At 38.6% G+C, this 57,671-nt stretch carries 42 protein-coding genes (1 of these 42 running past the window's edge); 29 read left to right on the top strand and 13 right to left on the bottom strand.

Annotated elements, in window-relative coordinates:
* Positions 1-1,301 carry the 5' portion of a tetratricopeptide repeat protein gene (locus BM141_RS00205; RefSeq protein WP_091538190.1) on the bottom strand. 634 nt of this gene lie to the left of the window's left edge, so 1,301 of the gene's 1,935 nt are visible here — the first part of the coding sequence; its start codon is at positions 1,299-1,301; its stop codon lies off the left edge, out of view.
* A gap of 136 nt (positions 1,302-1,437) precedes the next feature.
* Positions 1,438-1,968: a tetratricopeptide repeat protein gene (locus BM141_RS00200; RefSeq protein WP_091538188.1), complete on the bottom strand. Its 531-nt coding sequence runs from the start codon at positions 1,966-1,968 to the stop codon at positions 1,438-1,440.
* Between the two features lie 181 nt (positions 1,969-2,149).
* Between BM141_RS00200 and rnr the strand changes: the two genes are divergently transcribed.
* Positions 2,150-4,351, top strand: coding sequence for a ribonuclease R (gene rnr / locus BM141_RS00195; protein WP_091538187.1), 2,202 nt, complete (start codon positions 2,150-2,152; stop codon positions 4,349-4,351).
* On the opposite strand, the gene BM141_RS22485 is transcribed toward rnr, so the two are convergent.
* Entirely contained in the window at positions 4,348-4,593 is a 246-nt protein-coding gene (locus tag BM141_RS22485; protein ID WP_143090726.1) for a hypothetical protein, read from the bottom strand. The genes rnr and BM141_RS22485 overlap by 4 nt on opposite strands.
* A 368-nt stretch (positions 4,594-4,961) precedes the next feature.
* Between BM141_RS22485 and panB the strand changes: the two genes are divergently transcribed.
* The 6 genes from panB to BM141_RS00165 all read left to right on the top strand — a co-directional run bounded on the left by panB (position 4,962) and on the right by BM141_RS00165 (position 14,422).
* On the top strand, positions 4,962-5,783 hold the full coding sequence (panB, locus tag BM141_RS00190) for a 3-methyl-2-oxobutanoate hydroxymethyltransferase (protein ID WP_091538185.1): 822 nt from the start codon (positions 4,962-4,964) through the stop codon (positions 5,781-5,783).
* 100 nt (positions 5,784-5,883) lie between these two features.
* Positions 5,884-6,567, top strand: a complete 684-nt coding sequence (cmk, locus tag BM141_RS00185) for a (d)CMP kinase (protein WP_091538184.1) — start codon at positions 5,884-5,886, stop codon at positions 6,565-6,567.
* 81 nt (positions 6,568-6,648) lie between these two features.
* Positions 6,649-7,767 (top strand): vWA domain-containing protein, encoded by a 1,119-nt coding sequence (locus tag BM141_RS00180; protein WP_091538182.1) that lies wholly within the window; start codon positions 6,649-6,651, stop codon positions 7,765-7,767.
* Positions 7,768-8,227: 460 nt separating this feature from the next.
* Complete coding sequence (locus BM141_RS00175) at positions 8,228-11,425, top strand: SusC/RagA family TonB-linked outer membrane protein (RefSeq protein WP_091538511.1); 3,198 nt, start codon at positions 8,228-8,230, stop codon at positions 11,423-11,425.
* A 12-nt stretch (positions 11,426-11,437) separates the two neighbouring features.
* Positions 11,438-13,315: a RagB/SusD family nutrient uptake outer membrane protein gene (locus tag BM141_RS00170; protein ID WP_091538180.1), complete on the top strand. Its 1,878-nt coding sequence runs from the start codon at positions 11,438-11,440 to the stop codon at positions 13,313-13,315.
* 285 nt (positions 13,316-13,600) lie between these two features.
* Positions 13,601-14,422 carry a M48 family metallopeptidase gene (locus BM141_RS00165; RefSeq protein ID WP_091538508.1) on the top strand — a complete coding sequence of 274 codons (822 nt, stop codon included), beginning with the start codon at positions 13,601-13,603 and terminating at the stop codon, positions 14,420-14,422.
* Between the two features lie 106 nt (positions 14,423-14,528).
* Here BM141_RS00165 and BM141_RS00160 read toward each other — a convergent pair whose 3' ends face one another.
* Together BM141_RS00160 and BM141_RS00155 are read right to left on the bottom strand one after the other, a co-directional pair.
* Positions 14,529-16,850, bottom strand: coding sequence for a foldase protein PrsA (locus BM141_RS00160; protein WP_091538179.1), 2,322 nt, complete (start codon positions 16,848-16,850; stop codon positions 14,529-14,531).
* Between the two features lie 64 nt (positions 16,851-16,914).
* Positions 16,915-17,883 carry a M28 family peptidase gene (locus BM141_RS00155; RefSeq protein WP_091538505.1) on the bottom strand — a complete coding sequence of 323 codons (969 nt, stop codon included), beginning with the start codon at positions 17,881-17,883 and terminating at the stop codon, positions 16,915-16,917.
* A 310-nt stretch (positions 17,884-18,193) separates the two neighbouring features.
* On the opposite strand from BM141_RS00155, the gene BM141_RS00150 reads away from it, so the two are divergent.
* The 4 genes from BM141_RS00150 to meaB all read left to right on the top strand — a co-directional run bounded on the left by BM141_RS00150 (position 18,194) and on the right by meaB (position 23,650).
* Positions 18,194-19,348: a Gfo/Idh/MocA family protein gene (locus BM141_RS00150; RefSeq protein ID WP_091538177.1), complete on the top strand. Its 1,155-nt coding sequence runs from the start codon at positions 18,194-18,196 to the stop codon at positions 19,346-19,348.
* Positions 19,349-19,470: 122 nt separating this feature from the next.
* Positions 19,471-21,171 (top strand): gamma-glutamyltransferase, encoded by a 1,701-nt coding sequence (gene ggt, locus BM141_RS00145; RefSeq protein WP_177217212.1) that lies wholly within the window; start codon positions 19,471-19,473, stop codon positions 21,169-21,171.
* Between the two features lie 48 nt (positions 21,172-21,219).
* Positions 21,220-22,671, top strand: a complete 1,452-nt coding sequence (locus tag BM141_RS00140) for a pyridoxal phosphate-dependent decarboxylase family protein (protein ID WP_091538175.1) — start codon at positions 21,220-21,222, stop codon at positions 22,669-22,671.
* Positions 22,664-23,650 (top strand): methylmalonyl Co-A mutase-associated GTPase MeaB, encoded by a 987-nt coding sequence (gene meaB, locus BM141_RS00135; RefSeq protein WP_091538173.1) that lies wholly within the window; start codon positions 22,664-22,666, stop codon positions 23,648-23,650. Before BM141_RS00140 ends, meaB begins: the two co-directional genes overlap by 8 nt.
* Positions 23,651-23,669: 19 nt before the next feature.
* Here the strand turns inward: meaB and BM141_RS00130 are convergent, their stop codons facing one another.
* Positions 23,670-25,796 (bottom strand): tetratricopeptide repeat protein, encoded by a 2,127-nt coding sequence (locus BM141_RS00130; RefSeq protein WP_091538171.1) that lies wholly within the window; start codon positions 25,794-25,796, stop codon positions 23,670-23,672.
* Between the two features lie 230 nt (positions 25,797-26,026).
* Between BM141_RS00130 and BM141_RS00125 the strand changes: the two genes are divergently transcribed.
* Complete coding sequence (locus tag BM141_RS00125) at positions 26,027-27,703, top strand: SpoIIE family protein phosphatase (protein ID WP_091538169.1); 1,677 nt, start codon at positions 26,027-26,029, stop codon at positions 27,701-27,703.
* An 11-nt stretch (positions 27,704-27,714) separates the two neighbouring features.
* Here the strand turns inward: BM141_RS00125 and BM141_RS00120 are convergent, their stop codons facing one another.
* Positions 27,715-28,461, bottom strand: a complete 747-nt coding sequence (locus BM141_RS00120; RefSeq protein ID WP_091538167.1) for an ABC transporter ATP-binding protein — start codon at positions 28,459-28,461, stop codon at positions 27,715-27,717.
* A gap of 206 nt (positions 28,462-28,667) precedes the next feature.
* Positions 28,668-28,769: a YdeI/OmpD-associated family protein gene (locus BM141_RS00115; RefSeq protein WP_091538166.1), complete on the bottom strand. Its 102-nt coding sequence runs from the start codon at positions 28,767-28,769 to the stop codon at positions 28,668-28,670.
* A gap of 279 nt (positions 28,770-29,048) precedes the next feature.
* On the opposite strand from BM141_RS00115, the gene BM141_RS00110 reads away from it, so the two are divergent.
* From BM141_RS00110 to BM141_RS00075, 8 genes are all read left to right on the top strand, one after another.
* Positions 29,049-29,591: an NUDIX domain-containing protein gene (locus tag BM141_RS00110; protein WP_091538164.1), complete on the top strand. Its 543-nt coding sequence runs from the start codon at positions 29,049-29,051 to the stop codon at positions 29,589-29,591.
* Positions 29,592-29,804: 213 nt separating this feature from the next.
* Positions 29,805-30,149 (top strand): phage holin family protein, encoded by a 345-nt coding sequence (locus BM141_RS00105; protein WP_091538163.1) that lies wholly within the window; start codon positions 29,805-29,807, stop codon positions 30,147-30,149.
* A gap of 87 nt (positions 30,150-30,236) precedes the next feature.
* Positions 30,237-31,796, top strand: coding sequence for an ABC transporter permease (locus tag BM141_RS00100; RefSeq protein WP_177217211.1), 1,560 nt, complete (start codon positions 30,237-30,239; stop codon positions 31,794-31,796).
* Positions 31,797-31,927: 131 nt separating this feature from the next.
* Entirely contained in the window at positions 31,928-33,709 is a 1,782-nt protein-coding gene (sppA, locus tag BM141_RS00095) for a signal peptide peptidase SppA (protein WP_091538159.1), read from the top strand.
* Between the two features lie 40 nt (positions 33,710-33,749).
* Positions 33,750-34,757, top strand: coding sequence for a biotin synthase BioB (gene bioB, locus BM141_RS00090; RefSeq protein WP_091538157.1), 1,008 nt, complete (start codon positions 33,750-33,752; stop codon positions 34,755-34,757).
* Between the two features lie 388 nt (positions 34,758-35,145).
* A complete protein-coding gene (locus BM141_RS00085; RefSeq protein ID WP_091538156.1) occupies positions 35,146-35,982 on the top strand; it encodes a CheR family methyltransferase in 837 nt (278 codons plus the stop codon).
* 20 nt (positions 35,983-36,002) lie between these two features.
* Complete coding sequence (locus tag BM141_RS00080; RefSeq protein WP_091538154.1) at positions 36,003-36,599, top strand: chemotaxis protein CheB; 597 nt, start codon at positions 36,003-36,005, stop codon at positions 36,597-36,599.
* Entirely contained in the window at positions 36,596-37,381 is a 786-nt protein-coding gene (locus BM141_RS00075) for a GAF domain-containing protein (protein ID WP_091538151.1), read from the top strand. The genes BM141_RS00080 and BM141_RS00075 overlap by 4 nt, the downstream gene beginning before the upstream one ends.
* A 96-nt stretch (positions 37,382-37,477) precedes the next feature.
* Here the strand turns inward: BM141_RS00075 and BM141_RS00070 are convergent, their stop codons facing one another.
* Positions 37,478-39,394, bottom strand: a complete 1,917-nt coding sequence (locus BM141_RS00070; RefSeq protein ID WP_091538149.1) for a LysM peptidoglycan-binding domain-containing protein — start codon at positions 39,392-39,394, stop codon at positions 37,478-37,480.
* A gap of 391 nt (positions 39,395-39,785) precedes the next feature.
* On the opposite strand from BM141_RS00070, the gene BM141_RS00065 reads away from it, so the two are divergent.
* The 7 genes from BM141_RS00065 (at position 39,786) to BM141_RS00035 (ending at position 47,782) form a co-directional block, all read left to right on the top strand.
* The gene (locus tag BM141_RS00065; protein ID WP_091538148.1) at positions 39,786-40,631 is read left to right on the top strand and encodes a glycoside hydrolase family 16 protein; all 846 of its coding nucleotides are present in this window, start codon (positions 39,786-39,788) and stop codon (positions 40,629-40,631) included.
* Between the two features lie 99 nt (positions 40,632-40,730).
* Positions 40,731-41,783 carry a tRNA preQ1(34) S-adenosylmethionine ribosyltransferase-isomerase QueA gene (queA, locus tag BM141_RS00060; protein WP_091538146.1) on the top strand — a complete coding sequence of 351 codons (1,053 nt, stop codon included), beginning with the start codon at positions 40,731-40,733 and terminating at the stop codon, positions 41,781-41,783.
* Between the two features lie 30 nt (positions 41,784-41,813).
* A complete protein-coding gene (locus tag BM141_RS00055) occupies positions 41,814-43,316 on the top strand; it encodes an MBOAT family O-acyltransferase (RefSeq protein ID WP_091538145.1) in 1,503 nt (500 codons plus the stop codon).
* Between the two features lie 55 nt (positions 43,317-43,371).
* Entirely contained in the window at positions 43,372-45,081 is a 1,710-nt protein-coding gene (locus BM141_RS00050) for an ArnT family glycosyltransferase (RefSeq protein ID WP_221407601.1), read from the top strand.
* Positions 45,082-45,113: 32 nt separating this feature from the next.
* Positions 45,114-46,190: a glycosyltransferase gene (locus BM141_RS00045; RefSeq protein ID WP_091538143.1), complete on the top strand. Its 1,077-nt coding sequence runs from the start codon at positions 45,114-45,116 to the stop codon at positions 46,188-46,190.
* Positions 46,191-46,292: 102 nt separating this feature from the next.
* Positions 46,293-46,490, top strand: a complete 198-nt coding sequence (locus BM141_RS00040) for a hypothetical protein (protein ID WP_091538142.1) — start codon at positions 46,293-46,295, stop codon at positions 46,488-46,490.
* On the top strand, positions 46,490-47,782 hold the full coding sequence (locus BM141_RS00035) for an MFS transporter (RefSeq protein ID WP_091538141.1): 1,293 nt from the start codon (positions 46,490-46,492) through the stop codon (positions 47,780-47,782). Before BM141_RS00040 ends, BM141_RS00035 begins: the two co-directional genes overlap by 1 nt.
* A gap of 52 nt (positions 47,783-47,834) precedes the next feature.
* Here the strand turns inward: BM141_RS00035 and infB are convergent, their stop codons facing one another.
* Positions 47,835-51,161 (bottom strand): translation initiation factor IF-2, encoded by a 3,327-nt coding sequence (gene infB / locus BM141_RS00030; protein WP_091538140.1) that lies wholly within the window; start codon positions 51,159-51,161, stop codon positions 47,835-47,837.
* 260 nt (positions 51,162-51,421) lie between these two features.
* Here infB and BM141_RS00025 point away from each other — a divergent pair, with 260 nt between their 5' ends.
* Positions 51,422-52,711 carry a hemolysin family protein gene (locus tag BM141_RS00025; RefSeq protein ID WP_091538138.1) on the top strand — a complete coding sequence of 430 codons (1,290 nt, stop codon included), beginning with the start codon at positions 51,422-51,424 and terminating at the stop codon, positions 52,709-52,711.
* A 13-nt stretch (positions 52,712-52,724) separates the two neighbouring features.
* On the opposite strand, the gene BM141_RS00020 is transcribed toward BM141_RS00025, so the two are convergent.
* The 3 genes from BM141_RS00020 to cas13b form a co-directional block, all read right to left on the bottom strand.
* Positions 52,725-53,510 (bottom strand): ABC transporter ATP-binding protein, encoded by a 786-nt coding sequence (locus BM141_RS00020; RefSeq protein WP_177217210.1) that lies wholly within the window; start codon positions 53,508-53,510, stop codon positions 52,725-52,727.
* 11 nt (positions 53,511-53,521) lie between these two features.
* Positions 53,522-54,730 carry a GWxTD domain-containing protein gene (locus BM141_RS00015; RefSeq protein WP_091538136.1) on the bottom strand — a complete coding sequence of 403 codons (1,209 nt, stop codon included), beginning with the start codon at positions 54,728-54,730 and terminating at the stop codon, positions 53,522-53,524.
* Between the two features lie 62 nt (positions 54,731-54,792).
* The gene (gene cas13b / locus BM141_RS00010; RefSeq protein ID WP_091538134.1) at positions 54,793-57,240 is read right to left on the bottom strand and encodes a type VI-B CRISPR-associated RNA-guided ribonuclease Cas13b; all 2,448 of its coding nucleotides are present in this window, start codon (positions 57,238-57,240) and stop codon (positions 54,793-54,795) included.
* 184 nt (positions 57,241-57,424) lie between these two features.
* Here cas13b and BM141_RS00005 point away from each other — a divergent pair.
* A partial coding sequence (locus BM141_RS00005; RefSeq protein WP_143090725.1) for a helix-turn-helix domain-containing protein occupies positions 57,425-57,671 on the top strand: 247 nt, incomplete at its 3' end.

Here is a 57,671-nt window from a genome sequence, read left to right as displayed (position 1 = left end):
ATATCTCTGGGTTTGAAAAAAATAAAATGCTCTGGTAAATATTTGGCTATTCGCTCCGAAGAGGGCAGGTAAGCATCTTGGATTCTTTTTGCGTAGTTAATGCTTGCTGTAATGTCCTCATTGCGTTTTTCTATGATTTTATTTTGGTTGTTGAGAATTTGATTTACATTTTTGCGATGTCGGTTAATTCTATACAAAGCAAACACAAGAAATAAAAACAACAGTAGCCCGCCTATTAGTATATTCAAAATTAGATTTTGTATTTGTTTGTCTTTGTTGAGTAAGTCTATTTCTGCTTGCTTTCGTTGGGTTTCATAGTTTTTTTGTAAGTTATTGATTCTAATAAAACTTTCCTGATTAAAGAGAGAGTCCTTCATCTCCATCAGTATGCTTTGGTAATAATAGGCTTTTTTGTAGTTTTCTTTTTTAGCATAAATTTCTGCCAATACTTGACTGGCTCTTTTGATACTTTCACGTGTATCCAATTTTTGCCCTAATTCAAGGCTTTGTTCTGCATACTCTATCGCTTTGTCATCGTCCCCTTGTTTGAAATACAATCTGCTTAAGTCTGCTTGCGTACCTGCAATGCTTTTCAGGTCATTGATTTCTGAACCTATTTCCAAAGATTGGGTCAAGTATTTGATAGCCTGTGGATAATCATTCATCAATTCATACAAGTTACCTAAGCGATTGGTAGTGGACTCTATAGCGGACTTATCTTTTAGGCTTATTCGTACCTCTAAGGATTTTTCATAGGCTTTGAGGGCTTCTTGGTACAAACCCTGCTCCTGATATACCTCGCCTAAGCGAATGTATCCATAACCGATTCCTCTCTGGTCTTTGATATTTTCAAAGGATTGAATGGCTTTGTTTATGTAAAGAACAGCCTGCTCATAATTTTTTTGGTATTTGAAAATATCCCCCAGATTGAGGTTAGAATACGAAATTTGCTGTGTGATGTTGTACTGCTCAGCTACTTGTAAAGCCTTGAAGTAAAAGTCAGTAGCCTTAGAATAATTACCGATATTGCGCTGTACTACTCCGAGCATGTTGTAAGCCTCTGCCAAGCCTCTGTGGTACTTAATTGACTGAGCAAGTGCTATAGATTGCTCTCCATAGGCAACCGCTTGAGAGAGGTCTGAGTTTCTGTAATTCCATGCTAATTGGTTCAAAACAAGTACTTTGCTGGTATCTTTTGCAGACTTGAGTAAGTCGGATAAGCTATCTATCACCGCTTTATTCTGAGGCTTTGCTGATAGATGACATAAAAGCAATAAAATGATGATAACGAACCTTTGCATTAGGTTTATGGTACTAAAATGATTATTGTTTGGCTTAAAGACTTTTCAAGGGTAAACTAAATTATAGTCCTTTTTTTACTTTGGACAAATTTGATGAAAATAATAAGATTTTAGCATAACAATAGAAAATTCTTTTTTATTCTCCAGCCCGACCTCCATGATAAGGAGGCTCTAACATTCTTTTTTTCTGATTAGCACGTTCTATAGAGTCTTGATAAGTTTTGATATTAGCATTGTCCGTAGAGCTAAAAATAGCTTTCTTGTAATACTCTACAGCTAAGTCAAACTTTTCCATAAGTTCGTACATAATTCCGTATTCATTATAAATACTTGGTTTGTAAGCTCCCGGCACGCGCAAGGCTTTATCCAATAAAGGTTCTAATTCAGAAAATCTGCTTTGATTCGAGAGCAGATAAGCATAGTTCAAATAGACAGGAGTGTATTCAGGGGCATATTGCAGTGCTTTTTTGTAGCACTCCTCTGCGTCTTCGTAACTTCTGTACTTAGTTTCGTATATCCAGCCTAAGTGGTTATATGCCCTTCCATATTCAGGATTCTCCTCAATAATCTCTTCCAAAGTCTTGACCGCTTGTGTAATTTGATTGTCTTTTATCATTTGGTCGGCTTGGAAAAACATGTCATCGTATTTACTTACATCGTGCCGCATAAGTTTTTTCAAAGTATGGTAGTAATAATCTCAGTAATTTAATTATTTTCTTTCAAAAATATAAATTTTAAACAAAGTAGCCTAAGTTTCTGTATAATTTTTAGTAGGTTATGAAAGAGTTGAAACTTTCTACTGCTTGCTTTTGTTACCAAACATAATTGTACACTATTTTTATATTTTTATGTCTAAAAACGAAAAAAACAACACAACCAAACCTAAACGCAAACGAGTAAGAAAAAGAAAAAAGAAAAGCTCAGAATTTGTTGAATTTCAAACAGATAAAGTCAAAGATGTATTGCTTTCCCTTTTGCACTCCTCTCCTCAAAAACAACTTTCTCTCAAACAGATTCACAAAAAGTTACAAGCCAAGCATATAAAAATCAAGGAATTAATAGAGTTTTTGTTAGAAGAACTGACCAAAAAAGGAAGTATCAGCAGGGTCAATAACAACTATCAGATTAGATTAGATAGCGAAGATGTATTAGAAGGGGTAGTAGATTATGTAAGCAGAGATTTTGCATACATCATGGTAGAGGGGCAGGAAAGAGATATTTGGGTGGGTAGCAAACACCTGAACACAGCTTTGGACGGAGATACGGTCAAGGTAATCGTTCATAAGTTCAAGAAAAGTAATAGACCTGAAGGCGAAGTAGTAGAAATACTTAAACGAGCAAGAACAGAGTTTGTGGGCAGGGTAGAACTTTCTGCGCGTTTTGCTTTTGTTGTGCCAGACCACAAGAAGATGTTTTATGATATTTTTATCAATCTGCAAGACACCAAAGGAGCGAAGCACGGTGACAAAGTCATTGCTCAAATCACAGAGTGGGACGAGAAGGGCAAAAATCCTATTGGAAAAATTACCAAAATCTTAGGCAAAGCAGGCGAGCATGAAACTGAAATGCACTCTATTATGGCGGAGTATGGCTTGCCTTTGGATTTCCCGCAAAGCATTGTGAAAATGGCAAATAAAATCAGCGAGGAAATCCCATCCGAGGAGATTCATAAAAGGCGTGATTTTAGGAAAATCCCTACGTTTACTATAGACCCCTTTGATGCTAAAGATTTTGATGATGCCCTGTCCATTAGACAGTTAGAAAATGGGAATTGGGAGGTAGGGGTGCATATTGCTGATGTTACACACTACGTAAAACCTGATACAATTTTAGATAGGGAAGCCTTAGAGCGCGGAACTTCGGTGTATCTGGTAGATAGAGTAGTACCCATGTTGCCTGAAAAACTTTCTAATCACATCTGTTCACTTAGACCTCATGAGGACAAACTGACTTTCTCTGCGGTTTTTGAGCTAACCCCACAAGGCAAATTGGTCGAGGAGTGGTTTGGGAAAACAATTATCAACTCCCAACGCCGTTTTACCTACGAAGAAGCCCAAGAGGTCATAGAAACAGGGAAGGGAGATTTTGCAGTAGAGATACAGACTTTGAATAAGTTAGCCCTTATTTTGCAGAAAAACCGCTATAGAAGTGGAGCCATTTCCTTTGAAACAGTAGAGGTGAAATTCAAATTAGATGAGAAGGGCAGACCTTTGGAGGTTGTTCCCAAAGTTCGCAAAGAAGCCCACAAGTTGATTGAGGAGTTTATGCTTTTGGCAAACAAACGTGTGGCAGAGTTTGTATATAAGCTACGCAAAGGGAAAATCAAAAATACTATGGTTTTCCGAACTCACGATGCCCCTGATGCAGAAAAATTAGAAAATTTGAAAGTTTTTGCCAAGCAGTTTGGGTATCACTTAGAAACAGAAGGCAAAAATATAGCTAAGTCGCTCAATCAGATGGCAATAGCTTCTGAGGGTAAAGTAGAGCAAAACGTATTGCAAAGCTTGGCTATTCGCACTATGGCAAAGGCAAAATATACAACAGAACCTCTGCCTCATTACGGGCTTGCTTTTAAACACTATACACATTTTACCTCGCCTATTCGTCGTTATCCTGACATATTGGTACATAGATTATTGGAACATTATTTAGCAGGAGGAGAACCCGTAAACCAAATAGAATTAGAACAAAAATGCAAGCATAGCTCAGATAGAGAAAAAAAAGCGGCAGATGCCGAGAGAGCCTCTATCAAATACAAGCAAGTGGAACTAATGCAAATTATTGCTTCTCAAAGCCACCCTTTGCAGGTTTTTGAAGGTATTATCTCTGGAGTTACAGAATGGGGAATTTATGTAGAAATTACAGAAACCAAATGCGAGGGTATGGTCAGGTTAGCTGATATACAGGGAGATTATTACGAATATGATGAGAAAAGCTACTCGGTGATTGGTTCGCGTTACAAAAAAGTATATCGCTTAGGGGACAAAGTAAAAGTCCGCATCAAAGCCACCGATTTAGAAAAAAGAGTCATAGACTTGCTTTTAGCCTAAATATACTCCCAGTTTCTCTGCAACAGCCTGACTTGCAAAAGGAATAGTACACCAATGCCACTTACAACAAGTGTGAACTTATAGCCAATGCTCAAAATAAATTCTTCTAAAGCAGAGAGCAAGGTGAGAGGATAGTAAGGGCTATCTTGCAAGAACATAAAGCACAACAGTATAGTAACTACCAATAACAACGCTCCTGTTAAAAGCGTACTCCCCAGAAATATAAATGTGGATATTCTCATTTAGATTATGTGAGTTTATCATTAATGAATGTGAATGTGAAAGTATAAGAAAGGGGTGTATCGTGTTAGTTTAAACGTATATTGAAAATACTTATTATACCGCTCAAATAGTTTTAGCACTGTATAGGAGAATGATTTGATGAAAAATTGAAAAGAAATAGGAAAAAATCTTATATTATTATACATCTTTGCTTAGTTAATAGCTGATACTTAAACAACACATACAAGAATATTAGCTTATTCCTTGTTTCTTAGGCTGTTACTTGATAAACCCTGCTTAGCAACAAATAACTAAAAATAAAAAATTACATAAGTAAGTAATTCACATTTTATTCGAGATTTAAACAACCAATCTATTTTGCTTAAATATGTCAGTTCACCAAGGTCCCAATATAAAGAAAGTTACCACACACCAGCTTCAAGAAATGAAATTGCGTGGAGAAAAAATAGCCATGCTTACTGCTTATGACTACTCCATGGCGCGCATAGTCGACTCGGCAGGTATAGATGTGATTTTGGTCGGTGATTCTGCCTCCAATGTCATGGCGGGAAATGAAACTACTTTGCCCATGAGTTTGGAGCAGATGATTTACCATGCCTCCTCTGTCATCAAAGCCGTCAGTCGTGCTTTTGTAGTGGTTGATTTGCCCTTTGGCACTTATCAAGGCAACTCTAAAAGAGCCTTACAGTCTGCCATACGTATCATGAAAGAAGCAGGAGCGCATTCCGTAAAAATGGAAGGAGGGGCAGAAATTAAAGACTCAGTAGAAAGAGTATTGAGTGCGGGTATTCCTGTCATGGGACATTTAGGACTTACGCCACAGTCTATTTTTAAGTTTGGTACATACTCTGTGCGTGCCAAAGAAGAAGCTGAAGCCCAAAAATTATTAGAAGATGCCCTACTTTTGCAAAAATTGGGGTGCTTTGGTATCGTCTTAGAGAAAATTCCTGCTAATTTGGCAGAAAAAGTTTCTAAGCAACTGACTATCCCTACTATCGGCATAGGGGCAGGGGCTGGTACAGACGGACAAGTATTGGTATTACATGATATGCTCGGCATTAACCAAGAGTTTAAACCCAGATTTTTACGGCGTTATGCTGATTTGCATACGGTAATGAGTGAAGCCATAAGCAATTATGTCAAAGACGTAAAAGCCCAAGATTTCCCTAATGAAAGTGAGTCCTATTGAGATTAGATATTTACCTTACCTGAAATATCTCCTAAATTTACTCATTTGTCCTTGTGCTTTAGGGCAAAGTAAAATAAATTTGCTTAGTAAAAATAAATAAATGAAAAAGATTATCATAGCAATAGACGGTTACTCCGCTTGTGGAAAAAGCTCTACAGCAAAGGCAGTAGCCTCTATTTTAGGATATAGCTACATAGATACAGGGGCAATGTACCGTGCTGTAACCCTTTACTTTTTGCAAAATTTTGTAAGTTTGACCAATCCCAATGAAATAGAAAATGCCCTCAAAGAAATAGAAATCGAGTTTCGCCACAATCCTAAAACACAAAAATCGGATACTTACCTGAACGGCATCAATGTAGAGCAAGAGATTCGCCAAATGACAGTTTCTGACAAAGTAAGCGAAGTCAGTGCTATCTCCCAAGTGCGAAGGTTTTTAGTAGCCCAACAGCAAAAAATGGGCAAAAAAAAGGGAATAGTCATGGACGGTCGGGACATTGGGACGGTGGTCTTTCCCGAAGCAGAACTCAAAATCTTCATGACCGCAGAGATGACAGTACGAGCCAAACGCCGCCAAGACGAGTTATTAGAAAAAGGAGAATTAGTTGATTTAGAAGAAATAATAGAGAATTTGAAAAAAAGAGATTTGATAGACACCTCTCGCCAAGATAGCCCACTTCGACAAGCGGAAGATGCCCAACTCATAGATACTACGGCTATTACTTTTGAGGAACAGGTAAAGCAAATTGTAGCAATGAGTAAGCAAAAATTAGCAGAAGAATGAAGAATAAGGAATTTAGTCTAAAACTTTATTGTTGTATCAATAGTTTTCTAAAAAATATGACAAAATGTAAATAAAAAAATTATGCTTGGCTACCGATTTTCTGATTACGAACCGCCCAAAAGCAATGCACAAGCTACTTTTGATAGCTTGATGAAAATTTTTATGCAGTTGCTCAATATGACCTCTGGCGATGCAGCAGAAGCAATGCGCATACTTACTGAACTTGACCGCCGCTACGGTCTGACCAACGAGCAGTACGGAATCGGTGATTTTTATGAAGACCTAAAAGAAAAAGGCTACATAGAGGAAAATTCGGAGCGTGGCGAGATTCAGATTACCCCAAAAACAGAGCAAACGATACGCAAAAGTGCTTTGGAGGAGATTTTTGGTAAGCTAAAAAGAGGCAAGCAAGGCAAGCACAATACAACCAACTCAGGCGTGGGCGATGAGCCTAATGCTGACATGAGGGCTTATAGATTTGGCGATGACCTCGACCAAATTTCTATGACTGAGTCTATCAAAAACGCACAGATTAATCATGGCGTAAGCGATTTTATGCTTACAGAAGAAGACTTGCAAATCATGGAGAAAGACTACAAAACACAAACTTCTACTGTTTTAATGATTGATATTTCTCACTCTATGATTCTCTATGGAGAAGACCGCATTACCCCCGCCAAGAAGGTAGCCATGGCATTGGCTGAACTCATCACTACTCGCTACAAAAAAGATACCTTAGACATCATAGTATTTGGGAATGATGCTTGGCAAATAGAAATCAAAGACTTGCCTTATTTGCAAGTAGGACCTTACCATACCAATACAGTAGCAGGTCTGGAGTTGGCTATGGACTTGCTCAGACGCAGGAAAAATGCCAATAAGCAAATTTTTATGATTACAGACGGTAAACCTACCTGCCTCAAAGAAGGATTGCGGTACTATAAGAATAGTTTTGGCTTAGACAGTAAGATACTCAATAAAACCCTCAACTTAGCCGCACAGTGCAAGCGGATAAAAATCCCTATCACTACTTTTATGATTGCCTCTGACCCTTATCTCCAACAATTTGTCAGAGAGTTTACCCAAGTCAATGGAGGCAATGCTTATTTCAGTTCTTTGGAGGGCTTAGGCAGCTTAGTTTTTGAGGATTATCGCCAAAGCAAAAGACGATTTAAGACTTTCAAGTATTTTAGAGGGTAGGTACACCAACTTTCCAACTTAGCCTAAATTATTTTATAAAATTTATTAAAAAAGCTAATTTTTGTTATAACTTTATCTTGCTTTAATGCAATATTATATATATCTTGCATGTCTAAATATATGACAAAACTTACTTTTATCAATATTTTTGCCTATGAGGAAAATTTTACATTGCATAAAAAATAGTCCCACGCATTTTTATTTATGCTCTGTTTTATTCTAAACACTCTACCTCACAGAATGTTTTGCTTTCTTGTATCAAAAATTTTGCATAGCGTAAGCAAGTCTTTATTTAGGAAATACTTACATCAAGCATAGCTTCAGTTATTTGTAATCAAAGAACAATCCTTTGCGATTAGGTTATCGAACTCGAGGCTAACACAACGATTTGCATATCAACTGAAAATTAGTGATTTATACCTTACAACTTCACTTTATTTCTATTTTAAATTTAATGAAAATGAAAAACAACAAATCTTCAACGGGCAGTTTTGTCCCCATTCTCCTTTTCTTTCTTCTGTGTAGCTCCTTTGCTTTTGCCCAAAAAAAAGTAAGTGGAAAAGTTACCGATGCCGAAGGCGGTGCCGCCCTACCGGGAGTAACCGTAGTGGTCAAAGGTACTCAGACGGGTACTTCGACAGATGTAGATGGGAATTATGCTATTTCTCTACCAGACGGTGGCTCTGATATATTGATATTCTCTTTTGTAGGGTATCAGACACAAGAAATCACAGTGGGAAATCAAACTACTATTAATGTTTCTTTAGCTACTGCCTCGAGTTTCTTAGATGAGGTAGTAGTAGTAGCTTATGGAGAGCAAAAGAAGGTTACAGTTACAGGTGCGGTAGCGGCAGTGCAAGGGGAAAAAATAATCCAGTCGCCAGCAGTGGACTTATCTAACTCTTTGGCAGGTCGCTTACCCGGCTTAGTTGTTATCCAAACCAGTGGAGAACCTGGACAAGATGGTGCGCGTGTTTCTATCAGAGGGACTAATACGCTTGGGAATAGTAGCCCTTTGATAGTGATTGACGGTATCCCTGACCGCGATGGGGGCTTAGGTCGTCTGAATCCCAGAGATATAGAATCCATCTCTGTACTCAAAGATGCTTCGGCGGCGATTTACGGCGCGCGCGCCGCAAATGGTGCAATTATCGTTACTACCAAAAGAGGGAAAACAGGGAAACCAACAGTGGTATATGACTTTAACCAAGGCTGGTCGCAACCTACCACCATTCCGAAAATGGCAAGTGCCTTTGAGTATGCCAATATTATGAACGAATTACCTATCTATAATACTATTCCTGTCAATGAATGGGGCGCAGCTTGGGCAAGTATTCAACAAACAGGAACATACCAATCTCCCACTCCTGGGATAAGAGCGTTAAGTGCTAACTACAGCCCAGAAGCAGTACGAAAACACGCAGACGGCTCTGACCCTTGGAGATACCCCAATACAGACTGGTTTAGAGATGCCTTTAAGACATGGGCGCCCCAATCAAGACACAATCTACAACTTTCTGGGGGAACGGAAAATGTAAGGTACATGGCTTCGTTAGGTTATGTATTCCAAGATGCGATTTATAAGAACTCAGCGACTAAATATCAACAATATAACTTTAGGTTAAACGTAGATAGCAAAGTCAATGAGTATATCAATGCCAACTTAGGTATCATGGTGCGTAGGGAAGATAGGAGATACCCTACTGAAAGTGCAGGGGCTATTTTCAGAATGCTGATGCGTGGTCGTCCTACTGAACCAGAGGTTTGGCCTAATGGCTTACCAGGTCCTGATATCGAGAATGGTCAAAATCCGTATGTAATTACTACCAATGCCACAGGATACCAACAAAACCCCAGAGATTTTGTACAAGCAAATGGTGGAGTAACGATTACCAACCCTTGGATAAAAGGACTGAAACTCAACCTCTCTGGTTCTGTAGATAAAACAGCGGACAATAATAAGATATGGCAAACTCCCTGGATGCTCTACTCTTGGGATAAGATTACATTTGAGGCAGATGGCGTAACTCCTAAATTGGTAGGCTCTATCCGCTCTACTTTTACCGACCCAAGATTACGTCAGAGCAATGGGAATATATTGAATACCAACATGACAGGTATCTTAACCTATGATACTAAATTAGGCGATAACCACAATTTAAGCGTGCTTGCTGGGGTAACAAAGGAAACTTTTAGGGGAGATTTTTTCTATGCTTATAGAAGGAATTATATTTCTCCTGCCATTGACCAATTGTTTGCAGGAGGTGCACTTTTACAAGACAATAGTGGAAGTGCCTATAACAGAGCGCGTTTGGGGTATTACGGCAGAGTCCAATACAACTACAAAGACAAATATTTGGCAGAATACGTTTGGCGATACGATGGCTCTTACATCTTCCCCCAATCTGGCAGGTTTGGTTTCTTCCCTGGAGTCTTGCTTGGCTGGAATATGACCAGTGAGGAGTGGTTCAAAGTACCCGGAATTGACTATTTGAAGCTTAGGGCTTCTTATGGGCAAATGGGTAATGACCAAGTAGTTTTTAATGGACAACTCCAAGAATATGCTTTCTTATCTACTTATACTTTTGGGCAATACCCCATCAACAATGAGTTAGCAACTACTCTACGAGAAGTAATCTTAGCAAACCCTAACTTTACTTGGGAAAGAGCAAACAACTACAATGTAGGATTAGACGGTACTTTGTTTGGAAACAGAATTGATTTTACTTTTGAATACTTCTACAACAGAAGGTCGCAAATCTTGATTCAACAAACAGGTTCTACGCCTGCTTCTTCTGGTATTAGCTCTTTACTGCCTCCTGTCAATGCAGGGATAGTAGATAACCGAGGTTTTGAGTTCAATGTAGGCTATAATGGAAAAGCACTCGAGGATTTACAATTCAGAGTAGGAGTGAATGGTGGCTTTGCAAGAAATAAAGTCGTGTTCATGGACGAAGTTCCGGGCGCACCTGATTGGCAAAGACAAGAAGGAAAACCCATTGGTGCTTTTTTAGTTTATCAATCTGACGGAGTATTTCGCGACCAAGCGGAAATAGATGCTAACAGAATCGATTATAGTGCCGTAACTTCTCGCTTACTGCCGGGTGACATGAAATTCGTAGATTACAATGGAGATGGCAAAATCAATGCTGATGATATGGTAAGACTAAACAAAAATATTACCCCTACTTTTAACTTTGGTGCAACAGTAGATATTCGCTATAAAGGCTTTGACCTGAATATGCTTTTCCAAGGAGCAACAGGAGCGGCATTAAGGATTCAAACAGAATCAGGGGACATAGGTAACTTCTTGAACTACTTTTACGTCAATCGTTGGTCTATTGACAACCCCAACGGACAGCACCCAAGATTGGCAAGTCGTGGCGATACTTATTTTACAGGTGGTAATTTTGGCAATAATACTTATTATTTGTTTAGTAAAAACTATCTGCGTTTGAAAAATATTGAGTTAGGTTACTCACTGCCCAGAGCAGTAGTGGATAAAGTCCATTTGTCTAATGTAAGATTTTTTGTAAATGGATTGAACGTGTTTACCATTGCAAAGAACAAAATATTTGACCCAGAGGCAGAGGCTTCTGGAGGGGTATCTTATCCTTTATCTCGTATCATCAATACAGGCTTAACCGTAACTTTCTAAATTCTTTTAAATATGAAAAAAATCAAAAAAACACTTGGCATTATATGCCTAACTACTTTGATTACGCTATCTTGTAAAACTGACTTCTTGGAAACACAACCTCAGGACAGGATATCAAGCAGTGCTACTTGGGGTGATGGTGCGCTTTCTGAAGCCTTTGTAAATGGAGCCTATGCTTTTTTAGGATATGGAGGCTTTGAGGAGCAGGCTTTGGCAGCATATACAGATGAAGCAATGTTTACCCATGCAGGTAGAAACATCAATACTTTTACGGAGGGAAACGAAAGCCCCTCAAATATAGCATGGACAAGCGATACATATAGCTGGAACGCTATGTATAGAGCGATTAGGCAGTGTAATATTGCGATTGAAAACTTACCTAAAGCAACTTTCACTAATCAAACACTGAAAGATAGATTATTGGGTGAGGTTCACTTTCTGAGAGCTTATTACTATCAACAATTAGTGCGTTTTTATGGTGGCGTACCTATCATTGAGAAGGCTTACGGCTTAAACGAAGATTATGCAGTCGCGCGCAATACTTATGATGAATGTGTGAAATTCATGATTAGCGACTTAGACAAAGCGGCTCAATTACTAACAGGTAAGCCAGAAACTCCCGGGAGAGCCTCTCGCGTAGCAGCATTGGCTTTAAAAGCACGTATCTTGCTTTATGCAGCAAGCGATATGCACGATGCGGCAAGTCTAAGAGCTAAGGCACCAGGTATAGCTAATTTTGCTAATATGGAACTGTTGGCTTACACAAGTGGTGATAGGAGAGCAAGGTGGCAAGCCGCAAGAGATGCCGCAAAAGCAGTTTTAGATATACATAGCGGATACAAACTCAACTTGAATGCTCCTGTTTCTCCTACCGAAGGTAGAGCCAACTATAATGCTATAGCTATGGGAGGCAAAAGTGCAGTGGCAGACCCCGCAGGTGCCGCAGAGTTAATATTCCAAAGAACACTTTCGGCTTTATTTACTCCAGAAAGTCAGTGGCCCCTCGGTGGTACGCAACATGGTATCAACAACGGTCCGAATGGTTACAACAACTGGGGAGGAAATACGCCTATACAACAGTTAGTAGATGACTATGAAATGATGGACGGGACTAAGTTCAATTGGAATAACCCTGCACACAGCCAAGCCCCATATCTAAACAGAGACCCAAGATTTTATGTTTCTATTATGTATGACGGGGCTCCTTGGAAACCAAGACCGGGTAGCGTAGCTGCTTTAGACCCTATGAATCAAATCCAATCAGGATACTATGATAACGGTCAAGGTGGTATTATTAACGGGGTGGATACCCGTGAATCTCCCATAGAAAACTGGAACGGAAGTAGAACGAGCTACTATGTAAGAAAATTTATAGACCCTAATCCTGCCCTTCCTGATAACCAATCTAATGCCCAAGTTATTCCTTGGCCTTTTATTCGTACTACTGAGATGGTTCTCAACTATGTAGAAGCTTTGATAGAATTAGGAGAAGAAGGCGAAGCAAGAAATTGGCTTAACAAAATCAGGTTCAGAGCAGGTATGCCCGCAGTAACAGATGCTGGAGAGGCTTTGAAGCAAAGATACCGCAATGAAAGGCGTATAGAACTGGCTTATGAGGAACATCGCTATCATGATGTACGTAGGTGGCTTATCCCAGCGGAAACCGTAGGCAGAGGAATAAAAGTAATGAACGTGAGGGCAAGGCTTAAACCTGGTGCTACACCACATGTACCCTATAGACACGATAGGAATGTGTATGATTATACCTATACAGTAGTGGACAACACGGAAATAGAAAGAAGAAGGTGGGTGGACAAAATGTATTTCAGACCACTCAGTCGCGATGAGATTAATCGTAATGCTAAATTGATACAGAATCCAGGATATTAAGCAATCTTAGTCATTTAGAGGTTTAAAAGCAAAAAGTACCTTACTCTTTGGGGGGTGCTTTTTGCTTTTTATTTAATAGTATCACTCGGAATTTTTAAATCCCTATCTTTGTCTTATCAGGTAAAGATTACCTCATTGGAAAACTGAACTTAGGTACAATAAAATTATTTTTAGCAAATCTAACTCACCACCAAAAATTTTATTTGTCTTTATATAAATCTTTACCTAAAAATTACTATTTTTATTTGTTTTCATTATTCATTACCAATGCTACCCAAAAAAACTATGAAACAATTTTTGAAAAAATTTATATTTCTTGCTTTAATAGCGTTCACTTTTAGCTATTGTAATACTGTCCCTGTAACAGGGCGTAGGCAGCTCAAATTTATGCCAGATTCAGAGCTTCTTGCGATGAGTTTTAGCCAGTACAACCAATTCCTTTCTCAAAACCGACTTTCCACCAATCAGGCACAAGTAAACATGGTGCGGGGCGTAGGCACACGCATTCAAAGAGCAGTGGAAGCCTACATGGCAGAAAAAGGAATGTCAGACAGAATCCAAGACTTCCGATGGGAGTTCAATGTGGTGGAAGACAGACAGGTCAATGCCTTTTGCATGCCCGGTGGAAAAGTAGTAGTCTATACGGGCATCATGTCTATTTGTAGAGATGAAAATGGTTTAGCTATCGTAATGGGGCATGAAATAGCCCATGCCATAGCTGAGCATGGAAACGAAAGAATGAGCCAAACGCTACTTGCTAATGGCTTGCTTACTGTTGGTGGAGCGATTGTACAAAGCAAGAATCCTTCTTTAGTCAATCAGATTTTGCTCCAATCCGCAGGGGTAGTTACTAACTTAGGTTTGCTTAGTTTCTCTCGTCAGCATGAGTCCGAAGCAGATAAGATTGGATTGATTTTCTCCTCTATGGCAGGATATGATCCCAGAGAAGCCCCTGCCTTTTGGCAACGTATGGCTGGTGCCAGCAATGGACAGCAACCCCCAGAGTTTCTTTCTACTCACCCTTCACACGATAGAAGGATTAGAGATTTGGAAGCAATGATGCCAGAAGCCATGTCTTACTATGAAAAATCTCCTATGAGGAACTAATTTATTTACATTTAATCCCTAAATATTGATGAAGTCTTTAGGGATTAAAGTATAGATTATGAATAAGTTATAGATATTTTTCCTTTGTCTAATACATTTGCGGGAACTATTGCCTTTTGAGAAGTTTCTTTACCTCTCCCTCATCTATACTTACTTTGTATTTAGCTCTCAACTCAGCGATAAGTTCTTTTTCTAAAAACTGCTGATAATCAGAAATTACCGCTCCTCTTGTTTCGCTAAGTTCTTTGTTACGAGGTGCTTGTATTTCTTTGATAATGATAAGGTAGTATTTGTTATCCTCAGAAGCCGTATGCTCACCTACTTCCCACTTGACCAAATCTAATGCTTTATTATCTCCTTTTTGGAAAACTCCCTCGTTGTATTGGAGCGTAAGAGGGTTGTACTGGTTAAATTTATACAAGAGCATTGTTTTAGCACTGGAATACATGATGTACTGCAAACCACCATTTTTATTTTGACTTAGTCCTAAATTCTTTTGTGCTATCTTATTCGCTGGAATACCTACACTTGTAAAATAAGATTTGATGAGGTCTATACGCTCTTGGACTATGCCGTTGGATTCGCCTTGTGTGTAATACCCTCTAATTTCTAATACAGCCGCCGTATCTTTTTTCATAAAATCTATGATTTTGGTGAGTGCACCCCACTGAGGAGAGGTCAGCGTTATCCCTTTTTTGGGAAAAATAGTTTCATCAAATTTCTGTCTGACATCTTCTATGTAGTCTTTTTTCAACTCTATTTTCAAGGAGTCTATCACTGATTTTCTTTCTGACGTATAGATTGCAGCCCTGACTCTGGTATCCCATTTGTATTTTTCGCGATTTTCTTGGAAATACTTTTCTAAGCCTTGATTGTCAGAAATGCCTTTTCCCCAAACGCGGTCTTCCATAATTTTAAAAAGTAACATTCCTTCTTTGTACTCATTGACCAAATAGCGAAACTCCGGATATTTGATTTCTAAGTTTTCCTCTTCCTCCGTCAATAAACTTGTTTCAACAAACTGATTATAGAGTAGTTCCATGTATTGCATTGGAGATAGTGAGGGCTTGTTTTGCTGTTCTTTTTCTACAAAAGCAAAAAAATCTTTGATGCGATAAGGTTTTCTATTGATGGTGAAAAGTACTTTGGAGAGATTTTCGTCAGAGCGTTGGAAGTTCCAAATTGCATTTATCAAAGAATTATCTGCTTTACTAAATGCGTAGGCTTTATTTTTCTCATTCTCCTCAAATCTATTTTCTTTTCTTAATTTTTTTACCAAAAAGGTACGATTTAGTTCTGAGCGTGAATCTTTGGAAACTCGCTGTTTTAAGATATTTTCTATTTCAGAAAAAGGGGCAAGCCCTTTCCTTTCAATAAGTTTGATGATGTGCCAACCATAAGGGCTTCTTACGGGCTTAGAAATCTGTCCTACTTCTCTGAGTCCAAAAGAGGCTTCTTCCAGAGGTTTGACTAACATGCCTGAGGAGAACCATTGGTCTAAGATACCATTGTTAGGCTTACTTCGTGTATCTTCGGAGTATTGAAGGCACAGTTTTTCCCAAGATTCCCCTTGCTGCAAGCGTTTATCTATTTCCATAATTTTATTTGCTGCTTGTACCGAATCTGTATCGGTTCGGATAAAAATATGGGCAATCTTCACCTCTCCATTAGAGGGGCGACGTTCGTGTACTTTAATTACATGATAGCCAAAACGAGTACGAAAAATAGGTGAAATCTGATTTACAGGGGTTTTATAAGCCATATCTTCAAACTGATACACCATTTGCAAGGCAGTAAAATAGCCTAAATCGCCTTTATTTTGCTTTGCAGAGGGGTCTTCTGAGAGTTCCATTGCCAATTTTTCAAAATTTTCCCCTGCAAGTAACCTTTGGCGGATAGCTTGTATTTTGTTGAAAGCCTCCAATGTATCGGAAGGGACTGCTTCAGGTTCTACTTTAATCAAGATGTGAGAGGCATGTACTTCTTCTTTTAGTCTTTCATAAGCCTCTTTGACCAAGTCATCGGTTACTTTGTTTTCCGTGAGGTATGGTTTGGCTAACTGTTTTTTGTATTCTGTAAATTCATTGATGAACTCCTTAGTAGTATCCATACCCAAGTTTTTAGCCTCTTCTACTTTGAGTTTGAAGTTAGTGAAAAGGTCTAAGTATTCTTTGATGCTTTCCGCAGAATAGATGTTGGCATCTTTGGGGTTATTTTTTTCATATACATATTTGAACTCTCCTACAGAAACTACACTTTTGCCTACTGTAATCAAAGGGGTTTCCTTGACTTCAACGGGGGCATCAGTAGTAAAATTGGTAGCTTGGGTAGTAGGCTTGGCAGTTTGGCAAGCCCATGTAAAAATAAAACTTATGAAAAATAAATATGCTAATTGCTTGGTTAGAAAGCGATTATAACTATCTATCATTTTATTTTCAATTTAGTGAATCAAATGTTCTATGCTTATACTATACTACTATGTAATCTTAAAACTATTTTCCTACCTTATCGTTTTTAACTGCTTTCAAATATTTATCAAAAAGTATAACGTAATCCAATATCAATTCGGTTGCTTTGATAAAAAATACCTGGTTGATAGTATCAAATCGGTCAGTAGGTCGGTGATAGTCGGGGTGGTCTTCTACTCCAAAATAGATAAAAGGAATACTAGCCTTATGAAAAGGTCCATGGTCAGAGGCAAAAGTCCAATCCTGCGCACCTCCACTGATAGATTCAGGCACATCATGTCCATATTTTAAAGTAACCTCGTGTTTGACCGTGTTTTTACTCATGTAGTTTTTTAAGAAAGGGTAGTGATAAGTCCCGCAAGCATAAATTTCGTTTTTTTCGTTACGGCTTATCATATCAATATTAATGTTCATCACTATCTTTTCTTTGGGAACAGGCGGGTTATCTACAAAATGATATGCCCCTTTCAGTCCCATCTCTTCTGCATCTACCGCCACAAAAATAATAGAGTGGTCGGGCTTATTTTTCTGGAAATACTCAGCAATGGCAAATAAGCCAGCTACCCCAGAGGCATTATCATCTGCTCCATTGTAAATTTCGTTATTGCGAATCCCCAAGTGGTCATAGTGAGCCGTAAGCACGATGTACATATCCTTGTTCAGTTTTCCCTCAATATAGCCAATGAGGTTGGTGCCATTGATTTTAGTATTAGGCGTAGAATTGATAGAAAAAGCAGGAGTAAAAGCAAAATTTTGCTCAAAATAACCGTCAAAAGGCATGAGTTTGTACTCCAAGAATCGCTTAATAATATATTCTTGTGCTTTTTTACTACCTGAACTGCCTACTTTTCTTCCTTGAAACTCATCAGAGGAGAGTACTTTGATGTCTGTCAAAAGTTGAAGTGCATTGAACTTTCCTTGTGCAGATAATGGATTCGCTAATAAAAGTGTAAATGCAATAAATAAGAAAAAACAATGTAAAGCCTGCTTCATAGGATTAAATTTTTTTAAATTTTTCAATTAAAACAATCAAGAAAACCAAATGCAAAGAAATTAGCCTTCTTATCAAAAAAGTGAAAATTTATGTAAGATGTATATTTAGGCTCTTAGGTAAAAAGTTCGCGAGTTAGTTTTTCTCTATGCAAATTTTACGGCAAAGTTAAGCATTTTACTTTTTTTTATTCCTCAAAAAAAATTACAATCCTTAGTATTTTTCTAAGAAAACTCTAATTTTGGATTATTAATTAATACAACCTATTACTCATCACTAACAATTTATCACAACCTTAAACAGTAAAAGATTATGAATAGGAAAATGAGAATGGGCATGGTCGGTGGTGGACAAGGGGCATTCATAGGTGCAATTCACCGCATTGCTGCCGCAATCGATGGAGAAATAGAATTGGTGTGTGGGGCATTCAGCAGCGACCCTGCTCGGTCAAAAGCCTCTGGGGAGGAACTTATGCTACCTGCTAATCGCGTATATGGCTCTTTCGAGGAGATGATTCTCAAAGAAAAAGAACTTCCTGAAGGGGAGCGAATGGATTTTATTTCTATTGTTACGCCTAATCACGTACACTTTCCGCCTGCCAAGATGGCATTAGAAAATGGATTTCATGTAGTTTGCGACAAGCCTCTGGCTTTTAATATGCAGGAAGCCCTTGAACTCAGAGATTTGGTCAATAAAACAGGGCTTTTATTTGCACTTACCCATAACTATACAGGCTACCCAATGGTCAAGCAAGCAAGAGCTATGGTCAGAAATGGAGAGTTGGGCAAAATTCGCAAAGTAATCGTAGAATACCCACAAGGCTGGCTGGCTACTCCCGTGGACAACAAACAAGCGGCTTGGCGTACTGACCCTAATCGCTCTGGAGCAGCAGGTTGCATGGGTGATATAGGTACACACGCCGAGAATTTGGCAGAGTATATCACAGGCTTAAAAATCGTAGAGTTGTGTGCAGACTTGACTATTTTTGTGGAGGGCAGGCAACTTGATGATGACGGCAACGTACTTTTGCATTTTGATAATGGGGCAAAGGGAATCTTGCATGCCAGCCAGATATGCGTAGGTGATGAAAACAACCTCAATATCCGCATCTACGGCGAAAAAGGAGGCTTAGAATGGCGACAAGAGGAGCCTAACACACTAATAGTAAAACACTTAGGTAAGCCAAAAGAAGTATATAGAGCTGGCGTAGGAAATTTGTATGATGCTACAAAGGCTCATATCAGAGTACCTCCTCCTGGACACCCAGAGGGGTACTTAGAGGCTTTTGCTAGCATATACCGCAATTTTGCCAGAACTCTGAGAAGCAGATTGAAGGGGGAAACACCTAACCCACTCTATATGGATTTCCCTACAGTAGAAGACGGTGTTAGAGGAATGGCGTTCATAGAAACAGTAGTAGAGGCAAACAAAAGCCCTCAAAAATGGTATCCTTTTAAAAAATATTAATCTGTTAGATAAAGCAAAGAGGAATTCTATCTACTCTTTGCTTATTTAACTTTGTACTCAGCTTTGCTAAAAAACTTTGGTTCTATTTTTATTTTCTTTTCACGCTCTAATCTTGCTTGACTATGATAAAAAAATACATCTATTTTCTTGCCACACTTGTACTTATTTTTTCTTGCCAACCACTTCCTAAAAAGTCGGAAAATCGAGGTACTTTGGCAAAGAACGGCATGGTGTCCTCCGCCCATCCTCTTGCCTCACAGGTAGGTGTAGAAATTTTGAAAAGGGGAGGGAATGCGGCTGATGCTACGGTAGCCACTTTTTTTGCTTTGGCAGTCGTCTATCCTGTGGCGGGAAATATTGCAGGAAGTGCTTTTGTAGTTTATCGCTTGAAAAATGGAGAAATAGGAAGCATAGACGGCAGAGAGAAAGCCCCTTCCAAAGCCCATAGAGATATGTTTTTGGACAAAGATGGCAATGTTATCAAAGACTTGAGTTTGATAGGACACTTAGCCGTAGGGGTGCCGGGTTCAGTAGATGCCATGTACCAAATGCACCAAAAATTAGGCAAAATGGCTTGGAAAGACCTTATCCAACCTGCGATTGATTTGGCAAACAATGGTTTTTTATTGACTAAGCGAGAAGCTGAATACCTCAATCGCTCCAAAGAACAGTTCCTCAAAACCAACCGCTACAAAATTCACGTAGTCAGAGATGACCGACCTTGGCAAGAAGGTGATAAGATTTATTACAAAGACTTGGCAAAAACTTTAGAACGCATCAGAGATAAGGGCAGAGATGGCTTTTACAAAGGAGAAACAGCCGAACTTTTTGCCAAAGAAATGGAAAAAGGTGGGGGAATCATCACCAAACAAGATTTAGAAAACTACAAAGCCGTTTGGCGTACTCCTGTAACTACACAGTACAAAAACTGCAAGATTATTTCTATGCCACCGCCTTCAAGTGGGGGAATTGCGCTACTCCAATTGATGCAAGGGGCTGAGAACTACCCAATTAAAAAATGGGGACTGCTCAATTCGCAAACTATTCACATCATGACCGAATTGGAACGTAGGGTATATGCTGACCGTGCTACGCACTTAGGCGACCCTGATTTTTACAAAGTTCCCCAAGAAATGCTTCTGAACCCTGAGTACAATAAAAAACGAAACGCCAGCATCAAACCTACACAAAAAACTCCTTCGGCAGAAATCAAAGAAGGCAACGTAAGCTCGATTGAGAGCGTGGAAACCACGCACTTTTCCGTAACTGACAAGGAAGGCAATGCTTTTTCTATTACGACTACGCTCAATAGTTACTTCGGCTCAAAAGTCATGGTGGAGGGTGGAGGTTTTTTCCTCAACAATGAAATGGACGATTTTAGCGTAAAAGCAGGAGTTCCTAATCAGTTTGGGGCTATAGGAGGCGAAGCCAATGCCATCGCTCCTAACAAAAGAATGTTAAGTTCTATGACCCCAAGCATAGTAGAAAAGAATGGAAAACTGCTCATGGTGGTTGGCTCCCCGGGAGGAACGACCATCATCACTACAGTTTTCCAAGTGATTTTGAATGTCTTAGAGCATGGAATGACCATGCAAGAGGCAGTCAATGCTAAGCGTTTTCATCACCAGTGGCAACCCGACGTGATTCTCATGGAAAAAGAGGCTATTCCTGACAGTACAAAAAGTCGCTTACAAAGCATGGGACACATAATCCAAGATATTGGGGGCTTAGGCAAAGTCGATGCTATCTTGCGACTGCCCAATGGAATGTACGAAGGAGCGTCAGACTTGAACCGCTCCGACGGTGCGGCAATAGGGTATTAAGAAATTTATTTTTCAAAGATTTTACAATTCATAACTATCCAAACTATCATGTCCTTAGACTTTGCGCCAGAGCAGTTCCAACAACTTCTCCAGCAAGCCTCAGATATTCTCTTAACTTGGTATGCCCATATTGGCAAAGGCAAGACCTACCCTAATGCCTCGCCAGAGGAAATCCAAGCTGTTTTTGATGAAGCTCTGCCCATGACTTCTCAAAACCCAGCCGATTTGCTCCAAACCATTGCCCATAAGGTTTTTCAATATTCAAACAAAAATATTTACCCGCATTACTACGGTTATATCACAGGAGGCGGAAATCAAGCGGCTATTTTAGCAGAAATGCTACGCAATGGACTGAATCAGAACAATTTGAAGTGGCATAGCGCACCTGCCAATACAGAAATAGAAAAAATCGTCTTGCGGTGGATAGCAGAAATGGTGGGATACTCTTCTGATGCAGGAGGAGTACTGACAAGCGGAGGGGCTTTTGCAAATTTCTTAGCCTTAGCAGTTGCTCGCAAAATCAAATCCCCCATAAATATAGCAGAAGAAGGATTGTATGCTTGCCCGCCAATGACTATTTACGTTTCAGAAGAAGGACATTCCAGCGTGGACAAGGCAGTAGATATGCTTGGGCTGGGGAAAAAATACCTTAGAAAAATTCCTGTAAATCAAGATTTTGAAATAGATACAAATGCTTTGGAAAAGCAGATTGTGGCGGACAAGCAAGCTGGGCTATTGCCTATTTGTGTAGTAGGCATCGTGGGTACGACCAATACAGGAGCTTCCGATGACTTAGAGGCTTTAGCAAATTTGTGTGAAAAATACGATTTGTGGTTTCACATAGATGCCGCTTATGGTGGCTTTGTAGCGGCTTTGGAAAGCTACAAATACCAATTTAAAGGAATGGAAAAAGCGGATTCTATGATAATTAACCCGCACAAATGGCTGTACGTTCCTTTTGAATCAGCTTGTGTGTATGTAAAAAATAGGAATCATCTCAAACAGACTTATAGCCTCATTCCCAGCTACTTACAGCTTGATATAGGCAATGATAGCCGCACCGACCTCATGGAATACAACCTCCAACTCACCAAAGACTTCAAGGCTTTGAAAATTTGGATGACATTAAAAACTTATGGAGTAAAGCAATTGACCGAAGCTATAGAGCAGGATATTTTGAAAGCCAAATACTTAGCCAGCAAGATAGAAGAAAGCGCTGATTTTGAACTGCTTGCTCCTGTGCCTATGTCTATCGTTTGTTTTAGGTATGTGGGGAATAAGGAGAAGAAAAAAGAGGATATAGTTTTTTACAATCACCTCAATCAGCAAATTTTAAGAGAAATAGAAAAAGATGGGAGAGTATTTTTGGCTGGTACACAAATCAAAGGAAAAACAGCTTTGAGGGTGTGTTGTATCAATCATCGCCGTACTTACGAAGACATTGATTACCTATTTGAGGTACTGAGAGAAATTGGGCAAAAAGTAGCAATCCATGCGTAAACGCCTTTCCATAGAAGAATACATTGAAGGTATCAAATCTCAGAACCGCTTTGTGCTAAGTAGAGCCATTACTTTGGTAGAGAGCGAATTAGCTTCTGACAATGCCCTTGCTTCTGAACTGATTGAAGCCCTTTTACCTCTGACGGGTAATTCTATTCGCATAGGCATTACAGGGGTGCCAGGCGTAGGGAAAAGCACTTTTATTGAGGCTTTTGGTAATTTGGTAACAAGTTTAGGCAAAAAATTGGCGGTTTTAGCCATAGACCCGAGCAGTCAGCGAACAGGAGGGAGCATCATGGGAGATAAAACACGCATGGAAACTTTGGGACGAAATCCTTTGGCTTTTATCAGACCCTCTCCTGCGGGAAGTTCTTTGGGGGGAGTAAGCCGAAAAACGCGAGAAAGTATGTTGCTTTGCGAAGCGGCAGGATTTGAGGTGATTTTGATAGAAACCGTAGGCGTAGGGCAGTCAGAAACCGCAGTAAGCAATATGGTAGATTTTTTCCTGCTTTTGATGTTGGCAGGGGCAGGAGATGAGCTACAAGGAATTAAAAAGGGAATCATGGAAATGGCTGATGCTGTGGTCATTACTAAGGCTGATGGCGATAATGCACCCAAAGCACACTTAGCCAAAGCTGAGTATCAGTCTGCCTTGCATCTGTTCCCTCCTTCGGAAACAGGTTGGCAAGCCCAAGTTTTGACTTGCTCTGCTTTGGAAAACAAGGGTTTGCAAGAAATTTGGGAGTTAATTATGCAATATCAATGCCTTTTACAAAGCAATCATTCTTTCCAACAAAAAAGACAAGCCCAAAATATCGCTTGGATGCACGAAGTCATCAAACAGAGCTTAGAAAATCAATTTTATAATCATTTTCTTATCAAGAAATTAATAAAAGAAAAGGAAGATAGCATAAAAGAAGGCAAACAGCACTCTGTAAAAGCGGCGATAGAGTTGTTGGAATTATATGCAAATAGATGAAAATTAAAATCGTTCAGAGTCAAATAGATACTCCTATCACCAATACATCATCTATCTGTAGCTCCCTTCCTTTCCATTCCTCGAAGGTGCTTTCAAGGATTCTGTGTTGCTCTTGGGAATCTAAATGATGAATCTGCAAAAGTAGCTCTTTGAAACGGCGTGCAGAAAACTTTTTTCCCTCCTCGCTCCCAAACTGGTCTTTGTATCCGTCTGTGGAGAGATAAAAAGTAGTAGGTACATCTAATTTGATGATGCTTTTATTGAAAACACGTTCCTTTTCTTGCTGATACCCCCCAATAGAAAATCTATCTGCTTTAATTTCTTTTAATTCTTGGTTTTGAATGAGATACATGGCATTTCTCGCCCCAGCAAACTCCATTACCTTAGCCTGCAAATCTATGGTACAAATAGAAATATCCATGCCGTCGCGATTTTCTCCTTCTTGTTGCTTGAGCATAAGCCTGATGCCTTTATGGAGTTCGTTGAGAATCCTATCTGGCGAGCTAATTCTTTGGATATTCACGATTTGATTGAGCATGGCATCACCTATCATGCTCATAAATGCGCCTGGCACTCCGTGACCTGTGCAGTCCACAGCTGCCAAGATAATTTTTTCACTTAATTGGCGTGTGCCGTCATGGTGAAGTGCCTCCGCCTCTTGGAGAGTGGCAAAGTAGTAAAAATCGCCGCTGACAATATCTCTGGGCTTATAGAGGACAAAAGAGGAAGGCAAGAACTGCTTTACCTTGTTCATCTCGGGTAGTATAGCGGTCTGGATACGCTTGGCGTAAGAGATAGAAGCGGTAATGTCGTTGCGTTGCTTTTCTATTTCTGCATTTCTTTCTTGTAATTCTTTTTGTTGGGTTTGAAGCACTACATTTTGATTTTCCAGCAAATCCCTTTGGGTAAGAATTTCCTCTTTTTGTTGTTCTAACTCTGCATTTTTAAGATTAATTTCATTGTTTTTATGAGTAAGTAACTGGTTGGCTTTTTGCTTATTGCGATTATTCCGATAGAGGGCAAAAGTCAAAGCACTGATGAATAGAAATGTGCCTAAAAAAGAATAATTCACCAGTCTTGATATTCTATTTTCTTCTTCTTTGATGAGCTTGTCTTTTTTGAGCATCTCTATTTCTGCTTGTTTCTTTTCTGATTCGTAAAGGGTTTGCATTTGCTCTATGCGTTTAGCATTGTTTTCATTGAAAACTATGTCTTTGAGAGAATCGTATTGGACTTGGTGTAGGTAGGCTTTTTCAAAATTTTTCTGAGCGGCATAAGTTTTCGCTAAGCCTAAATGTGCGTATTTGAGCCAGTTGCTATCGCCAATGTCTGTGCTAATTTGGATAGCCCTTTGAAAGTTTTTAGATGCTTCTGTATAGTTTTTCATAGCAATATATACATTGCCACTTTCTACAAGGTATTCTGCCAAGCTAATTTTGTCATTAATACTTTCAAAAATCTGCATAGTTTGCCGCATATTTTCCAAGGCTTTGGTGTATTTGCCTTGTGCGGCATAGCACTTCCCAATGATTCCCAAAGAAAACGCAATACAGTCTTCCATATTGGCTATTTTCTTGCTGATTTCCATAGATTTTTCTTGGTATTCTATAGCTTTGGCATAATCTCCTTTTTCCTGATATATCTCCCCAATATTGAGTAAATACACCGCAACGGCATAAGGTTTATTCTGCTTTTGCATGATGGCTAAGGCTTTTTCATAGTATTCTAAGGAGCGTTCAAAGTTTTTCTGCCGATAATAAATCACCCCAATATTGTTCAGACTTTTAGCGATGCCTCCTATGTCATTGATTTGCTCATGAATACGCAATGCTTGAAATTTGTACTCTAAGGCTTTGGCATAGTCCCCGAGTCTTTCGTAGTAAGTTCCCATAATGTCTATACCGCTTGCGTAACCGTGCTGATAGTTAATCTGTGTCGCTAAGGCGATAGCTTGGGTAGCATATTCTCTGGATTGTTCAGGATTAATATTGGCAATGGCGTAGCTGAGATTATTTAGCACATTGACTTTATTGGTATCCTGAACGTTAGGTAGGATTTGGATAAGGCTATCAACAATGTTTTGTGTTTGCTGGGCAAGGCTAAACGACGAGTAGGACAAAAATAAAGCAAGTAGCAATAAACGCATAGTAGTTCATTGGATAAAGTATAGATTTGACAAAATTAGGATTTATGTTTTAAAAATAAATAGAAGGCTCATAAATTTTGTATCAGCCAAAAGAGAATAGTAGATTTGTATTGTTTTTTTAAAGTTTTTCCTATATTTCATCTCGGATTTACCCTATTTGCTTACTTTTTGCTATTTTAAAAGGAATATATCTAAAAAAACACCAACTTGCTTTTTCTTTTATTTATTGCATGACTTTCAAAATCAATAAGTCTATACGCAAACTGACAATTGTATATTTGGGTAGTATAGGTTTGATTGCGGTCTTGGTTATTTTTGACCAAGTAGCACGCAATTATACTTTTTATACTCAGTCTGTTGCTATTACTATCCATTTACTTATTTTATTTCTCCTTGCCTTTCAAGTATTTATTATTTTTAATAAAGCTACTAAGAAATTAGAGGGTTTCCTGAATAAAATTACTCAGACTAACGAGGAACTCAAAAAAAGTTTAACAGGGCAACAGGATTTAGAAAAAGAATTGCGGCGCAAGGCAGAGGAACTCTCCTCTATGAATGAGGTTCTTCAGGTAGGTGAAGAAAGATTTAGGAAATTGATAGAGTACAATACGGCGGGTATTTTTATACACGATGGGCAAAGTATTGTCTATGCTAATCCTGAATGTACCAAAATTTTGGGTTATGATATGTTCAAACTTTTTACTACACCACTCATTAACATCGTACACCCAGATTTCAGACCACAAGTGGAAAAGAAATTAGCCCAAATGCGGAAAATGAAAATGAAAAAAACCATTACGTTTAGGGCTGATATCCAAGTAATAGACGGCTATGGGAATAGTCGTTGGATAGACCTTACTACTTCCAATGCCTACGAAAAGTCCTCTTTTATTGCTACGATTAATGATATTACGGAACGGAAATTGGCAAATGACCAACTTCAAGAAGCCAACAAACTGATAGAGAGAAGAAACGAACAGTTAAACCTCGTTTTAACTCAATTTAAGAAGCAGCAGGAGGAACTCATTAAGCAAAGTGAGGACTTGCGATTGGCTAATGAAGCTATTTCCAAATCCCAAGAAGAATTGGAGCGAAAGAACAAAATTATTGAACGAAAAAATGAGGATATTTTGGCAAGTATTAATTATGCCAAGCGTATTCAACAAGCCATTTTACCTACGACAGAGGAAATAGACCGAGTGCTAAGTGATTACTTCATTATGTATAAGCCTTTGGATATAGTGAGCGGGGATTTTTACTGGGTAACACGTAAGCACTACAAAGCTATTGTAGCGGTGGTGGATTGTACGGGGCATGGCATACCTGGTGCCTTTATGAGCCTCATAGGGAATGATTTGCTCAATGAAATCGTTAATACTCGTAATATTACTTCGCCTGAACTTATTTTGGAGGAGCTTCGCAAAGATGTACAGCGAGTACTCAGGCAAGGAACTACCTTAGTGCAAGATGGAATGGATATCGCCATTTGTACCATAGACCAATTCCCAGAAGAATATAAAGAGATACTGGGCAAGCCAAAGTTAGAATTTGCAGGGGCGGGAAACCCCATAGTACTAATTCAAAACAACGAAATAAAATACATCAGAGGGGACAATATCCCCATAGGGGGCTATCACCCGCGACATACTGAAAAGCGATTTGTCAAGCACACACTCTTTATAGATGAACCCACCACATTTTATCTTTTTACCGATGGCTACCAAGACCAATTTGGAGTAGGAGAAAATGGAAAATTTGGCACTCGAAAACTCAGAGAGTTGCTTCTAAGTATCCACCAAAAGCCTATGGAAGTACAAAAGGCAATTTTAGAGAAAACCATGCAAGATTGGTTAGAAGAGCCTCATAGACAGATAGATGACATATTAGTAGTAGGGGTAAAAGTATAAAGATTTCTCTTTCAGTAAGAAGCCTTCCTCAGTTCCAATTTTGCTTTTTCTTCTTTCGGATTAGTAATATTGTTGTTTCTAAGGTCAGATTCTATCAGTCCGTCCCTCAATCTCACTATGCGGTGGGCGTAGTGGGCAATGTCGTCTTCGTGAGTTACCATAATGATAGTATTGCCTTTGCGGTGCAGTTGGTCAAAGAGTTCCATGATTTCATAGGAAGTCTTTGTATCTAAGTTCCCTGTGGGTTCGTCAGCCAAAATAATACTTGGGTCGTTCACCAAGGCTCTTGCTATGGCTACCCTCTGCCTTTGTCCCCCTGAGAGTTCATTTGGCTTGTGCTTTGCTCTATCACCTAACCCTACATTGATAAGTGCTTGCATGGCTTTCTCTTCCCTCTCACTTTTGCTAATACCCGCATAAATCAAGGGGAGAGCGACATTCTCCAATGAGGTAGAACGTGGTAATAGATTAAAAGTTTGAAATACGAAGCCAATCTCTTTATTCCTTATTTCGGCTAATTCATTCTCGCTCATATTGCTTACGTCCTTGCCGTTGAGTATGTAAGTACCACCTGTAGGCGTATCCAAACAGCCGACAATGTTCATCAATGTAGATTTGCCAGAGCCAGAAGGGCCCATAAAAGCAACATATTCACCTTTGTTGATGCTGATAGTGATAGATTTGAGGGCATCTATGATTTCGCTACCCATGATGTAGCGTTTGGAAATATTTTCAGTAGAAATAATTTGTTTTGACATACAAGAAGTTTAAGTTTTAATTTTGATAGACTTTTTGCATAGATTGGCTATCGTTACAATTGTTGCTATACTTAGCTCAACACCCAAAAGTTTTGAGAATTTTCAAGGTGTTATTTTTAATATCATACAAGCACAAATGTAAATAAAAAGTATGAAATTTCAAAATAGCACTTCAAACCGTGATTGTTCGCAGACCAAGTGATGCCTTACCGCTTGCCATAATTTGCTTTGATATTTTTTTCTGCGAGTGCTACCGTTTCTTCTATTCGCTTTTGACGAGTTTCTGGCTTTTTTGCATTGTAAGTCAAAGCAGGTACTTCGTAGCATTTATGTTAGTGAAAGAATATCAATACAGGTGCAATTGGGAAGTCATTTATTTTTTAAGTAAACTTTGCTACCTTTGGCAAATACAAGTATTTTTTATAAAAGCATCTGTGCTAAATCTGTCAAAATTTGTATCATCTGTATTCCAAAACAGCGCAAAGATAATACTAATTGAACAGATATAATACAGATTTTTTCAAAAGAATTATTTGTCATAGATTTGAAAACATCAATCAAAAACGAACTTCAAACACTTTTAACTTATGGAATTGGAAAAAAATCCGTGGACTACACTTGCTACTCGCCCTATTTACGATAATGCTTGGATAAGTATTCGCGAAGACCAAGTCATCAATCCCAAAGGAGGAAAGGGCATCTATGGGGTAGTGAGTTTTAAAAATATTGCCATCGGTATTATTCCTATTGATAGCGAAGGAAATACCTATCTGATTGGGCAGTACCGCTATACGCTCAATGAATACTCTTGGGAAATCCCTATGGGAGGCGGGAAAATAGGTATAGACATTTTAGAATCTGCTCAGCGAGAACTCAAAGAGGAAACGGGCTTTACTGCTTTGAAATGGACTGAAATCATGAAACTTCACACGTCCAACTCAGTAACTGACGAGGTAGCCTATGTATTTTTAGCGGAGGAGCTTGTAGCGGGAGAAACTCAATTTGAGGAAACAGAAGACCTGCAAATCAGGAAATTGCCTTTGGAGGAAGCGATTAACATGGCGATGTGTGGACAAATCACCGATGCAATTAGCGTGGCGGGCTTGTTGAAGGTAGCTATGAGAAGATAATTGGGCAGGAGAAAATAATGATTTTGTGTATGAAATACTTTTTTTTCTAACAAAAGTAATATATTAGCGTATATATCATTACAGCTTTACTTCCTGTCTGAGTAACAAACAAAAAGATTTAACTTATTGTATTGATAGTAAGTAAGTTGTGCTAACGACTCTTTGTGTACTCATACTAATATCATTATTTATCATTTTTAAAAATTAAAAATTATGTCATTGATTTGGAGTTTTGTTATTTCCGTAGTTGCCGCTTTGATTGCGGGACGCTTGATTGCTGGCATTCAAATCAAAAGCATTACTGCGGCGGCAGTGGTAGCTTTGGTGCTTTCTGTGGCAGGTACTTTCTTGAGCAAGTTGCTCATGTTTTTCCTCGCTCCACTTAACTGGATTACCTTAGGGATTTTGGGCTTAGTGGCTGGAGTAGTTGTCAATGCAATTTTGGTCATGATGATGGACAAAAAAGTAAAAGGATTTGAAGTAGATAGCTTTAGTTCTTCTTTGTTCTATTGTGTGGTGCTTGCTTTGGTGCAGATGGTGCTGCGTTGGATTTTCTAAGATATTTCTTATTTAAGTTTTAAAAACGATGGCAGATGTAAAAAACTGCTATCGTTTTTTTATTTTTGCCTCCTCAAAATGAAAACTATGCTCAAATACTGGTGGCGTACTAAGTTAGACAATGGTTGGTTTCTTACCATTTTGCTGATTTTTTTATTGGTCAGTGTCCCCATTCTATATATTTTTATTCAGATTTTTAACCCGCCTTCAGATACTTGGTTGCATATCCAAGAAAATTTATTAACTGATTATGTGATAAATACTATCGTATTAAGTATAGGGGTAGCTTGCTTAACCTTATTGCTTGGTATTCCCTCAGCATGGTTAGTAAGTACTTATGATTTTCCTTTGAGGCGTTGGTTGGGGTGGTGGCTTATTCTCCCTTTGGCAATACCTACTTATATTAATGCGGCGGTTTACAAAGCCATGCTTGGTTCTGCTGTAATGAATATGTCTGGAGCAGTAGCGGTGGTGGCTTTTGTGCTGTACCCTTATATTTATTTGATAAGTCGTAGTGTATTTGAAAAGCAATCCCAATCCGTATTAGAAGTTGCAAAAATGTTAGGGAAAAATCGCTGGCAGTCATTTTTTAATTTAGTTCTTCCTTTGGCACGTCCCGCTGTTTTTGGGGGACTTTTTTTGGTACTAATGGAGGTATTGAACGAGTATGGGGCAGTAAAGTACTACAATATCAATACTTTTACGAAAGGTATTTTTCGGGCATGGTTTTCTTTTGGCGATGTGGGGGCGGCGGTAAAACTGTCGGCTTGCTTAATGATTTTGGTATTTTTTTTGGTAGGGTTAGAATCTTGGCAACGCAAAAAACAGAGATTTCACGATGCGGCTTTCTCTCCCAAGCCCATTCATAGGATTCATCTCAAAGGTATCGAGGGCTGGTTGGCTTGGGTAGTATGTTTCGTTCCCGTACTATTTGGTTTTATTATTCCCGTAGGACAGCTTTTTTATTGGGCAAGTACTATCTGGGAAGCTACTTCATTCCCCAATATGTATCACCTCATTGGCAACTCTGTATGGGTAGCAAGTTTGAGTGCTGTGCTGATTACTTTGGTGGCTATCTTACTGAATTATGCAGTGAGGCTCAGTCGTCATGTATGGGGAAAATTCCTCTCCCAAGTAGCTACTTTGGGCTATGCCATACCGGGAGCAGTCATCGCCATAGGTAGCATGATGATACTTATAAGTATAGATAATTGGCTAAGTAGCTGGCTTCCATCAAAAAAAGGATTTTGGTTAAATGCTACACTCTTAGGTTTGGTGTACGCTTATTTGGTCAGGTTTTTAGCAGTTGGCTCAAATCCCATTGCCTCAGGTTGGCAAAAAATTAGTCAAAATATCGACCATGCTGCCTTGCTCAGTGGAAAGAGAAGAATCCAAAGCTTATTTACCTTGCATCTACCTTTGTTGAAAAGCAACATAGTAGCCTGCTTTATCTTGGTTTTTGTAGATACTCTCAAAGAACTCCCACTAACACTCATTTTGCGACCTTTCAACTTTGATACCTTAGCTACTACTACTTTTGAAATGGCTGATGATGAACGCTTTGCAGTAGCAGGCGTTACTGCCCTTATGATTATAGGCATAGGGCTATTGGCTATTTTCATCTTAAACAAATGGAATAAGGAATGAGAAAAAATTGCTTTATACCAAAAAACACTATATTTGTGAAATAATACTAACAGAAATATCTCAGAACAGTTCTGTGCAAAAAACCAAGTAAACATCGTTTTGTCAAAATCATCATCTTTAACTTTATCAAAATGGGTCAGTTTATTAAGTTTACCGTTGCTGCTATCTTTGGCACTATCATAGGTTTGGGGCTTTTATTTTTCCTCATGATATGGATTTTGGGAGCAGTAGCCTCCTCTGCGGGTAATGAAAAAGTCAGTATAGAGGCAAATTCTGTCTTGCATCTCAATTTGAATACTGCTATTAAAGAAAGAGTTGAAGAAAATCCTTTTGAAGACCTTGACCTACCTTCCGAACTGACAGCAAGCGTGGGAGGAATCGGGCTTTTTGACCTAAAAGAAGCCATCAAGAAAGCAAAATCCGATGAGAATATCAAAGGCATCTACTTAGAAGTAGGAATGATTAGCGCTGGTTTTGCTTCCTTACAAGAAATCAGAGAGGCACTCATAGATTTCAAAGGAGCCAATAAATTTATTTATGTGTATGGGGATATTTATGGAGAAAGTTCTTACTTAGTGGCTTCCGTAGCAGACAAAATTATCCTGAATCCACAAGGCGTGTTGGAGTTTAATGGACTTTACGCTGAGCGAATGTTTTATACCAAAATGTTTGAGAAAGTAGGAATCAAACCTGAGATTTTTAGAGTAGGAGAGTTCAAAAGTGCCGTAGAGCCTTTCCTTTTGGACAAAATGAGTCCCGCAAGCCGTTTGCAAACAGAGTCTTACTTGAATAGTATTTATAACTTTTACCTCAAAGGAATTAGCGAGTCAAGAAATATTGCCATAGAAGATTTGAAAAACCTTGCCAATAAAATGGCAATTAGAAATGCAGGCGAAATGTTAGAAGCCAAACTTATTACCGACACCATGTACTACGACCAAGTAGAAGCAGAATTGAAAAAGGCGAGTGGAATAGAAGAAAATAGTAAATTGAAATTGGTTACTCTGAAAAAGTATATGAAAGTCCCCAATCCTAATGACAAATACAATGCTAATAAAATTGCAGTCATTGTAGGCGAGGGAGAAATTACAGACGGTAACGGCGGTCAAGACGGTATTGGGGGAGATAAAATAGCGGCAGAGATTCGCAAAGCTCGCCAAGACGATAGAGTGAAAGCGATTGTACTAAGAATCAACTCGCCGGGTGGTAGCGCACTTGCTTCTGACAAAATGTGGAGAGAGGTAATCCTTACCAAAGGGAAAAAACCTATCATCGCTTCTATGGGAGATGTGGCCGCCTCAGGAGGGTACTATATGGCAATGGGCTGTGATAAAATCGTCGCCCAGCCTAATACAATTACTGGCTCTATTGGTATTTTTTCTCTATTGTTCAATGCCCAAGAGTTACTCAATAATAAAATAGGAATTACCTTTGACGGAGTAAAAACAAGCAGTTTTGCTGACATAGATGGGTTTTACCATAGGAGTTTGACCGATGCAGAACGTCAGGTCTTCCAGCAGGCAGTCAATCGTGGATACGAAGACTTTACCAGCAAAGCAGCAAGAGGCAGGAATATGCACTTAGACAGCCTCAAAAGAGTAGCAGGAGGACGAGTTTGGACGGGAGAGCAAGCTCAGGGTTTAGGCTTAGTAGATGAGTTGGGTAACTTTGAGAAAGCGGTAGCCATAGCCGCCAAAGCCGCCAACCTCCAAGACGGTGAATATGCACTCAAGTTTTATCCTCAAAAGCAAAGTTTTGTAGATAAATTGCTTAAAACCGGTGAAAGCGCGTTGAAAGAACAATCTTTGCGAAGCGAGTTAGGAGAATTATATCCTATTTACAAAGAAATTCAACGACTGAAAAATCTACAAGGTCTGCAAGCAAGATTGCCCTACTATGAGGAGATTAAGTAAGTATAAGGTTTAAACATACAATTTTCATAAATAGCAATAAATGATTAACTTTGATTTATTAGAAGATAGAACAACCATTATTGACCATACTATCCGAAATGATTGGACGAAAGAGGAAATTAGTGAGATTTTTCATTCGCCCATCTTAGAACTTATCTATCGCGCCGCCTCAGTGCATCGCCAATTTCACAATCCGCAAGAAGTGCAGGTATGCACCCTACTCTCTATCAAAACAGGTGGTTGCCCTGAGGACTGTGCCTACTGTCCGCAAGCGGCTCGCTATCATACTGAGGTAAAAGTACATAAACTAATGACCGTCAAAGAAGTATTAGCCAAAGCACAGCAAGCATTAGAGGCAGGCAGTACACGTTTTTGCATGGGAGCGGCTTGGAGAGAAGTCAGAGATAACAAAGATTTTGACAAGGTAATAGAAATGGTCAAAGGCGTTGCTCAAATGGGCTTAGAGGTCTGTTGTACCTTAGGTATGCTAACCCCTCAGCAAGCCCAAAAACTCAAAGAGGCGGGCTTGTATGCCTACAATCACAACTTGGACACCAGCGAAGAGTACTATGATGAAATCATTACGACACGAACTTATCAAGATAGGTTAGAAACACTCGAGAATGTCAGGAAAGCCAAAATATCTGTTTGCTCAGGTGGCATTATAGGCATGGGCGAATCCCTTAATGATAGGATAGGTATGCTGCATACTTTGGCAACGCTGCCCGAACACCCTGAGTCAGTGCCTGTCAATGCACTCGTAGCAGTGGAAGGAACACCTTTGGAAAACCAAGAGCGAGTGTCGGTCTGGGAAATGATTAGAATGATAGCCACAGCACGGATTACCATGCCTAAGGCAATGGTCAGGCTATCAGCGGGGCGAGTAATGATGAACATGGAAGAGCAGGCTCTATGCTTCTTAGCAGGGGCAAACTCCATTTTTGCAGGCGAAAAACTGCTCACTACTCCTAACCCAGAGTATGATAAGGATAGAGAGATGTTTCAAGTACTTAACTTAAAGCCCAGAAAGTCCTATCAAAATAAATAGGATAAAACGGTGATAATTCCAATTGGTATGATGGTATTTTATCTACTGTTATCAATTTGATGAGAAAAGTGTTTTGAATAAAAATCTGTGTTTATCAGCCAAATCCGTATTATCGGTGTTCTATTTTGGAACACTGATGACACAGATTGTACCGATAAAAACGGATTTTTTAATACATAAAATTATCATACATTTGAAAGCACCACCAATAAAACGAAGGCTTGTATTTTTAAGATAAGAAAAAATTTCTAAAAAAAATAAAATATCAATTTAATCATTATCTTGCAGTTAAAATAAGCAAAAAGAAAAGGTCAGTAAGCTAAACACAAACAAATAAAATAACCTATTTTAACAATATAAAATCAATGCAAAAATCAAGGTAATCGCCATGGACGACCTCTCTCCCGATATAGAAATTACGGAACTCCGTCGACTCACACAAGTCATCAAAGATAAATATGACTATGACTTTAAAGACTATGCGATGTCTTCTTTCAAAAGAAGAATTAAGCGAGTATTGGATTTGTATAAGTTTAAAAATGTAGATAAACTCATCAGCGTATTAGAAAATAATGCTGATTTTTTTGATGAGTTTGTTTCTGAAATCACAGTGAACGTAACAGAGATGTTCCGTGACCCCACTTTTTGGAAAATACTCAAAGAGCAGATTATACCTAATATATTACTCAACCACAATAAAATCACTATTTGGCACGCAGGCTGTTCCTCAGGGGAAGAGGTAGTTACTATGTGCATGGTCTTAGACGAAATGGGCGTACTGGACAAAGCAAAAATTATTGCTACAGACATAGATACGGCTATCATCAACAAAGCTAAAAATGCTACTTACCCCATCAAAAATATGGACGTCAATAGCAAGAACTATGCTCGATACCAAGGAACACGTAGCTTAGAATACTATTACAAAGAGGCAAACGGAGAAGCTATTATACACAAGTCATTGTTAGAAAATGTATCCTATCGTAAGCATGACTTAGTACAGGGAGTAGTTTTTTCTAAGTTTGATTTGATTCTGTGCCGAAATGTAATGATTTATTTCAATCAGACTTTGCAAAACCATGTACTGAACAAACTTCATGAAAGTCTGTTCAAGTATGGCTATTTGGCAATTGGTTCAAAAGAATCTTTGATTTGGTGCGAAATAGCCAATAAATTTATTGTGGTAAATAACGAAGAAAAGATTTACAAAAAAGTAAAAGATTAAAAAAACTGCATCCATTACCCATGAGATACAATTTGAGCAATAAATATAAAGCGATTGTAATAGGTGGTTCTGCGGGCAGTTTTCAGGGAATTACCCAGATTTTAGCTAATGTGCCTAAAGACTTTCCTCTCCCCATGTTTTTGTGCTTGCATCGTTTGAAGCACGTAAGACATGGCTTCGTAGAGGCATTGTCCATCAAAAGTAATAAAGTAATTGCTGAGCCATTCGACAAAGAAACTATCAAAAGAGGAGCGGTCTATCTCGCACCAGCTAACTATCACATGTGTTTAGAGTTAGGCAATACGGTCGCTCTTTCTACCGAAGAATTGGTCAATAATTCTCGCCCAGCGATAGATTTAACCTTTGAGAGTGCGTCTTATGTATATAGAGATAAGCTCATAGGTATCTTGCTCTCAGGCGCAAACAAAGATGGCGCATACGGCATGATGAAAATAAAGCAAAGAGATGGACTAACGATTGTACAAGACCCCAAGGAAAGTATGATAAATGCCATGCCCAATGCGGCATTGGCAGCAACAAAAATAGATTATACCCTGAATGTTACCCAGATAATTGATTTTTTGTATGAGTTAGATAAATTATATAAAACAGCATGAAATCTTCACTCAGACCAATAAGCATTTTGGCTATCATAGCTTTTATCATAGGAGTATTTTTTATCCTATACTATGTGTTTTTTTCATTTCCTGCGGAATTGAAAGAGGCTTTAGCCATTCAGAATGCCGCAGAAATAGAAAAAATCAAAGCTATATCAGTGCGTTTACTTTGGATTATAGGAGCGCAGCTTGCGCTTGCATTGTTTATCTTTGTATTGCTTTCTGTGGATAGACGTAAAAATAAAATAGAAAATGTGGTTTACGTAGAAAAGTATATCCAGAGACAAGAAAAAGGGACAGATAGCTTAAATAGCGAAAATAATAATTATGCAGACAGAATCAACGCACTGACTTCACACCTTAGTCAGCTCAATCGCCCTCTCAAAGAAAAATTCAAATATGCGCTGGAGGGGCTATGCAAAGAATTAGAAGCCTCTATTGGTGCGGCATTTATGACGGTAAGAATAGAAGATAAGAAATACATAGAGTTTGTGGGAGGGTATGCGTACCATCTTCCTGATAGTCAATACCTCCGCTTTGAGTTTGGAGAAGGTATTGCAGGGCAAGTAGCCAAAAGTGGAAAGGAGATTAATATTAGTGCTGTGCCACAAGGATACGTAACCGTACTTTCTGGCTTGGGTAAAGCTACTCCTAATAATATGATAGTCATACCCGTAAAATCAGGAGAAAATGTATTAGGTGTTTTAGAAATTGCTTCTTTCAAACCCTTTGGAGAGGCAGAATTAGCTTTTGCTAAACAAGTAGCTAATTCCATAGTATAGAAAAAATGCTCTTTTAATTACTTAACAATTTCATCACCAATAAAAAAGCCCTGAGGATTTTTCACATTTTCAGGGCTTTTTGAACTTTTATATATTTTACAAGCTAAGAATAATTACTTGCCCTATTTTTAGCTTATTATGTTGTATTTTATTGATTTGCTTCAAAGTATTGATAGGAACATTGTAATGATTGGCGATGCTCCAAAGTGTTTCTCCTTGTTTAACTATATGTTGCTTTTTCGTAACAGTTTGAGTTTTGATAGCTGTAGTATTAGTTTCCGAATCTTTTGCAGGGATTGTTTTTTCTACCAGATTAGTTCTGGCTTGCTCTACTTTGCTTACCGAAGGACTGGTAGTGTTTTTTAGCGCAACATTTTCCTTTATTTGCTCTCTCTGAGCAACTTTTGCTGCACTTTCATTGACAATTAGTCTTGTGTTGGGGTGGATTTTTTCAGAGGCTAAGTTGTTCCACTGTTTTATTTGAGCCACAGAAATACCATATTTTTTAGCAATAAGTGTAAGAGATTCTCCACTTTGAATAGTATGATGTGTGGCATTAGTATTTTTTTGTGTTTCTGTACTGCTTGCTACATTTTTTACAGAGGAGTTTTCACTTACTTCTTGCTTATCCAATGCGTTTTTTCTTTTAATTACCAAACTACGACCTGCGTGAATCATATTGTTGGAGAGGTTATTCCAAGTTTTGAGTTGAGCAGTAGTAACGCCATATCGGCTGGCAATCATGTTCAGAGATTCTCCTTTTTTAATTTTATGATAAATCTTGTCAGTTTCTATGTAGGATACTTTTCGCACACTTTCCGTTCTAACAATAGGCGAAGCACTATTTTCTAAAATACTTTCCCTGTTTTCCAAGAAATAATCCATTCTGTCAGCAGGAATCCTCAGGGGATAGTTTCTCATAGAGTAGTGAATAACTCCACGCTTGAGGGCGGGGTTCAACTCTGCCAAGTCTTCTGGACAAACATTAATTTTCTTAGCAAAATCTTTGAGATTCAAGTTTTGGTTAATATAGATGACCTCAGAATCTATAGGATAAAATGGTTGATTTTGAATTAAGTTATGCTCCTCAGCAAAGGTTTGGGAATAGACGACTGCGGTAAAAATAGGTACATAATTGCGGGTTTCCTTAGGCAAAAGATTGTAGATAGCCCAAAAATCCTTGATGCCTCCTGCTTTGCGAATAGCTCTACTCACCGTTCCAGGACCGCAATTGTAGGCTGCCAAAGCTAATTCCCAATTTTGGTCAAAGGTTTCATACAAGAATTTGAGGTATCTACATGCGGCAATCGTTGCTTTTTCTGGGTCCATACGCTCATCTACGAAGGCATTGGCACTCAAGCCCATCATTCTCCCTGTTTGTAACATAAACTGCCACAAGCCCAAAGCCCCTGCTCGCGAAAGTGCCTTGGGTTCAAGGGCGGACTCTACAATGGAAAGGTATTTAAGTTGGTCTGGTAAGCCATATTCTTTCAAATATTTCTCAAAAAGAGGAAAGTACAAAGTTCGCTTTGCCATAAGCCTAAGCGTATAATTCCTTCTCTGCCTTGTGTAATAATTAATAAAAGTTTTCACAGTTTCAGTAAGCCGAAAAGGAAACTCTGTTTGAGTACTAAGTGCGTTAAGCCGTTGCTCTACCAAAGTATAATCTATTTCAGGCACGTACTCATAAGAAGTATTTTGGTCGTCGTAGTGAATAATGTCAGGATTAGGAGAATAAACTAAATTAGGGTTAGTTTCTATATCTTTACAGATAGCCTCAGGAGCATCTGCTATGGCTACCTCCATGTCAAAACCATTGATTTCGCCGATAGGGTGTATGAAATCTAAGTAATCCCTGAATATGGTTAAGCCTAATTCATAATTTCTTTTGACATCTAAAGAATCTGCTATTCGTTTTAGTTTTTCATCATGGTCGATGGCTTGCCCCAATGCACTCAGCCCCACTAATACTAAAAGGCTACTTGCAAAAAGACTCTTGAAATTTAATGACATAGGTATAAATTCATTAAATACGACAATCTAATTAGTTTGGGTAAATTTTCCGAATTTGATTTGGCACAGTGTCGCAAAAAGCAAGTTAAATATAAGTATATCTTCTAAATTTTATCTTCTTTCACAATATTTAACCCTCCAAAAGTAATAAAACAAATTAGAAAAATACCAAAAATTTTGAAAGTTTATTAAAAAATCTGGCTTTGGACGGCAAAATGGGGTGGTATAACAAATACTTTTTAAACTCAACATGCAAAACCAAAGTGTATCAAACCAAGATAAGAAAAACCAAAGTCAATAGTTCTTGTCTTGTGATTATCTATTTTTTTATTTACCTTTGAGGGTGGATAATTTTTCTGTTGATTGAATAGCATATAACCTTTATAGACGTATGAAAAATCTTTCTCTATCCTTATGTTTTTTGATATTATTTGCACTTTCTTGCAAGCAAGGTAAAGTGAGTCCAAACAATAGCGATGATACGGCAAATACGCCTCCGCCGCCTACTGCTACCACTCCTACTGAAAGAAAGTTAGTATGGTCTGATGAGTTTGACTATACAGGGCTTCCAGATGCAAAAAAATGGAATTATGATGTTGGAGGACATGGTTGGGGCAACCAAGAGAGGCAGTATTACACCAAAGAAAGGGAAAAAAATGCTCGTGTGGAAAATGGAAGGCTGATTATAGAGGCACATAGGGAAGATTTTAGCGGTAGCCAATATACCTCAGCCCGTCTTGTTACCAAAGGCAAAGGGGACTGGACTTATGGACGCATAGAAGTTAAAGCAAAATTGCCCAAAGGCACAGGAACTTGGCCGGCTATTTGGATGCTTGCCTCTACCGAACCTTTGAGGTGGCCTGATGATGGAGAGATAGATATTATGGAACATGTCGGCTTTGACCCCAATGTAATTCATGGGACTGTGCATACCAAAGCATACAACCACGGCATAGGTACTCAAAAAGGGGCGCAAATCAGAATACCAGATGCACAAGAGGCTTTTCATGTATATGCTATAGAGTGGACAAAAGACTATATAGACTGGTACGTTGATGACAAAAAGTACTTTTCATTTAATAACGTGAGCGGAACTAAGGAAACTTATCCTTTCACGTATAATTTTCACTTACTGCTCAATATAGCCATTGGAGGAAGCTGGGGGGGGCAAAGAGGCATAGATAATACTATTTTCCCACAGCGTTTTGAAATAGACTACGTGAGAGTTTATCAATAAGGCAAAAATTCTTTTTTAATAAAAGAAGTTAATTTCTTGACAAAGGGATATCGGATTTTATAATTTTGCCTTCCATTTTTTTAAAAAAAAGCATTATTAATGAAACTCTCAGCGTTTAAGTTTGATTTGCCTGATGATGCGATTGCTTTGCACCCTACCCCTAACCGAGATGAATCTCGTTTGATGGTGGTACATCGCTCCACAGGCAAGATAGAGCATCGCATGTTTAAAGATATTTTGGATTATTTTGATGAAGGCGATGTAATGGTTATCAACAACACCAAAGTATTTCCTGCACGACTGTATGGGAAAAAAGAAAAGACAGGAGCAAAAATAGAGGTATTTCTACTCAGGGAATTGAGCAAAGATGCAAGATTGTGGGACGTACTTGTCGACCCTGCTCGCAAAATTAGAGTGGGGAACAAGCTCTATTTTGGCGATGGAGAGTTAGTCGCAGAGGTAATAGATAATACAACCTCGCGAGGACGCACAATCCGATTCCTGTTCGATGGGAACGATGAAGAGTTTACAAAAATGATTAATGAGTTAGGCGAGCCTCCTATCCCCAATGACATCAAAAAGCTTCGCCCTGCTGATGCAGAGGATAGAGAAAGATACCAAACTATCTTTGCCCAGCATGTGGGGGCTGTAGCTGCGCCTACCGCAGGCTTGCACTTTACCCCGCATTTAGTGAGAAGGTTGCAGCTCAAAGGTGTAGAGATAGAGCCTATTACGCTTCATGTGGGTTTAGGCACTTTTAGAGAAGTTGATGTAGAAGACCTCACAAAGCATAAGACTGATTCTGAAAACTACAACGTTCCTTTGAAAACAGCAGAAAGAGTAAATGAGGCTTTAGACGCAAACAAGCGCGTATGTGCAATAGGCACTACGGTTATGCGTACTTTGGAGACTTCTGTAACAGCAGGAGGAAGATTAAAAGATAGCAGTGGTTGGACGGATAAGTTTATTTTTCCTCCTTATGATTTCAAAATTTGCAAAGCCTTAGTAACCAATTTTCACAAGCCCATGTCCACTTTATTGATGATGGTTTGTGCTTTTGGAGGCTATGATTTGACTATGAAGGCATACGACATTGCTATCAAAGAGCGTTATCGCTTTTTTACTTATGGCGATGCCATGCTTATTTTATAAAGTTGAGTGCATTACAGCCAAGCATGTCTTATGTTTGATTTTTTATTTTACAGAGAAGAGTCTCCTCTTATTTTTACCCAAGCTACTTTCTGGGGTTTTTTTGCTGTAGCTATTCTTTGTTATCATTTCTTATACAAAAAGATAGCCGCAAGGAATATGTACTTAATGTTGATAAGTATGTATTTTTACTACCTTTCAGGAGGTTATTTTTTCACCTTGCTTATCTTCTCTACTTTGGTGGATTACTACATAGGTAAGTGGCTACATGCCTCAGAAGAACCTGCTAAAAGGAAATTATTGGTTACTGCCAGCGTAATTATCAATCTTTCTGTCTTGGCATATTTCAAATATGCTTATTTTTTTGTAGATGCTATCAACAATCTTTTGGGAACTTCCCTAACAGTTACTAACTACTTAGCAGTGTGGACAAATGCAGTAGCATTGACAGATTTTGACATCAATACTATCGTCTTGCCCGTAGGAATTTCCTTTTATACTTTCCAGACCATTAGTTACTCGATAGATATTTACCGCAGACAGGTGCATCCCGTGCATAATATCTGGGATTTTGCATTTTATGTAAGTTTTTTCCCTCAGTTAGTCGCAGGACCTATCGTGAGGGCTTCGGACTTTGTGCCACAGATTTACCAACCCTACAAAGTCAGCGAAGTAGAGTATGGCAAGGCTATTTATTTGATTTTATGTGGACTCATCAAAAAAATATTTGTTTCAGATTATATCTCTATCAATTTTGTAGATAGAGTATTTGCTGAGCCTCTCAAATACAGTGGTTTTGAAAACTTAATGGCGGTGTATGGCTATGCGATTCAGATTTACTGCGATTTTTCAGGTTATACGGATATAGCCATAGGGATTGCTTTGCTATTAGGCTTCCGATTGAATATTAATTTTAACTCTCCTTACAAGGCACAGAATATCACTGACTTTTGGCGGCGTTGGCACATTTCTCTTTCCTCTTGGCTAAGAGATTATCTCTACATTTCTTTAGGGGGAAACCGAAAAGGGAAACTACGAACATACATCAATTTATTGCTTACTATGCTCTTAGGTGGGCTTTGGCATGGAGCGCATGTACGCTTCATTATTTGGGGGGCATTGCACGGAGTAGCTTTGGCAGTACACAAAGCATTTATGGAGGCTTTCCCTGCTAAGACAAGTACCTTAGGCGGAAAAATTCTCAACGGCATCATTACCTTTCATTTTGTTTGTTTTTGTTGGATTTTTTTCAGGGCTACTGATATGCAAATCATTAGCGATATGCTCATGCAAATAGGCACAAACTTTGGCTTTGAGTATATAGAAGCCAATATCAGTGAATATTACAAGATATTTTTTGTGATGTTCTTAGGGTATTTGGTGCATCTATTGCCAAGTGATTTCAAGGCAGACCTCACAGAAACCTTTGTTAAGCTACCCGATTTGACCAAAGCTATTATGATAGTAGGAGTAGTATTATTGCTTTATCAAGTAAAGACAGCCGCCTTGCAACCTTTTATTTATTTTCAGTTTTAACAAAAAATATTGCGCAATTTTATAATTATTTTAAAACTGTTATAATTTAGAAAACTTGAAAAAATACAAATACACTTTCTTTTTTGGTATTTTAGGTGGCTTGTTTTTCATTCCTTTCATAGGCAATGTTCACCTTTTTGACTGGGACGAGATTAACTTTGCTGAGATTGCCAGAGAAATGTTAGTTACAGGTAATTATTTCCGCATGACGATTGATTACCTGCCTTTTAACGAAAAGCCTCCTCTTTTTATCTGGTTTCAAGCCCTATCTATGAACCTCTTTGGCATCAATGAGTTTGCGGCTCGCTTTCCTAACGCCGTCTGTGGAATTATCGCTTTGATTGTTTTATTCAACATAGGAAAAAAACTTTACGACCAAACCTTTGGAATCCTTTGGGCTGGAAGTTGTTTTGGTTCTATTCTACCTCATTTTTACTTTAAGTCAGGCATCATAGACCCCTTTTTTAACCTGTTTATTTTCTTAGGATTGTACAATTTCTTCCTATTTTATAGAGGCTGGTCAGCCAAGGAAATACAACCCAATGCTAAAAAGAAATGGTACGATTTGGCTTTGGCTTCTTTTTTTATTGGCTTGGCGATTATGACGAAGGGCCCTGTGGCTTTTTTGGTCATTTCTTTGTGTATTGGTATTTATTATCTTTATACGCTTTGGAAACCTCTGTCTATAGCCAAACCTTTGACCCTGTCTTTCTTTTTCAAAGAGTATTTAGCTTTTAGCATAGGTACTTTGGCAGTTACCTTAGTATGGTATGGAGTAGAATTTGTTTTGCATGGAGAAAAATTTATCATAGATTTTACGCTACGTCAGTATGCGATGCTTTCTACGCATGATGCTGGGCATGAAGGATTTATAGGGTATCACTTTGTAGTGTTGCTTTTAGGTTGCTTTCCTGCTTCTGTTTTTGCCCTTGCTTCTTTTAGGAAACAGGAGCAAGACCAAGATTATCAAGTACTTTTCAAAAGGTTTATGCAGATTTTGTTTTGGGTAGTACTTATTTTGTTTTCCTTTGTTAAAACCAAAATCGTGCATTACTCTTCGCTTTGCTATTATCCTCTGACCTATCTTTCTGCCCTCTCCTTGTATCAGCTTTGGCAGGGCAAGATGCAGTATAAAAAATGGATAAGTGTTGTGTTGTCAATTATTTGTGCAATTTGGGTGTTGGTAGTCGTAGCTATTCCTTTCATAGGATTAAATCCACAATTTATTCAGTCATTTTTAGAAAACGACCAATTCGCTCAGGCTAATTTTAATGCAGAAGTGCCTTGGACAGGCTGGGAGGCTTTGATAGGTTTGTACTTCATTATTGTGCTGATAATCAGCATTTTTCTTTTTAAGAAAAATGAAGTTCTCAAAGGCTTTTACACGCTTTTTGGAGGTACGGCGGTGATGCTAACCTTAGTGTTGATTTTTTATATAGGCAAAGTAGAACGCTATACCCAAAGAGCCGCCATAGATTTTCTGAAAACTTTGCAAGGGAAAGATTGCTATGTAATGACGATTGGCTACAAAAGCTACGCACAATACTTCTATGCCCAGACACAACCGACCACAAAGCCTAAATTTGACGGTGATATTCGCTGGCAAAACTACCTCTTTTACAATAAGATAGACAAAGACCTCTACGTACTTACTAAAAATACTGCCGAGCAGGAACTATTGGATTTGATAAAACCCAATCAGGTAGAGTGGGAAAGACTATACGAAAAAAATGGTTTTGTATTTTACAAGAGAGCAAGCCGTTAAATACTATTTTTGCCTAATTTTACTTTGATACCATGAAGCAAAAAATACTATTTCTCACACCTTATCCATTAGGGGTGGCACCTTCTCAGCGATTTCGGTTTGAGCAGTATTTTGAGATATTGAAAGAAAAGGGCTTTGATTTTGATAGCCAATCTTTTATAGACGAGCAGACATGGGAAATTTTGTACTTGAAAGGAAATTTGACGAAAAAGGTAATAGGAATTTTTCGTGGATTTCTCAGAAGATTTTATTTGCTATTTTTCTTAAAAAAATACCATTTCATTTTTATTCATAGAGAAGCTGCTCCTTTATTCCCTCCTGTTTTTGAATTTTTAATGGCTAAGGTGTTTCAGAAAAAAATCATTTACGACTTTGACGATGCTATTTGGCTGCCCAATACTTCTAAACAAAATCGCATTTCAGCTTTTTTGAAATTTCACCAAAAAGTAAATTGGATTTGCCGATGGGCATATAAAATCAGTGCGGGCAATGACTACCTTTGTGCGTATGCTCGGCAGTTCAACCCCAATACATTGCTAAATCCTACTACAATAGATATGAGCCACCACCAAAAAAGCAATAGCCAAGAAGTGCAGGCAGGGGATAAAATAGTGATTGGCTGGACAGGCTCACACTCAACATTAAAATATTTACATGAAATAGAGCAAGTTATCAAAGAAATAGAAAAAAACTACCCCATTCATTTTTTGGTCATTGCTAACCAAAAGCCTGAAATACAATTAGACAGCCTAATTTTTCTCTCTTGGAAGAAAGAAAGCGAAATAGAAGATTTATCAAAAATACACATTGGGATAATGCCCTTGACTGATGATGAGTGGGCAAAGGGCAAGTGCGGATTCAAAGCCCTGCAATACATGAGTTTGGGGATTCCTACGCTTGCCTCTCCTGTGGGGGTCAATACCACAATTATACAAGACGGCAAAAATGGCTTTTTGTGCGATAGAGCAGAAGTTTGGCGAGAAAAACTTGTTTTGTTAATTGAAAATGAGAGTCTTAGAGCAGAGTTGGGCAAAAATGCACAGCAGACAGTAGAAAAATACTTTTCTGTGCAGGCAAATAAGGAGAATTTTTTAAGACTTTTTAGTTAAGTTATTTTAGATAGTGTTTTTCTGCTAACTTTGCAAAAACTTTTTAGCATCGGTACGTGTTAAAGATTCAAGTTATTATCACTTCTAAATCAATTATTGACGATGACAACAGTTATTTTAGGAATTGCTTTTGTAGGTTTGTTCTTTGTAGCCTTATCTGTACGACTAATTTTCTTGAAGGACGGCGAGTTTAGAGGCACTTGTGCCAGCCAAAGTCCTTTTCTCAACAAAGAAGGGATTACCTGCAATGTATGTGGCAAAGAAGTAGGAACTTGCGAGAAGGAAACAGCAAAAGCCTAATGCAAAAAAATAATCCTAAAGTCCTCAATGCGTGGTGCTTATACGACTGGGCTAACTCTGTTTATGCACTCATTATCTCCTCTACGCTCTTTCCTGTTTATTATAACAACGTTACCCGAAAGGCTTTTAGTGGGGAAGAGGTCTATTTTTTAGGCTTAAAAATCAGTAATACTGTCATTTATTCTTACTCTATTTCAGTAGGTTATCTTATTTTGGTATTGGTATTACCTTTACTCTCGGGCATTGCAGACTATAGTGGACGCAAAAAAAACTTCATGCAGTTTTTTACTTGGGTAGGGGGGCTTTCTTGCATCGCACTGTTTTTCTTTCACGGAGAGAACATTGAGTTTGGGGTTTTCTTTTCTATGCTGGCAGTTTTGGGGTATGCAGGGAGTTTAGTTTTTTATAATTCCTATCTTTCAGACATCGCCAGTAAAGACCGACACGACTATCTTAGTGCCAAAGGGTATGCTTGGGGGTACATTGGGAGTGTGATACTTTTGTTATTTATCCTTCCCTTAGTTATCTTTTACAAGCAGGTTGGTTTTTCTCACGAGTTAGAGGCAATGAGGTATGGGTTCTTGCTAACAGGTGTTTGGTGGATTGGTTTTGCACAAGTTACTTTTTATTTTTTGCCTACTCCACACAGCGATAATTCTTTGCAACATCTTCTTTTACAAGGATATAAAGAAATACATAAAGTCTTTCGCATGTTGCAGACTATGCCTGCCCTCAAAGTTTTCTTGTTTTCTTTCTTTTTTTACATCATGGGAGTACAAACAGTGATGTTTTTGGCGGCAACTTTTGGAGAAAAAGAAATAAGATTGAGCAGTGAAAAGCTGATTATCACTATTTTACTTATTCAAATATTAGCCATAGCGGGAGCATATTTTTTTGCTTGGGTTTCTGAAAAAAAAGGAAATCGATTTTCTATTCTTTCTATGCTTTTGATTTGGATTGGTGCGTGCTTAGGTGCGTATTTTATTCAAAGTGAATACCATTTTTATACCTTAGCGATTATTATTGGTTTGATTATGGGAGGCATACAGTCGCTTTCACGTTCTACCTACTCCAAACTTCTTCCCCAAGATTCGCCTGATACGACTTCTTTTTTTAGTTTTTATGATGTAAGTGAGAAAATAGCTGTGGTCTTAGGAACTTTTGTGTATGGATTAGTAGAGCATCTTTCTGGGAGTATGAGAAATAGCACTATTGCTTTGGCAAGTTTTTTTGTTATTGGATTTGTTTTGCTTTACAAAAATAGGATAGAAAATACAAGAAGCGATAATTAATTGAAAAATAAAACTTTGGCAAAGTTTCAAACTTTACCAAAGTATATATCTACTATAATTTCCTCTTGACTTCTTTTTGCTCATAGGCTTCAATAATATCACCTATTTGAATATTATTGAAATTTTTTAAGCTAATACCGCACTCAAAGCCTGTTTTTACTTCGCTTACATCATCTTTAAATCGTTTTAAGGCACTTATTTCGCCATTATTGCTTTCTCCACCTCCATAAATCACTATTCCGTCTCTAATTAGTCGTACTTTTGAGTTTCGTTTGATAACTCCTTCAGTAATGTAACAGCCAGCTACTGTGCCTACCTTGCTGATTTTAAAGACCTCTCTTACTTCTGCATTACCAAGTATGACCTCCTCAATAGTAGGCGCAAGCATACCTTCTAAGGCATCTTTGACATCATTGATAGCATCGTAAATGATAGAGTATAATCGAATTTCGACGCTTTCTTTGTCTGCCAATTTACGAGCATTGGCAGAGGGTCTTACTTGGAAACCAATAATGATGGCATCAGCCGTAGTTGCCAGAGTTACATCGGCTTCTGAGATTTGCCCTACGCCTTTGTGTATGATGCGTACCTCTACTTCTTCCTTAGAAAGTTTGAGTAAGGAATCAGAGAGAGCTTCTACTGAGCCATCTACGTCTGCTTTAACGATGATATTGAGTTGTTTAAAGCCAAGCGCAATTCTTCTACCTAACTCGTTGAGGGTAGTACGCTTGATAGCTCTAATACCTTGCTCTCGTAAGAGTTGTTCTCTGCGAGTAGCTATTTCTTTGGCTTCTCGTTCTGTGGTAACATTAAATTTATCACCTGCTTGCGGTGCCCCATTCAAACCAAGAATCTGAACAGGCATAGAAGGTCCGGCTTTGGTGAGTTTGTTGCCGCGATAGTCCAACATTGCTTTCACTTTTCCATAATGCGAACCAGCCAATACCATATCGCCGATTTTTAGCGTACCTGACTGCACAAGCACTGTGGCTAAGTATCCTTTGCCTTTGTCCAAAGAGGCTTCTATGACTGTACCTGTAGCATTTTTCTTAGGATTGGCTTTTAAGTCTAAAAACTCTGCCTCTAAAAGTATTTTTTCCAATAGGTCTTCTACACCGATGCCTTTTTTAGCAGAGAGTTCTTGGCACTGATATTTGCCGCCCCAGTCCTCTACTAAGATATTCATATTTGCTAAGGCTTCTTTGATTTTGTTAGGGTTGGCATCTGGCTTATCTATCTTATTGATAGCAAACACCATAGGGACACCTGCTACCTGAGCGTGATTGATGGCTTCTACTGTTTGGGGCATGACGCTATCGTCTGCTGCTATCACGATGACGGCAATGTCTGTAACTTTTGCCCCACGCGCACGCATCGCAGTAAAGGCTTCGTGTCCGGGGGTGTCTAAGAAAGTGATTCTTTTACCGCTGCTTGTTACTACATCATAAGCACCGATGTGCTGTGTAATTCCTCCTGCTTCGCCTTGGGTAACATTGGTCTTACGAATATAGTCCAAGAGAGAGGTCTTACCATGGTCAACGTGTCCCATGATAGTAACGATAGGTGCGCGAGAGACTAAATCCTCCTCTTTATCTTCTTGCTCTAACTGTATAGAGGTTTCCTCCTCAGCTGAGATGAATTCTACTTCATAGCCAAACTCGTCAGCGATAAAGGTAATGGCTTCTGCATCTAATCTTTGGTTGATTGCGATAAACATTCCAAAAGACAAGCATTTGGAGATGACCTCATTAACAGAAACCCCTAAAAGGGTAGCTAAATCGTTAGCTGAGATAAATTCTGTAACTTGGAGGACTTTTTTATCTTTTTCTTGCTGTAATAGCTCTTGGTTACGTGCAAAATTGCTACGTAGTTTTTCTTTCTTTTGCTTACGCCCTACCGCTTGCTTACTGCCTTTGGTAGAGGTATTGAGCAGAGCAAGGGTATTTTTTATCTTTTCTTGGATTTCTTTTTCAGAAATCTCCTCCCTTACAACCTTATTACGGTTGTTGTTATTATTACCGCTATTATTATTATTATTATGCCTGTTTGTTTTTGCTTGGTTGTTGTTGTTACTGCTGTTTTTATTATTGTTATTATTATTATTATTTCTGTTATTATTGGTATTTTCTTTTTTGACATCCTCTTTTTTCACCTGATTATCAGGGGTAAGTGCTTTAACTTCCACTCCTTTATCACGCTCTTTGCGTTTGCGTTTGCGTTTGCGCTTTTCTTTGCTGAGATGGTCGTCTGAGGAGGCAACAGGTTTAGGTTTTTTCTTCATCCTTGGGTCCGGGAGTTCTATTTTGCCCAAGATTTTAAGACCGGGCAAAGCATCTGCTTTTGCCTCAATAAGTTCGTTTTTCTCCTCTGTAACGGGAGCATCTTCATCAATAGGCTCTTGTCCTTTTTTCTTGTTGAGTTTTGCCGATTTAAGGATATCGGAAACCGTAGTTGTTTTTCTGAGGTCGTTTTCTACGACGAGATTTTTTTCCATGTGTGTAGTATCTGTGTACTCCGTATCTTCCTCTAAAACTGGAGCTGTTTTTTGTAACATCTCATCGTTGGAGGAGTGCTGAACTATTGGTAAGTTTTGCTCTACTTCAATGTCTTTTTCAAGCAAAGTTTGCTGTTGTTCTTTGGTTATTTTTAAATCTAAATGTTGGGTATGTTCAGCAGTTGTATCTGTTTTAGTTTTTATAACCTCCTGCATAGGAGTTTGAATTTCTTGTGGGTTTACTTTTTGCTCACTGATTAGTGGAGAAGTTTCTGATTGTAGGTTTTTCCCCTCTACATTGACCTCTTCGGTTTTGACAGTTTTTTCCTGAACAACTTTCTGCTCCGTTTGTTTGCTTTCTACTTCCTTAGCTTCAATTACTGTGTTTTCTACAGGCTTGTTTACGATAGGAGCGATTTTCTCTTCGTTTTTGATAGGTTGTTTTTTGCTATTCAGGTCTATTTTGTCAAGGACTTTTAGCCCCGGAAGTTTGGCTTTGATAACTTCTGGCTCTGGCTTAGGCTTCTCCTCGTTTTTTTTCTGAGAGAAAGGATTTTTATCTTTATTAGAGTCGATGAAAAAGGCATTCTTGATAAAGATTTCTTTTTCTTCTTCTTCTTTTTTCTTTTCTATAGAGGGAGTAGATTTGATAATAATATTTTCACTTTGACTCTTGCCAATATTAAGATTACGGGCTTCTTTTTTGGTAATGATAGATGACTCAAAGTCCTTAGACAATAAGTTAAACTGCTCGATAGTAATCTTGGCATTGGGATTACTCTCTACTTTCAGTTGGTACTTACTGGAGAGGTGTTTCACAATGGTATCTACCGACACATTAAGTTCTTTAGCCGCTTGGCTTAGTCTTTTGACTTTCTCTTCCACTCTATAATTTTTTGGGTTAAAAACGTTGCTTAAAAATTAGGTTTGCTAAACAAAATACAAAATTAGCTATATTTTGTTAAATCGACAAATATTATTGCATTAAAGTTTCATTTTCAAGGAAATTAACCTTGTTTGTAGAAAACCCTGTGCTTTACTTGCTAATTAGACAATTTTTTACGACTATTGTTTAGGGTATTAGGTGCTACTGTGGATACCTGTAATTTGCATTTTCAATCAACCTTTTTTTAGCATATACCAATATGGCAGGTGATATTTTACTAACTATTTTTTTAGTAATCCTTAATGGGTTTTTTGTGGCGGCGGAGTTTGCCATAGTCAAGCTACGCTCCTCCCAGTTAGAACTCAAATTGTCCGAAGGTATCATTAAGCAAACTTGCCGACATATTCTCCAACGATTAGATGCTTACTTGGCGGCTACTCGCTTGGCGATTACTATGGTGATGATTGCGATTGGCTATATTGGCGATATAGTTACCTTGGAAGTCATTTTGCAGATTTGTGAATGGCTGGAGTACGACCCCCCTGCCGAGATTACAGGACACGCTGTCGAGATTTCTTTTGTGATTATGACTTTTTTGTTAGTGGTTTTTGGGGTACTTGCCCCTAAGTCTATTTCTATTCGCTATCCTTTGGCAACTACGCTCTTTGTGGCACTGCCTCTACGTGCTTTTTATACAATTTTCTATCCTGTTATCTTTTTACTCAATGGAGTAGCCAACCTTGTGATTAGGATGTTTGGAATTAAGCCTTTGGCGGGCAATGATGCCGCGCATACAGAGGAAGAACTGAGAATCGTGATTGCGGAGAGTGTGCGAAGCGGAACTATCAATACCAACGAACAGCACTTAATAGAGAAGGTATTTGAGTTTGATAACCGATTTGCTAAGCAAGTAATGATTCCCCGACTGAAAATTTCAGGCATAGACATCAACTGGGAAAAAGAAAAAGTGCTTGAAACAGTGATTGAAGAAGGCTACTCCAGAATGCCCGTATACAGAGATAGCATAGACAAAATCATAGGTATTGTCTATTCCAAAGACCTGTTGGCGTTTGCTAATAGCCAGCAAGATTTGAACTTGGAAAATATCATGCGACCCGTTTATTATGTACCAGAGTCTAAGCGGATTAAAGATTTAATCAGAGAGTTTCAAAAAAAGAAAATCCATCTGGCGATTGTTACAGACGAGTTTGGGAGGACTGTGGGGCTGATTTCTCTGGAAGATATTATCGAGGAGGTTTTTGGAGAAATTTACGATGAGTATGATGAGGAGAAGGTAATCATTATTGATAAGGTCAATGACAAAGAATTTACGGTAAATGCCGTAGCCTCCATTGTAGATGTAAATAGGTTACTTCCCCAGCCACTTCCTGAAAATAAGCATTATGATACGGTATCAGGTCTGATTTTGTATAAGTTAGGGAAATTACCTAACGTAGGGGATAGATTAAAAGTGGGCAAGTATGAAGTAGTAATTACGAAAAAGAGCCACTTAGGGGTAGAGTTAGTCAATCTCAAACTGATACGATGAGTAGCTGATGTAATTAAGCATCAGTCTTTAACTTAAATCTTTTGTTTTCCCTATCAAAATAAATGCTTGCATTGGTAAAGTTTTTTTCTATGTGATTATCCTCGATGAGGCTTAGTGCGTTGGCGGAAATCAGTTTTTTTTCTTTGTTGATGAGCCAAATCTCATGAGCAACTTGCAATACTTCGGAAAGGTCGTGAGTAGCAATAAGTATAGCTTTCTGCTGCTGTTCTGCGATTTTTTTTAATAGCAACAAAATTTCTAAGCGATTGATAACATCTAAATGGGCGGTAGGCTCATCTAAAAAGAGCAAGGGGGTATTCTGAGCTAAGGCTCTGGCTATCCATACTTTTTGTTGCTGTCCATCGCTGAGTTGATAGACTTTCTGCTCCGCCCAAGTGGTAATTTGAGTAATTTGCATAGCTTGGTCTATTTTTTCCTTGTCAAAAGTGGTCAGTTTCCCCGCCCAGCCTAAGTAAGGGTAGCGACCAAGACTCACTAAATCTTTGACTTTCATCAGGTTGATTTCAGGCTTATCAGTTAGCACGAGGCTAATTTTTTGTGCTACTTCACTTCGGGGTATTTTGGCGAGGTCTTTCCCTTCTAAGCACACTTGCCCACTAAGGGAAGGCTGAAGACCCGCTAAGGTACGCAGCAAGGTGGACTTTCCCGTGCCGTTGATGCCAAGCAGGGCTGTGAGCTTGCCTTGCTCCAAGTGCAAATGCAGGTCATCAAGCAGGATTTTTTCTTGCTTTTTTGTACGATAACCTACCGACAAGCCCGAAGTATGGAGTAAGTGCATGAGTAATGTATTTAGTTTGCTACCAGACCCAGCCTCCATTTTTCAATGGTTTCGTACCAAATCGCTCCGTACTCTGACTTGCGGATAAGTTCGTAATGCTTCTCGCTGAACTGATTGGACTTTTGTACGAAGGCAAAGGTAACTTTGACATTGCCATTGTTGAGTTGGTACGTCCAAAGTTGTTGGTTGCCTTTGGTGGTGATTTGCGGCGCCCCGAAGGCTATGTAAATCATGCCCATATCAGTTTTCCAACCCTCTTTGTAAGTAGTAAAGGCGCGGTTGGCGTATTCTACACGCTGATAATAAAGCCGTATCATGCGTTTGGCATTCTCTTCGTTTCCACCGAGTTGGAGCCAGTACTGGTCTAAGGCACTTTTCTTGTTAGTGGTGCGGTTGAGTTGATTGATTTCCTCTTGGGTAGAAATATAGACCAAAGAGGCGATGAGGTCTTCTATTTTGGTAAACTTGGGGTAGGAGGCATCCATGACGTTGAATCCCAGCCCTTTGTTGCTGGTGGTATCTGCTTGGGCAAAGTACAAGCCCTTGCTTTTCAGTACGAAATTTTCGTTGGTAGGAATAGTAAAAAAAGAATCCACACTGACCTTGGGGTTTACGTTCAGGTTGTTGAGCTGCATAGGGGGGAGGGCAGGGAGGAAATTTTGCTTGATGCGATAGACATAGACAGGCACGTCCGCCCCTTCAAAACGTAGGGTATCTTGGTTGCTGACGAAATTGTCAAACACTTGCCCTTGTGTTTTGCTCAGTACGAAAGGCAGCGGATTGTCAGCTTTACCTAAACCTATTTCCTTGATAAGGAGTTGATTAGCTTCTAAATCTTGTACCCTCAGAATCATGACCGAAGGCATGACTTGGGGCTTGATGATGCCAAAGCTAAGGTAAAAACTATTGCCCCTTTTCTGTACGAACTGATTGTCAGTGGGGATAGAATCTGACTTTAAGACTTGTGAACTCTCAAAAGTAGGTTTGATGAGGTAGCTTAGCTTGATGCCTTGGAGGGTAGCGGCTTGGTAGAGCCGCTCTATGTCCAACTCCAAGAAGATTTCTAAGAGTGTGCCTTTGTTCACTACCTTAGCATTGCAGTTGATGCCCATTCTGCCTTGTGGAGTGTTGGTAGCGGTGGGAGAGGTGCTGACACAACCATAGCCCAAAAGGGAAAGAGCGAAATAGACAAGGAAGTAGAAATGCTTACGTATCTTCATGATTGAATAAGATTTGTTGCTGATGCTTTGCCAGCCAAAGTTAGCAAAAAAATTTGTAAAAACTATGCGGTTTGTTTTTTTACCTCTGCAATAAGTTGGTCATAGATACGCATACTCTCATCAATGATTTGGCGTACTACCTGCTCAGGGGTAAAGTCTGCCTGCATTTTGCTTTGCAAGAAGGTAGTGTAAGGGACTTCGTTGTGAATGAGTTTGTTGCGGAGGAGGATAATCAAACAAGCCTCCAAAGTTTGTTCAGGGTGCGTTCGTTTTGACTTTGCCAATTCCTTGTCGTTATTCAAATGTTGTGCGCCGTCCATTCCTACTATTGGGTTGATATTGAGGTCTATACCTAACGTCTTGTCTTGCAAGAATTTTATGTAGGTATTATGAGAAATATGAGAGTCCTTAGGTTGCTCTTGTTTCCAATATTTTCCCAAGCGCGTATTTTCAAAATCTGTATCAGGTTGTCCATATTTTTCATGGAGTAGTTGCTCTAACTCCATTGCTTTTTCTAAAACAGTAATCTTGTCTTTGAAAATTTTGCTTCCGTCTTCATTTCTTTGAATAAGATTACGAACCTCTAAAAGTGTAATAGCCTTTTCTAATTCAGTTTTTGACAAAGCCTCTCCTTTGCTCTTTACATCATAAAAATAGCGAAAAAGATTAGGCAAGCGGCGGTCTTTGGCAAAGCGGCGAAGGTCGCCGTAGTCCTTGATTTTTAGTGTTTCAGAAACAGCACCAACTTCAATAAGTTGTTTTTCAGAAGTACAAGGTTTTCCTGAAATGGCATTATTTACTGCAATATCTTCTTTATCAACTATATAATTCACTTTTACCTCCATTTTAATAGGCGTATCTAAAAACTTCTCTAAGTCTTTTAGTTTGAAGTTTTTAAAATCTAAGTTTGTGCCTTGTGTACGATTTTCAGATAAATCTTTGGCAAGAAGCCACAAAACTCTGTCTTTGTGCTGTTCTAAGCGCAAGACTTTTTCAGTAGATAAAAGGTAACTGCGGAATTTCTTTAAAGCATCTTTTTGAGCAATTTCTTTTAGTTTATCGTATTTCTCTGGTTTGTCTATCCATTCGTAAAGAGAAAGTTCTTTATAGTGATACAATTCTTTACGATTTTCTAAACTAATAACTTGACATTCAATTCTTTTGATTTGCTCTTTGCTAAATATTTCTTTGCTTTTTTCAGGCATTTTGTAATGCCTATTGTGAGTATAGAAAACCTGTGTATCATTTTCTAACCATTCCCTAAGTGCATAAACTACAGTTCTTTTCTCATTTCCTTCTTCATCTTTGCCAAAGGTGAGTTTTTTGCCTTCTTTCTGCATTGCTTTTTCTATGCCTTCTATAATCGCATCTTTGAATAGGCTGGATGGCAAGGCAATAGGAATCTGAGCATAGTTTTTATCTAACTTTTCAGGTTGATTTTCTTGATATTTGAAGTCAAATAAATACCCTAACTTGTTTTGAAGTTCATCTATGTTAAAGAATGTTTTGTCTTTAAATTCTTTTTCTATGCTAAAAACATGAAAACAAAAATCCTCTGCATTTTTACAGTTGCCCAAGTTTATACCTTTCCAATCTGTGATATAGTTTTTTAGAAAAATTTTAATGACTTGTCTATCAAAATTAAAAAGTGCTTTTTTTAATTCCAGTAAAGACTTTTTTACTTTTTTGTCTTTTTCATCTTTATTCACTCCATGAAATTTTTTAAGGTATTGTTCTGCCTTTTTGAAAATAGGGGCAAAAAGGTCTATGCTATCATAGACACCAATAAAATACTCTTTCCTTTTCTCCAAGTATTTTTTGTAATATTCGTACAGGTTTTTGCTATTTTCCAGTTTTACATCTTTGAGAAAAGGGTGCAGTTCTAAAAGCCTGTATTGGTCTAAGTGTGCCTGAATGTCATCTTTTTGAAAGTAGGCAAGCAGGTTTTGCAAGCGGTTGTACTCCTCATCATTGAGTTTGCTATGGTGTACTTTTCCATCTTTGATATGTTGGTGATGTTTTCGCAGATAAACCATGTCCCTTGCCAAAATTTGGGCAATGTGTCCCGCTCTTAGGGTGCGCTCCTCAGGCTTTTTCTTTTCCAATGCCTTGCAATCTTTGATGAGTTGTTTGGTTTGTGCTTTGATTTCATCTATTTTTATCAAAGCCAATTGCCTATAGCTTGGCGTGCTTACTTGTATCAAATATTCTTTGATGTCATCTGGCAAGTGCCAAACTTTCAAGCCTTTGTAATCGGTATCTAAAAATTTTTGTAACTTTTCATGACGCTCTTTTAAATCTTTAAATTCCTCTTTGGAATATGGATAGCCTGGGGGGTGGCTCATATTTTCCTCTTTTTTCTTGATGTATTTTTTCCTCAATGGTTCAAAATTAAGAGGCGTAAGCATAGGCAAATTAGTAAGAAAATTTTTATATAAAGTAATGTAATCACTGATAAAAGCCTCTGCTGAGGTGCTGATATGTCCTTTCTTGTATAGGTATTGATACAAAAATAAGTCGGGTAATTCGTGCGTACTAATAATCGCATCAGGTGCATTATTTTTTATTTTGGTAGCCAGACCACTTGCGTCCTTTTTAGTGATAATTGGTTTATACTAAAAAGTAAAAGGTTTTGAAATTTGGATTAGGAAAATTACGAAAAAAGTACAATATTTGGTAATCAAATTAGTAAAAATGTTATCACAAGCAGACTATGATTTACTAAGGGAGTTACAACACAATGAACGCTATGCCAGAGCGTACAAGAAGATAACTGTGCTTTTAATGCTTCATTTGGGTCAAAGTATGGAGGTGATTAGTGCCAGTTTAGGCATCAGTGAAGGAACAGTGAGGAACTATCGGCAGCGATATGAGCAAGTAGGTTTGGAAGCCTATTTACAAGATAATTATCAAGGTTATACAGGCAAGTTGAGTGTGGCAC

It is taken from the genome of Thermoflexibacter ruber (genome assembly GCF_900113045.1).
GTDB lineage: Bacteria > Bacteroidota > Bacteroidia > Cytophagales > Thermoflexibacteraceae > Thermoflexibacter > Thermoflexibacter ruber.
This window is presented reverse-complemented; position numbering and strand designations above follow the sequence as displayed.

Coding starts and splice junctions, on each gene's coding strand:
- BM141_RS00200 (WP_091538188.1), bottom strand. CDS start 1,968: ATGCGGCACGATGTAAGTAAATACGATGACATGTTTTTCCAAGCCGAC.
- rnr (WP_091538187.1), top strand. CDS start 2,150: ATGTCTAAAAACGAAAAAAACAACACAACCAAACCTAAACGCAAACGA.
- BM141_RS22485 (WP_143090726.1), bottom strand. CDS start 4,593: ATGAGAATATCCACATTTATATTTCTGGGGAGTACGCTTTTAACAGGA.
- panB (WP_091538185.1), top strand. CDS start 4,962: ATGTCAGTTCACCAAGGTCCCAATATAAAGAAAGTTACCACACACCAG.
- cmk (WP_091538184.1), top strand. CDS start 5,884: ATGAAAAAGATTATCATAGCAATAGACGGTTACTCCGCTTGTGGAAAA.
- BM141_RS00180 (WP_091538182.1), top strand. CDS start 6,649: ATGCTTGGCTACCGATTTTCTGATTACGAACCGCCCAAAAGCAATGCA.
- BM141_RS00175 (WP_091538511.1), top strand. CDS start 8,228: ATGAAAAACAACAAATCTTCAACGGGCAGTTTTGTCCCCATTCTCCTT.
- BM141_RS00170 (WP_091538180.1), top strand. CDS start 11,438: ATGAAAAAAATCAAAAAAACACTTGGCATTATATGCCTAACTACTTTG.
- BM141_RS00165 (WP_091538508.1), top strand. CDS start 13,601: ATGAAACAATTTTTGAAAAAATTTATATTTCTTGCTTTAATAGCGTTC.
- BM141_RS00160 (WP_091538179.1), bottom strand. CDS start 16,850: ATGATAGATAGTTATAATCGCTTTCTAACCAAGCAATTAGCATATTTA.
- BM141_RS00155 (WP_091538505.1), bottom strand. CDS start 17,883: ATGAAGCAGGCTTTACATTGTTTTTTCTTATTTATTGCATTTACACTT.
- BM141_RS00150 (WP_091538177.1), top strand. CDS start 18,194: ATGAATAGGAAAATGAGAATGGGCATGGTCGGTGGTGGACAAGGGGCA.
- ggt (WP_177217212.1), top strand. CDS start 19,471: ATGATAAAAAAATACATCTATTTTCTTGCCACACTTGTACTTATTTTT.
- BM141_RS00140 (WP_091538175.1), top strand. CDS start 21,220: ATGTCCTTAGACTTTGCGCCAGAGCAGTTCCAACAACTTCTCCAGCAA.
- meaB (WP_091538173.1), top strand. CDS start 22,664: ATGCGTAAACGCCTTTCCATAGAAGAATACATTGAAGGTATCAAATCT.
- BM141_RS00130 (WP_091538171.1), bottom strand. CDS start 25,796: ATGCGTTTATTGCTACTTGCTTTATTTTTGTCCTACTCGTCGTTTAGC.
- BM141_RS00125 (WP_091538169.1), top strand. CDS start 26,027: ATGACTTTCAAAATCAATAAGTCTATACGCAAACTGACAATTGTATAT.
- BM141_RS00120 (WP_091538167.1), bottom strand. CDS start 28,461: ATGTCAAAACAAATTATTTCTACTGAAAATATTTCCAAACGCTACATC.
- BM141_RS00110 (WP_091538164.1), top strand. CDS start 29,049: ATGGAATTGGAAAAAAATCCGTGGACTACACTTGCTACTCGCCCTATT.
- BM141_RS00105 (WP_091538163.1), top strand. CDS start 29,805: ATGTCATTGATTTGGAGTTTTGTTATTTCCGTAGTTGCCGCTTTGATT.
- BM141_RS00100 (WP_177217211.1), top strand. CDS start 30,237: ATGCTCAAATACTGGTGGCGTACTAAGTTAGACAATGGTTGGTTTCTT.
- sppA (WP_091538159.1), top strand. CDS start 31,928: ATGGGTCAGTTTATTAAGTTTACCGTTGCTGCTATCTTTGGCACTATC.
- bioB (WP_091538157.1), top strand. CDS start 33,750: ATGATTAACTTTGATTTATTAGAAGATAGAACAACCATTATTGACCAT.
- BM141_RS00085 (WP_091538156.1), top strand. CDS start 35,146: ATGGACGACCTCTCTCCCGATATAGAAATTACGGAACTCCGTCGACTC.
- BM141_RS00080 (WP_091538154.1), top strand. CDS start 36,003: ATGAGATACAATTTGAGCAATAAATATAAAGCGATTGTAATAGGTGGT.
- BM141_RS00075 (WP_091538151.1), top strand. CDS start 36,596: ATGAAATCTTCACTCAGACCAATAAGCATTTTGGCTATCATAGCTTTT.
- BM141_RS00070 (WP_091538149.1), bottom strand. CDS start 39,394: ATGTCATTAAATTTCAAGAGTCTTTTTGCAAGTAGCCTTTTAGTATTA.
- BM141_RS00065 (WP_091538148.1), top strand. CDS start 39,786: ATGAAAAATCTTTCTCTATCCTTATGTTTTTTGATATTATTTGCACTT.
- queA (WP_091538146.1), top strand. CDS start 40,731: ATGAAACTCTCAGCGTTTAAGTTTGATTTGCCTGATGATGCGATTGCT.
- BM141_RS00055 (WP_091538145.1), top strand. CDS start 41,814: ATGTTTGATTTTTTATTTTACAGAGAAGAGTCTCCTCTTATTTTTACC.
- BM141_RS00045 (WP_091538143.1), top strand. CDS start 45,114: ATGAAGCAAAAAATACTATTTCTCACACCTTATCCATTAGGGGTGGCA.
- BM141_RS00040 (WP_091538142.1), top strand. CDS start 46,293: ATGACAACAGTTATTTTAGGAATTGCTTTTGTAGGTTTGTTCTTTGTA.
- BM141_RS00035 (WP_091538141.1), top strand. CDS start 46,490: ATGCAAAAAAATAATCCTAAAGTCCTCAATGCGTGGTGCTTATACGAC.
- BM141_RS00025 (WP_091538138.1), top strand. CDS start 51,422: ATGGCAGGTGATATTTTACTAACTATTTTTTTAGTAATCCTTAATGGG.
- BM141_RS00020 (WP_177217210.1), bottom strand. CDS start 53,510: ATGCACTTACTCCATACTTCGGGCTTGTCGGTAGGTTATCGTACAAAA.
- BM141_RS00015 (WP_091538136.1), bottom strand. CDS start 54,730: ATGAAGATACGTAAGCATTTCTACTTCCTTGTCTATTTCGCTCTTTCC.